49 protein-coding genes and 1 pseudogene (1 of these 50 cut by a window edge) are annotated in these 46,113 nt (G+C 65.0%); 20 read left to right on the forward strand and 30 right to left on the reverse strand.

What is annotated here, in order from left to right; translation table 11 throughout:
* A protein-coding gene (locus BW971_RS07675) for an amino acid permease (RefSeq protein WP_143690237.1) crosses the window boundary here: on the reverse strand, nt 1-1,370 show its 5' portion. The gene continues 73 nt to the left of window position 1, outside the view; the window shows 1,370 of its 1,443 coding nt (coding positions 1-1,370); it begins with the start codon at nt 1,368-1,370; the stop codon falls past the left edge of the window.
* A gap of 163 nt (nt 1,371-1,533) precedes the next feature.
* On the opposite strand from BW971_RS07675, the gene BW971_RS07680 reads away from it, so the two are divergent.
* Complete coding sequence (locus BW971_RS07680) at nt 1,534-1,995, forward strand: SRPBCC family protein (RefSeq protein WP_076478335.1); 462 nt, start codon at nt 1,534-1,536, stop codon at nt 1,993-1,995.
* Nucleotides 1,996-2,012: 17 nt separating this feature from the next.
* On the opposite strand, the gene BW971_RS07685 is transcribed toward BW971_RS07680, so the two are convergent.
* From BW971_RS07685 to BW971_RS07710, 6 genes are all read right to left on the reverse strand, one after another.
* The gene (locus BW971_RS07685) at nt 2,013-2,486 is read right to left on the reverse strand and encodes an SRPBCC domain-containing protein (protein WP_076478070.1); all 474 of its coding nucleotides are present in this window, start codon (nt 2,484-2,486) and stop codon (nt 2,013-2,015) included.
* 7 nt (nt 2,487-2,493) lie between these two features.
* On the reverse strand, nt 2,494-3,141 hold the full coding sequence (locus tag BW971_RS07690; protein ID WP_076478072.1) for a dihydrofolate reductase family protein: 648 nt from the start codon (nt 3,139-3,141) through the stop codon (nt 2,494-2,496).
* The gene (locus BW971_RS07695) at nt 3,138-3,482 is read right to left on the reverse strand and encodes an ArsR/SmtB family transcription factor (RefSeq protein ID WP_076478074.1); all 345 of its coding nucleotides are present in this window, start codon (nt 3,480-3,482) and stop codon (nt 3,138-3,140) included. Before BW971_RS07695 ends, BW971_RS07690 begins: the two co-directional genes overlap by 4 nt.
* A 70-nt stretch (nt 3,483-3,552) precedes the next feature.
* Nucleotides 3,553-3,975, reverse strand: coding sequence for a VOC family protein (locus BW971_RS07700; RefSeq protein ID WP_076478076.1), 423 nt, complete (start codon nt 3,973-3,975; stop codon nt 3,553-3,555).
* A 124-nt stretch (nt 3,976-4,099) separates the two neighbouring features.
* A complete protein-coding gene (locus tag BW971_RS07705) occupies nt 4,100-4,546 on the reverse strand; it encodes a carboxymuconolactone decarboxylase family protein (protein WP_076478078.1) in 447 nt (148 codons plus the stop codon).
* Nucleotides 4,543-5,424 carry an SDR family NAD(P)-dependent oxidoreductase gene (locus BW971_RS07710; RefSeq protein ID WP_076478080.1) on the reverse strand — a complete coding sequence of 294 codons (882 nt, stop codon included), beginning with the start codon at nt 5,422-5,424 and terminating at the stop codon, nt 4,543-4,545. The genes BW971_RS07705 and BW971_RS07710 overlap by 4 nt, the downstream gene beginning before the upstream one ends.
* 81 nt (nt 5,425-5,505) lie before the next feature.
* On the opposite strand from BW971_RS07710, the gene BW971_RS07715 reads away from it, so the two are divergent.
* Nucleotides 5,506-6,060 carry a TetR/AcrR family transcriptional regulator gene (locus BW971_RS07715; RefSeq protein ID WP_083709437.1) on the forward strand — a complete coding sequence of 185 codons (555 nt, stop codon included), beginning with the start codon at nt 5,506-5,508 and terminating at the stop codon, nt 6,058-6,060.
* 64 nt (nt 6,061-6,124) lie between these two features.
* Here the strand turns inward: BW971_RS07715 and BW971_RS07720 are convergent, their stop codons facing one another.
* Nucleotides 6,125-7,726, reverse strand: coding sequence for an alkaline phosphatase D family protein (locus tag BW971_RS07720; protein WP_076478085.1), 1,602 nt, complete (start codon nt 7,724-7,726; stop codon nt 6,125-6,127).
* A gap of 167 nt (nt 7,727-7,893) precedes the next feature.
* On the opposite strand from BW971_RS07720, the gene BW971_RS07725 reads away from it, so the two are divergent.
* Nucleotides 7,894-8,391: an AAA family ATPase gene (locus BW971_RS07725; protein ID WP_234974301.1), complete on the forward strand. Its 498-nt coding sequence runs from the start codon at nt 7,894-7,896 to the stop codon at nt 8,389-8,391.
* Nucleotides 8,392-8,462: 71 nt separating this feature from the next.
* Complete coding sequence (locus BW971_RS07730) at nt 8,463-9,116, forward strand: TMEM175 family protein (RefSeq protein ID WP_076478089.1); 654 nt, start codon at nt 8,463-8,465, stop codon at nt 9,114-9,116.
* Between the two features lie 69 nt (nt 9,117-9,185).
* Here the strand turns inward: BW971_RS07730 and BW971_RS07735 are convergent, their stop codons facing one another.
* Entirely contained in the window at nt 9,186-9,629 is a 444-nt protein-coding gene (locus BW971_RS07735) for an Hsp20/alpha crystallin family protein (protein ID WP_076478091.1), read from the reverse strand.
* A 174-nt stretch (nt 9,630-9,803) separates the two neighbouring features.
* Nucleotides 9,804-11,123 carry an MFS transporter gene (locus BW971_RS07740; RefSeq protein WP_143690238.1) on the reverse strand — a complete coding sequence of 440 codons (1,320 nt, stop codon included), beginning with the start codon at nt 11,121-11,123 and terminating at the stop codon, nt 9,804-9,806.
* Between the two features lie 132 nt (nt 11,124-11,255).
* Between BW971_RS07740 and BW971_RS07745 the strand changes: the two genes are divergently transcribed.
* On the forward strand, nt 11,256-11,897 hold the full coding sequence (locus BW971_RS07745; RefSeq protein ID WP_083709488.1) for a TetR/AcrR family transcriptional regulator: 642 nt from the start codon (nt 11,256-11,258) through the stop codon (nt 11,895-11,897).
* 593 nt (nt 11,898-12,490) lie between these two features.
* On the opposite strand, the gene BW971_RS07755 is transcribed toward BW971_RS07745, so the two are convergent.
* Complete coding sequence (locus BW971_RS07755) at nt 12,491-13,525, reverse strand: aldo/keto reductase (RefSeq protein WP_076478339.1); 1,035 nt, start codon at nt 13,523-13,525, stop codon at nt 12,491-12,493.
* Between the two features lie 105 nt (nt 13,526-13,630).
* Between BW971_RS07755 and BW971_RS07760 the strand changes: the two genes are divergently transcribed.
* Nucleotides 13,631-14,239: a TetR/AcrR family transcriptional regulator gene (locus BW971_RS07760; RefSeq protein ID WP_076478341.1), complete on the forward strand. Its 609-nt coding sequence runs from the start codon at nt 13,631-13,633 to the stop codon at nt 14,237-14,239.
* Between the two features lie 104 nt (nt 14,240-14,343).
* Here the strand turns inward: BW971_RS07760 and BW971_RS07765 are convergent, their stop codons facing one another.
* The 5 genes from BW971_RS07765 to BW971_RS07785 form a co-directional block, all read right to left on the reverse strand.
* Entirely contained in the window at nt 14,344-15,213 is an 870-nt protein-coding gene (locus BW971_RS07765) for an alpha/beta fold hydrolase (protein ID WP_159441836.1), read from the reverse strand.
* Between the two features lie 126 nt (nt 15,214-15,339).
* Complete coding sequence (locus BW971_RS07770; protein ID WP_076478097.1) at nt 15,340-15,963, reverse strand: TetR/AcrR family transcriptional regulator; 624 nt, start codon at nt 15,961-15,963, stop codon at nt 15,340-15,342.
* A 9-nt stretch (nt 15,964-15,972) separates the two neighbouring features.
* Nucleotides 15,973-17,571 (reverse strand): amidohydrolase, encoded by a 1,599-nt coding sequence (locus tag BW971_RS07775; RefSeq protein ID WP_076478098.1) that lies wholly within the window; start codon nt 17,569-17,571, stop codon nt 15,973-15,975.
* A gap of 22 nt (nt 17,572-17,593) precedes the next feature.
* Nucleotides 17,594-19,081 (reverse strand): APC family permease, encoded by a 1,488-nt coding sequence (locus BW971_RS07780; RefSeq protein WP_076478100.1) that lies wholly within the window; start codon nt 19,079-19,081, stop codon nt 17,594-17,596.
* Between the two features lie 197 nt (nt 19,082-19,278).
* Nucleotides 19,279-19,842 carry a TetR/AcrR family transcriptional regulator gene (locus BW971_RS07785; protein WP_076478101.1) on the reverse strand — a complete coding sequence of 188 codons (564 nt, stop codon included), beginning with the start codon at nt 19,840-19,842 and terminating at the stop codon, nt 19,279-19,281.
* A 79-nt stretch (nt 19,843-19,921) separates the two neighbouring features.
* On the opposite strand from BW971_RS07785, the gene BW971_RS07790 reads away from it, so the two are divergent.
* Nucleotides 19,922-21,091 (forward strand): MFS transporter, encoded by a 1,170-nt coding sequence (locus BW971_RS07790; protein WP_076478103.1) that lies wholly within the window; start codon nt 19,922-19,924, stop codon nt 21,089-21,091.
* A 48-nt stretch (nt 21,092-21,139) separates the two neighbouring features.
* Here BW971_RS07790 and BW971_RS07795 read toward each other — a convergent pair whose 3' ends face one another.
* Nucleotides 21,140-22,369 (reverse strand): MbnB/TglH/ChrH family RiPP precursor modification enzyme, encoded by a 1,230-nt coding sequence (locus tag BW971_RS07795; protein WP_076478105.1) that lies wholly within the window; start codon nt 22,367-22,369, stop codon nt 21,140-21,142.
* 348 nt (nt 22,370-22,717) lie between these two features.
* Nucleotides 22,718-23,356, reverse strand: coding sequence for a TetR/AcrR family transcriptional regulator (locus tag BW971_RS07805; protein ID WP_076478343.1), 639 nt, complete (start codon nt 23,354-23,356; stop codon nt 22,718-22,720).
* Between the two features lie 86 nt (nt 23,357-23,442).
* On the opposite strand from BW971_RS07805, the gene BW971_RS07810 reads away from it, so the two are divergent.
* The 5 genes from BW971_RS07810 to BW971_RS07830 are packed head-to-tail and all read left to right on the forward strand — an operon-like array spanning nt 23,443 to nt 29,302.
* Nucleotides 23,443-24,378: an SDR family NAD(P)-dependent oxidoreductase gene (locus tag BW971_RS07810; protein WP_234974282.1), complete on the forward strand. Its 936-nt coding sequence runs from the start codon at nt 23,443-23,445 to the stop codon at nt 24,376-24,378.
* Complete coding sequence (locus BW971_RS07815; RefSeq protein WP_076478109.1) at nt 24,371-26,023, forward strand: AMP-binding protein; 1,653 nt, start codon at nt 24,371-24,373, stop codon at nt 26,021-26,023. The genes BW971_RS07810 and BW971_RS07815 overlap by 8 nt, the downstream gene beginning before the upstream one ends.
* Entirely contained in the window at nt 26,020-26,910 is an 891-nt protein-coding gene (locus tag BW971_RS07820; RefSeq protein WP_076478112.1) for an SDR family oxidoreductase, read from the forward strand. The genes BW971_RS07815 and BW971_RS07820 overlap by 4 nt, the downstream gene beginning before the upstream one ends.
* Nucleotides 26,907-27,848, forward strand: coding sequence for a patatin-like phospholipase family protein (locus BW971_RS07825; RefSeq protein ID WP_076478114.1), 942 nt, complete (start codon nt 26,907-26,909; stop codon nt 27,846-27,848). Before BW971_RS07820 ends, BW971_RS07825 begins: the two co-directional genes overlap by 4 nt.
* Nucleotides 27,848-29,302: a flavin-containing monooxygenase gene (locus BW971_RS07830; protein ID WP_076478116.1), complete on the forward strand. Its 1,455-nt coding sequence runs from the start codon at nt 27,848-27,850 to the stop codon at nt 29,300-29,302. The genes BW971_RS07825 and BW971_RS07830 overlap by 1 nt, the downstream gene beginning before the upstream one ends.
* Nucleotides 29,303-29,413: 111 nt before the next feature.
* On the opposite strand, the gene BW971_RS07835 is transcribed toward BW971_RS07830, so the two are convergent.
* The 7 genes from BW971_RS07835 to BW971_RS07865 form a co-directional block, all read right to left on the reverse strand.
* A complete protein-coding gene (locus tag BW971_RS07835) occupies nt 29,414-29,872 on the reverse strand; it encodes a winged helix-turn-helix transcriptional regulator (protein ID WP_076478118.1) in 459 nt (152 codons plus the stop codon).
* Between the two features lie 90 nt (nt 29,873-29,962).
* A complete protein-coding gene (locus BW971_RS07840; RefSeq protein WP_076478120.1) occupies nt 29,963-30,787 on the reverse strand; it encodes a crotonase/enoyl-CoA hydratase family protein in 825 nt (274 codons plus the stop codon).
* 261 nt (nt 30,788-31,048) lie between these two features.
* A complete protein-coding gene (locus BW971_RS07845; protein ID WP_076478121.1) occupies nt 31,049-31,954 on the reverse strand; it encodes an alpha/beta fold hydrolase in 906 nt (301 codons plus the stop codon).
* A complete protein-coding gene (locus BW971_RS07850; RefSeq protein ID WP_076478123.1) occupies nt 31,951-32,904 on the reverse strand; it encodes an oxygenase MpaB family protein in 954 nt (317 codons plus the stop codon). The genes BW971_RS07845 and BW971_RS07850 overlap by 4 nt, the downstream gene beginning before the upstream one ends.
* Nucleotides 32,901-33,566, reverse strand: coding sequence for an enoyl-CoA hydratase/isomerase family protein (locus BW971_RS07855; protein WP_083709441.1), 666 nt, complete (start codon nt 33,564-33,566; stop codon nt 32,901-32,903). The genes BW971_RS07850 and BW971_RS07855 overlap by 4 nt, the downstream gene beginning before the upstream one ends.
* Nucleotides 33,567-33,583: 17 nt before the next feature.
* Nucleotides 33,584-34,045, reverse strand: coding sequence for an SRPBCC family protein (locus BW971_RS07860; protein WP_076478124.1), 462 nt, complete (start codon nt 34,043-34,045; stop codon nt 33,584-33,586).
* 82 nt (nt 34,046-34,127) lie between these two features.
* Nucleotides 34,128-34,589: an SRPBCC family protein gene (locus BW971_RS07865; protein WP_076478126.1), complete on the reverse strand. Its 462-nt coding sequence runs from the start codon at nt 34,587-34,589 to the stop codon at nt 34,128-34,130.
* Nucleotides 34,590-34,855: 266 nt separating this feature from the next.
* On the opposite strand from BW971_RS07865, the gene BW971_RS07870 reads away from it, so the two are divergent.
* From BW971_RS07870 to BW971_RS07890, 5 genes are all read left to right on the forward strand, one after another.
* Nucleotides 34,856-35,503: a TetR/AcrR family transcriptional regulator gene (locus BW971_RS07870; protein ID WP_076478347.1), complete on the forward strand. Its 648-nt coding sequence runs from the start codon at nt 34,856-34,858 to the stop codon at nt 35,501-35,503.
* A complete protein-coding gene (locus BW971_RS07875) occupies nt 35,500-36,783 on the forward strand; it encodes an NADH:flavin oxidoreductase/NADH oxidase family protein (RefSeq protein WP_083709443.1) in 1,284 nt (427 codons plus the stop codon). Before BW971_RS07870 ends, BW971_RS07875 begins: the two co-directional genes overlap by 4 nt.
* Before the next feature lie 154 nt (nt 36,784-36,937).
* Nucleotides 36,938-37,819: a metal-dependent hydrolase gene (locus BW971_RS07880; protein ID WP_076478128.1), complete on the forward strand. Its 882-nt coding sequence runs from the start codon at nt 36,938-36,940 to the stop codon at nt 37,817-37,819.
* On the forward strand, nt 37,816-38,841 hold the full coding sequence (locus BW971_RS07885) for a PDR/VanB family oxidoreductase (protein WP_076478129.1): 1,026 nt from the start codon (nt 37,816-37,818) through the stop codon (nt 38,839-38,841). The genes BW971_RS07880 and BW971_RS07885 overlap by 4 nt, the downstream gene beginning before the upstream one ends.
* A gap of 56 nt (nt 38,842-38,897) precedes the next feature.
* Complete coding sequence (locus BW971_RS07890) at nt 38,898-39,368, forward strand: hotdog fold domain-containing protein (RefSeq protein ID WP_076478131.1); 471 nt, start codon at nt 38,898-38,900, stop codon at nt 39,366-39,368.
* Between the two features lie 105 nt (nt 39,369-39,473).
* Here BW971_RS07890 and BW971_RS07895 read toward each other — a convergent pair whose 3' ends face one another.
* The 4 genes from BW971_RS07895 to BW971_RS07910 all read right to left on the reverse strand — a co-directional run bounded on the left by BW971_RS07895 (nt 39,474) and on the right by BW971_RS07910 (nt 43,228).
* The gene (locus BW971_RS07895) at nt 39,474-40,355 is read right to left on the reverse strand and encodes a DUF6670 family protein (protein ID WP_234974284.1); all 882 of its coding nucleotides are present in this window, start codon (nt 40,353-40,355) and stop codon (nt 39,474-39,476) included.
* A 260-nt stretch (nt 40,356-40,615) separates the two neighbouring features.
* Nucleotides 40,616-41,494 (reverse strand): SDR family NAD(P)-dependent oxidoreductase, encoded by an 879-nt coding sequence (locus BW971_RS07900; protein WP_407701204.1) that lies wholly within the window; start codon nt 41,492-41,494, stop codon nt 40,616-40,618.
* Between the two features lie 50 nt (nt 41,495-41,544).
* The gene (locus BW971_RS07905; RefSeq protein WP_159441839.1) at nt 41,545-42,168 is read right to left on the reverse strand and encodes a TetR/AcrR family transcriptional regulator; all 624 of its coding nucleotides are present in this window, start codon (nt 42,166-42,168) and stop codon (nt 41,545-41,547) included.
* Between the two features lie 94 nt (nt 42,169-42,262).
* On the reverse strand, nt 42,263-43,228 hold the full coding sequence (locus BW971_RS07910; protein ID WP_083709448.1) for a sterol desaturase family protein: 966 nt from the start codon (nt 43,226-43,228) through the stop codon (nt 42,263-42,265).
* A gap of 244 nt (nt 43,229-43,472) precedes the next feature.
* On the opposite strand from BW971_RS07910, the gene BW971_RS07915 reads away from it, so the two are divergent.
* The 3 genes from BW971_RS07915 to BW971_RS07925 all read left to right on the forward strand — a co-directional run bounded on the left by BW971_RS07915 (nt 43,473) and on the right by BW971_RS07925 (nt 45,098).
* Nucleotides 43,473-43,994, forward strand: a complete 522-nt coding sequence (locus BW971_RS07915; RefSeq protein ID WP_234974285.1) for a hypothetical protein — start codon at nt 43,473-43,475, stop codon at nt 43,992-43,994.
* A 142-nt stretch (nt 43,995-44,136) separates the two neighbouring features.
* Nucleotides 44,137-44,511: a hypothetical protein gene (locus BW971_RS07920; protein ID WP_143690240.1), complete on the forward strand. Its 375-nt coding sequence runs from the start codon at nt 44,137-44,139 to the stop codon at nt 44,509-44,511.
* Nucleotides 44,512-44,612: 101 nt separating this feature from the next.
* Entirely contained in the window at nt 44,613-45,098 is a 486-nt protein-coding gene (locus BW971_RS07925; protein WP_076478137.1) for a hypothetical protein, read from the forward strand.
* A 236-nt stretch (nt 45,099-45,334) separates the two neighbouring features.
* On the opposite strand, the pseudogene BW971_RS07930 reads toward BW971_RS07925, so the two are convergent.
* A pseudogene (locus tag BW971_RS07930) lies at nt 45,335-46,113 on the reverse strand (mammalian cell entry protein); the annotation flags it as partial.

Consider the following 46,113-nt stretch of genomic DNA (forward strand, 5'->3'; position numbering starts at 1 on the left):
GAGCGGCGTGACCTCCAGCGCGTCAGCTCGTAGGCGACAAGTATCACCACCAGCGTGACACCGCTCATGATGAACTGCGAACGCGTGCTGGGCAGGAATGCCATCGCCAGGATGACGGCCACCATCACCGCGATGGTCGCGTAGCTGAGCCAGGGGAACAACCACATCTTCAGCCGCAGCGCCGTGGGATCCTGCCGCTCGACCCGCCGCCGCAACACGACCTGCGACACGGCGATGATCAGGTACACGAACAGCGCGACGGCTCCATACGAGTTGACGAGGAAGTCGAACACCACATCGCCCCAGATGTAGGTCGCCGCGACCGACACGTAGCCGACAACGGTGCCCAGCAGGATCGCGCGTCGCGGTACACCGTTGGCCGACAGTCGGGTGAAGAACCGAGGCCCGTCACCATGTGTGGTGAGCGCGAACACCATTCGTGATGTGGTGTACAGGGCGGAGTTCAGGCACGACAGCACGGCGGTGAGGACGATGAGATTCATGATGGTGGACACCGCGGGGATGCCGAGTACCGACAGAACCGAGGCGTACGGACTCACCCCCACGCTCTTGGTGTTCCAGGGCTGGACTGTGACCACCACCAAGATGGACCCGACGTAGAACAGGATGATCCGGAGGATGATCGACCTCATCGCCCGTGACACGGCCTGTTCGGGCTCGTCGGACTCGGCGGCAGCGATGGTGACGATCTCAGCCCCGGTGTAGAAGGCGACGCAGGGGACCACCGCCGCGAGCACAGCACCCCAACCCGACGGGGTGAAGCCGCCGTGGTCGACGAGATTCGACAGCCCCGGTGTGGAGTCCGGCCAGAGTCCGGTGATCCAGAGGATGCCCACGAACAGGAAGACCACGATCGCCACGACCTTGATCGACGAGAACCAGTACTCGAACTCACCGAAGGAGCGCGCCGAGACGAGATTGGTTGCCGTCAGGGTGAGCATCAGGACCAGGCTCAACACCCAGAGCGGCACCTCGGGCAGCCACAGCTGGACGATGCGACCGCCGGCGACCGCTTCCACGGCGACCACGACGACGAAGAAGTACCAGTACAGCCATCCGGTGACGAAACCACCTCGGCGGCCCAGCGCCCGCCGGGCGTACACGTAGAACGACCCGACCACGGGCTGGGCGACGGCCATCTCGGCCAGCATCCGCATGATCAACATCGTGATCAGGCCGCCGATGAGGAACGACACCACCGCCGCGGGGCCCGCGTCGGCGATGACCACACCGCTTCCGACGAACAGGCCCGCTCCGATGACCCCGCCGAGCGCGATGAGATTCATGTGACGGCGCCGCAAGCCCTTGCCCAGTTCGGCATCGGATGCAGCCACGTCGGAGTCGGACATGATGCGCCTCTCGAAACCCCCGTCACCCGGTCACCTGCGGGGATGGAAGCAAGATGTCAACGACCGACCGGGTTCGCAAGCGCTGGATTCAGCGTGGGTCAAACCAGGGTTGGGCTTGCAGCGCGCGGTTGCCATCGTCCGCGTCGTTCGGCACGGTGGTGTGATGAGCGAGCAAACGAGCGTGACAGTGGAACGGATCATCGACGCACCGGTCGACCGAGTTTTCGACGTGCTCAGCAATCCCGAGCGCCATCTGGACCTCGACGGATCGGGTTTCGTCCGGGGGATCGACCACGCAGATCGCATCACCGCGGTAGGCGAGGTCTTCACGATGAACATGGACGGTCCGCACATGGGCGGTGAGTACAAGACCGACAATCACGTCACCGGTTACGCCAAGGACAAGCTGCTGGCGTGGAAAACCGCACCCGCGGGTACCGAGCCTCCCGGGTGGGAATGGCTGTGGGAGCTCGAGTCCCAGGGGCCCGGCACCACTCTCGTCCGACACACCTACGACTGGTCCGCCGTCACCGACAAGGACCTGTTGCAGAAGGTCGGGTTCCCCCTGGTGTCCTCAGACCAACTCGAGGGGACTCTCGGACGATTGGCCGCGGCGGTCGACTGAGACCGCCGCCCCGAGTATCAACCGCGGGGCTGTCCCAGGTACGTGTCCAGGGCCTCGAGCAGGCCCAGCGTTCCGCGTTCGCGGTTCGGTCCGTCGGCCCAGAACTGGTCGAAGAACACGCCGTGTTCGACGTGGGTGAACCGGGTACCCGTCCCGATGCGCTCGAATTCCAGTGTCGCGACCGACGTCGACATGTGGATCCCGTCGAGCCACATGTCGTACGTCGTGACGATCCGGACATGTTCGACGATGTCGGTATACGTGGCTTCGTAGCGGGAGACCGGGCCGTCGTGGAACTTGCCCTCGGCGACATCGCGGCCACCCACCCGGAAGTCGAACGCCCACTGCCGAGGTTCGACGGCGTCCCCGGCCCCCCACCAGGCCAACTTGTTCTCCTCGTCCGCGAAAGCGTCCCATACCCGTTGTGGCGGGGCGTCGTAGTCCCGGGTCAACGTGAAACCGCTGTGCGCAAGCCGGCGTTCGATCGTCATCTGGCCGCTATCGGGTGAAGCTGACGTGGAGGGTGCCGCTCTCGGCGACCTCGGTGTCGACCTTGTGGCTCAGCTCGAGCCCGCGCAGGTCATCCCAGACACGGTTGCCGCGACCGAGGATCACCGGCGCGATGGCGACGTGCAGATCGTCGACCAGGCCGGCGCACAGGAATTCCCGCGCGGTGCCGATACCGCCACCGATGCGGACGTCCTGGCTCTCGGCTGAACTGGCTGCCTCGGCGAGCACCTCTTCGATCGACCCACTCCGGAAGCGGAAAGTGGTACCGCCCGCCATCGGCAGGTCGGGTAGCGGAGCCCGGTGGGTCAGCACGTACACCGGTACGCCGAAAGGGGGTTCGTCTCCCCACCAGCCCTTCCATTCCGGGTCGTCCGGGAAGGTGTGGAATCCGAACATGGCCGCACCCAGGATCTCCGCCCCGATGTTGTCGAAGTACGCCGCGGCGTGAGCATCGTCGACGCCGGTCGTGCCGGTGCCGGTGGTGTCGCCGAGAACCCTGCTCCGGAACGTCCGCGTACCGGTGTAGGCCGCCGTCAATGCGCCCCAGTCCTCACCCATGGGGTTCTCCGGCGAGTGATCGGTGGCCGAGGTGTATCCGTCGAGCGAGATGTTGAGATCGATCCGGACGCGGGTCATGTCAGTCTTTCTCTCCTGGTGGTGCGGGTCAGGTGGATGCCCAGCCGATCGGCCTGGCGTTCTGCGGGGGTGCGCTGTTCGTCGAGCCATAGATGAACGACATCGAGACCGCCGGGACGGAGGGTCACGGTGCGCACGCGTCCGTCCTTCTGCGAGCTGATGATCCCCGCGGATTCGAGCACGCGGAGATGCTGCATCAGCGAGGGCAGGGCCATCGAGAACGGAGCCGCCAGCTCGGACACGACGGCGGGCGATCTCGCCAAACGTTCCACGACGGCGCGTCGCGTCGGATCCGCGAGGGCACGGAGCACCGCGTCGAGCTCGTCGTGATACTTAGGCACAGGCCTAAGTATGTGCCCAGTCGCGAGCCACGTCAACCGTCCCGCGGATCGCCGCGCGATCGAGCTCCGCTCAGGCGTTCTCGAGCGCCTCGATGTCGAGCTTGTCCATCGCGCGCAGTGCGGCGACGGTCCGCGCGGACTGCTCGGGATCGGGATGGTTCAGCAGCGCGGCGAGATTCTCCGGCACGATCTGCCACGAGACGCCGAACTGATCCTTGAGCCATCCACAACGGCCCGGCGTCCCGCCATCGGCCGTCAGCGCCGCCCAGTAGTGGTCGATCTCTGCCTGATCGGCGCACGACACCATGATCGAGAACGCCTCCGTCTGCGGGAACAACGGGCCACCGTCGAAGGCGATGAAGCGCTGCCCGAACAGTTCGAACTCCGGCCCCGACGCCGTGAGGTCATCGCCGAAGACCGACTGATAGAACGACACCGCGTCGGCGGACCGGTTGTCGAACCACAGAAACGATGTCACCTTGTGCTGCGTCATGGCACTCCCTCTCGGATCCGGTTCTCGACGACGATTCTGCATCCGCGAACCGACTTCGGCCTCCGGTTGCGCACATCTCGGTGGAGACGGTATCGATGGCTGCCCACAGTCGACCGACGCGAATTCACGGCGTGGATCTGATGGTTCCGTATTCGATCACGATGTCGCCGACATCGACGGGACCACCCGACCGGACTCCGAGGACCGACCGCGCGGCGGCGCGACCTCCGGCGATCTCACGCTCGGTGGCGGGATCATCATCCTGGTCGACGGTGACGTCGGCCAGGTTCACCAGCGCTTGCGCGGCCTGCGGGTATCCGACCGCAGGTGCGAGCTCGACGATGACGTCGATGAGGTAAGCCGTGCTGACGCCCAGTTGTCGCGCCATCGTCGTGTGCAGACGTAAGGGCAGCTCGACCAGTCCCAGGGCCAGGTCACAGCCGAGGAACGCCGCCGCGGTTTCCCGCGGGGTCCGTGTTGTCTGACCCCACGCACGCATGCCGAGAGCCTGTGCATCGGCGGCGAACGCGGGGCTCAGTGCCGAGAGGTGGTCGATCCCGGGGAGTGTCATGATGCCGCCTTCTCGGTCGATGTCTGGTCAGAGAGTCGGAGCCGTAACGCGTCGAACGCGGGGTCGGGGAGTCGACCCAGAGCCGCGAGCAGTCGCGCGTGGCGCCCGACGAGGTAGCGGGTGCGCGGCCGTCGGACGCTGAGAACCCGCACCAGAACGCGGCCGACCACCTCGGGTTCGGAACCCGAACGTTCGTTCGCCACCGCAGTCGCGGTCGCCCGCTCGAATCTGGCGGCCAGCGACGCGTCGTGAGCCCTGATGCGCTCGGCCAGTTCGGCGGCCTGGCTCTCCACCTTGTCCACGGCCGCGGTGTGGATCGAACCCGGTTCCACCAGGACCACACCGATTCCCACCCCGCGCAGTTCGAGCCTGAACGCTTCGGCGATGGACGCGATCGCCCACTTGGAGGAGGTCAGCGGACCCCCGAAGGGCATCGTGATGCGGTCACCCACCGATCCGATGAACACGATCCGGCCACCCGTGGCCATCAGGGGGAGTGCCTGCTGGGTAAGCGAGACGGCTCCGAAGACGTTGACATCGAACACGGCCCGCAGGTCATCGTCGTCGACGACCTGCATCGGCGCGAGCCGCCCTATCCCCGCGTTGTTGACCAGCGCGTCGAGTGTCCGGCCGTTCAGAGTCGTGCGCATCTCGTGCAGCGCCTGTGCAACCGAGTCGGGCCGGGTCACGTCGAGAGCGATCGGGATGATGCATCCCGCCCCGGTGCCGCGTCCCGATGGCAGCCTCTCAAGATTGCGCCCGGCCGCGTACACCGTCCAACCGGCCGCGGCGAGCGCCGCGGTGGCAGCCCGGCCGATGCCGCTGGAGGCGCCCGAGATCAACACTGTCGGTGCGGAGTCGCTCGTCGTCGATGTCATGGCGCACAGCGTTGATCGATCCGGCCCTAGACTTCAACGGTGTTGAATAAACGCGGGCGACCGGCACGGGGGAGTCCCGACATGCGTCAGCGGCTCGTCGCCACCGCGACCACAGCCTTCGTCGAACACGGTTACCACGGTGCGACTCTGCGGTCGATCGCCGATGCGACTGGATGCGACCCCGCGCTGATCGGGTACCACTTCGGATCGAAATCAGGCCTGTTCGCCGAGGTCATGCACCTGAGACTGGCACCTGCGGAGGTGCTCGCCGGGGCGCTGCGCGGCGATCCGCAGACGGTGGGCCGACGACTGGCGGACGGGTTGCTCGAAGCGTGGGACGATCCGGTGTCCGGCCCGTTTCTCGCCGCGTTGATCAGGGAGGCGGGCAGCACACCTGCCGTGCGCGACGCATTGGCCGAGTACATCGATCGCGAGATCATGGATCCGCTCGTGGAATTCTTCGGCGGGTCGACCGGACGGCAGAACGCCACTGCGGCGCTGACGGTTCTCGCCGGCGCCATTTTCACCCGCTATCTGGTGCCGGTGGACGGGGTCGGGCGATTGTCCGGGTCGCAGTACCGCGAGGTCCTGCATACGCTGCTGGCACAACCGATCAGGCGCTCACGTCGGCTCTGACAGGCGGCAGTCGCCACCGGTGATCACGGGCGACGGGGCGCTCGGCCCGAGACCGAGCCCACGGTCACCTTCTGGGCGGCAGTTGTTTGGTGAACAGCGCGTGCCCGCGTGCATCGCGAAGTCGCACGGTCAGCGCTCGCGTCCAGGGGTCGATCGACACCTGGCCGAAGTGCTGAAACCCCTCCGCGGGAGACGCGTTCGCCTTGTCCGGGGCATGCACGAACTCGTACTGCGCGCCGAACGTGCCGTCCAGCGGACTCTTCGGGAACGCGCCTGCGTTCAGCGGTCCGGAAACGAATTCCCAGAAGGGCGCGAAGTCACGGAAACCCGCGCGGTCCGGGTGGTAGGAGATCGCGGCGGTGTAGTGGACGTCGGCGGTGAGATAGACGATGTTCTCGACGTTCTTGGTATGCGAGAGGATCCGGGAGAACGCGATCTCACGCCCGCGCGGCGCACCGTTGTCGCCCTGGGCGACGGCCTCCATCGATGTCGGGCCCTGCTTCGGGTCCGACAGCGCGTCCGGGACGACGATGCTCAACGGCAGATCGTTGGCCACGACCTTCCATACCGCTTTCGACGAGCGGAGACCGTTGATCAACCACTGTGTCTGTTTCGCGCCGAGGATCCCGCCGTCGTCGGCCGCGGCCCAGTTGTTCGGGTTCGGATCCTTGTAACTGCGCATGTCCAGGACGAATACGTCGAGCAGGGGACCGTAGGAGATCTTGCGGTACACCCGACCGTCGACGGCCTCCGCAGGTTGTACCGGTTGCCATTCACGCCACGCCTGGAACGCGCGCCCGGCGAGCGTGTTGACGTCGGTCTCGGTGTAACCCGTGCGCTGCTGCCCGGCGAGACTCTCGCCGGGGTACCAGTTGTTGAGTACCTCGTGGTCGTCCCACTGGATCACCTGCGGAACGGTGGCCGCGAACCGCCGATAGTGGCGGTCGGTGAGGTTGTACGCGAAGTTTCCGCGGAAATCCTCGAGAGTCTGGGCGACGTGGTCTTTGGCGGGCGCGGTGACGCTGCGATACGTGTTGCCGTCGTTCTGCTTCTGCGTCTGCGGAACGGGATTGTCGGCATAGATCGCATCGCCCGAGTGCACGAAGAAGTCGGGACGGACATCCGCGATCGCACCCATGATGGACATACCGCCGTCGCGACTGATGCCCCAGCCTTGCCCGACTACGTCACCCGACCAGACGAAGCTCACGTTGGTCGGGTAGACCGGCGCCGTCCGGAACGTGCCCGTGAGCGGCTGCGACCTCGCGCCGTTCTCTCCCTCCAGGGTCACGCGATAGTGCACGGTCTGGCCCGGCGGGAGCCCGCTGACCCGGAAACGTCCGGTACCTCCGGAGGACCCGTCGAGCCTGGGACCCTGGAACCGTCTCGGGCGACCGAACGATTCCGACGATGCGGTTTCCACCACCATCCGTGCAGGGGTGTCGGAGCGGGCCCAGATCAGCGCGCCATCGGTACGAGGGTCCCCACTGGAGACACCGTGCGTGAGGTTCGGACGTGCCCGCACCAGGCCCGGTGCCGCGCCCGCGACTCCCGAGGTCGAGGATCCGCGCGGCGTCAGCAGCGAACCGGCAGGGACCAACAGAGCACCGGCGACACCGGTCTGCAGGAGGGAACGACGTGAGAACCGAGAGTCACCGAGGGGCATGAGTCGACGGTGCGGCAGGCGAGTTCCGGGACGGCGAACACGAGGTTACCGATGTGGGTGCAATGCGGTGTCCGACGCGTGAACGCCGAACCCGACAACCTCTGGACCGGCGCATGTGCAGAGCAGTCAATACCCGTTGACCGCATCGCTACCGTCGAGTCGTGGGAATGCGGAACTATCTGATCGACGGTGGCTCCTGTACCGGCAAGACGTCTGTGTGTGCGGAGCTTCGCCGACGCGGGTTCCACGCGATCAACGGTGACAGCGAGTTGGCGTATCACGGGAACCCGGAGACGGGAGAGCCGTTGCCACGGTCGGAGAACCACCGCGCCACCCATGAGAACCACCTCTGGGAGGTGACCGCGGTTCACACGCTGCTCACCGACCGGACCCACCCGAGCACCTTCTTCTGCGGCGGTTCCCGGAACCGAGCGACGTTTGTCGACTTCTTCGACGCCGTCGTCGTGCTGCGAATTGATCGCGCCACCCTGCTCGAGCGGCTTGACGAGCGGTTGCCTGACGACTTCGGTGGTCAGGCCGACGAACGCGACCTCATCCTGCGATTGCACGACCACGTCGATGTGCTCCCGCCTACCGCGGTCGTCGTCGACGCAACCGTGTCACTCGCCGACGTGGTCGACGACATCCTGCGTCGCACCGCTTGAGGTGCACCGTCGTTCGACACACACGTCCGCTCCCTCGGCCGCTCCCGGTGCCATGGGCATAAGGTCTGCTCATGCCAGAGAGCGGACGACGCAGAAGTACCGAGGGTTTGCGCCGGCTGATCACGTTCTGCGACGCGGTCGTCGCCATCGCGCTGACCCTGCTGGTCCTACCTCTGGTGGACGTCGTGGACGAACTGCACCGCAATTCCGTCACGGTGATCATCCACGACCACTCCAACGAGCTGGTCGGATTCCTCATCTCGTTTGCGGTCATCTGGGAGTTGTGGCGCAACCACCATGCGATCATGGAGAACTTCGCGAGTTACGACGGAGTGCTGTTCAACCTGCATGCGTTGTGGATCCTGACGATCGTGGTCCTACCGTTCGCGACGGCTCTCATCAGCGGCCCGGACAGCCACTGGTCGAATGTCTCGTACATGGTGTTGCTGTTCATCTCGATCTCGACGCTGTCGGTGATCGGGTGGTGGGGCAGGCACCATCGGGAGTTGCTCGACACCGGGACCGAAGTCCAGTGGTGGGTCGATCACGGCCTCGACATCGGCACCAATGTGACGCTCGCCATCGCGATCATCGTGGCGGTGGCGTTCCCGTCGACCGGCATGTGGCCGATCTTGCTGATGTTCACCGCGGGTCTGATCAATGCGTGGGTGGCGCGAGGCCGGAGGGCGTGGCGCAGCCGACACGATGGAACCGCGACCAGTTGATCCCGGTCGACATCGACCGACCCTGACCGGTCGGTCGATGTCGCGCCGTAAAACGCCTGGCGTGCGGGATCAGCTGGATGTGGCCTCGATGGACTGCGGGGTCTCCGAGTGTTCGATGGTGATGCGCCGCGGTTTCGCCTTCTCCGCGACGGGGATGGTCACGCTCAGCACGCCGTTGTCGTACCGGGCGGTGATCGCCGAGCCATCGATGCCGTCACCGAGCGTCAGCTGACGTCGGTACGTTCCGAAGAACCGCTCGCTGGTCAGCCATTGCACACCCTCGTCGGAACGGGGTGTTCGCTGTGCCGAGACAGTCAGCACGCCGTTGTCGACGCTGAGGTCGACTGATCCCGGATCGATTCCGGGGAGATCAGCGGTCAGTACGTAGTGGTCGTCGACCTTGTACAGATCCATGGGCATGAACAAGGGAGTCCGCGAGGACCCGGTCTGCTGAGCCCCCAGCAACCCACGGGTCACAGAATCCACCTGACCGAAGGGATCGAAACGCAGCACAGCAACCCACCTCCTGACTGTCTCGGCCCGCCGCGGTGACGGGCATCCAATCACTGTGCGAAGACAGTTTTAGCACTCTCCCGGCCCGAGTGCCAGCCTTCGGGTGAACTTTTTCCGGGTACATTCTGGGCGGCGGACATGTTGTGGCACTGAACAACCGAGAGTTCGCGATCGTCACTGCCGACCGGGTAACCATCGGGCAACCCCCGCGGCGGCGAGAAGCAGGACGGTGAACGATCCGTACAGCCACGTGGCCGCCCAATCGGGTGCGAGGTGGTCGACGAGCAGTCCGGCGACTGTCGCGCCACCGGCCGCCGCGAGTTGCACGGTGATGAACAGCGAGGGCGTCGCGTAGGGAGCGCGATCGGGTGGGACGGTGCGGTAGATGCTGGAGAAGGTCGGCGCGGCGACTCCGCCGAACGTCAGCCCGAACACGACCATCAGAGAGAGCAGACCTGACAGCGGCAACCAGCTCGCGCTGACGGCGATCGCTACCGCAACACCTGCCGTGAGAACGGCAGCGGTGACGACGATGGGTCGCGTTCCCAGGCGGTCGGACATCCGACCGGCAGTGGTCATCGAGACCAGGCATCCCACGCCGAGCGCCGCCACGGGCAGACCGGCCGCGATTCCGGTCAGCCCGTGGTCCTCGGCCGCGATCAACGGCAGGCCGACCAACTGGCCGTACATCGCGAACCCGACGGCCGCCATCGTCAACAGCGCGGCCCGGAACCCGCGGTGTCGCAGCAGAGTCAGATCCAGCACCGCATGGTGGCCACCCCGTAGCGAATATCGCCCGTATGCGGCGAGCACGGCCACTCCGAATACACCCAGGAGTATCGGCAGCCAACCTCCGACGGATACCCCGACCCGGTCGATCGACAGCAGAACCGACACAAAACCCAACGGCAACAACACCATCCCGATCAGATCGGGCCGAGAACCGCGTGGCTGCGCGCCATCCATCGGACGGACCACCACGGCTGCGCCGACGATCGCGATGGCACCGAGGGGAACGTTGATGAGGAAGATCCACGGCCAGTGCCCGCTTCCGGCGATCAGGCTACCGAGCAAGGGCCCGACGACCGGTCCGATGTTGATCGTGGAGCTGAGCACACTCATCACCGCACCCATCCGCGCGGCGGGTGCGGACGAGGCGGCCACGTTCACCGCGGTGGGCTCCAGCAACCCACCCGCGAAACCCTGCAACACGCGGAACAGGATCAACACCGGCAATGACCAGGCGACACTGCACAGGATGGAGGCCGATACGAACAGGGCCAGCGACCAGAACAGGGTGCGGCGTGGACCGAGGCGGTCGATCACGCAGCCCGACAGGGGCATCGTGACCCCCGCAGAGATCAGATACCCCACGGTCAACCACACGACCTGCGACAGGGGAGCGCCCAGGTCGGCACCGATGTCACGCAGTGAGGCCGTGACGATGGTTCCGTCGATCACCGCCATCATGGCAGCGACCGAGACCACGACCACGAGAAGCACAGTACGAATGCCGAGAGCGCCGGACGGCGCCTCCTGAGAAGTTGTCGTCACGTAAATAACATTGAACTCTCCGGTGTAGTTAAGTCAAGGGTTCGGTTCAGAACAGCAGGTAAAGTGGTCTACGTGGCCAGCCCGACACAGCAGACGACAACCCCGCGCGGATCCCGCGCGGGGAAGCGCCAGGCCATCCTCGACGCCGCGGCCGAGGTGTTCGCCGAGTCGGGCTATGAGCGGGCCGGGATCGACGTCATCGCCGAGCGCGCGAAGGTGTCGAAGCCCACCGTGTACAACCACTTTCACAGCAAGGAGCTGCTGTTCCGGGAATCGATTGCGGCGAGTGCAGAGTTCATAAACGCCGGTGCACTCGAGGCCATCCGTCTGCTCGACCCGCAGTGCCGCGAATGGCAATCGGGGTTGTTCGCGCTCGGTGAGCGATTGGTTGCCTGCCAGCGCAGCCCGTGCGCGTCTTCGCTGCAGCAGCAGATGCACGCCGAGGTGCGGCGTGACCCGGAGGTTCTGCACTTGGTGCGCTCCCGAGTCGCCGAACCCATCATCGACGGTCTCGCGGGTCGCCTGGCCATGCTCGGCAACGCCAAGGTGTTGGACGTCCCCGACCCGGTCCTGGCCGCCAAACAGTTCATCGCCCTCATCGACGCCGAATTCCCCGATCTGACCGAGCTCGGTACCAGGGAGATCTCCGACGCGCGTGCACGTGAAGCAGTACATGCGGGGGTGACCACCTTCATCCGCGCCTATGCGGCATGAGTGCTCCGGCGGCGACCACGGGGTAGTCGACGCACAACTCAGGCCGCACGCTGGTCGTCGGGTGGTTCGCCGAGGGGTATGCGGTGGAGGTCGTGTTCCCAGCGGCGGTCTTCGGAGAGATATGACACGGACGATCGCACGTCACATCTGCGCGGACCGAAAACTGCCCCGACGTGACCCGAGGGAACCTGTCTCCCGGACACAGGCCCGGCTGGGGCGAGCGACGGGAGCACAGAGCTCCAGAATTCGTCGGAGAGGGTGGCGCCGGAACGCAGTGCCAGAGACAACTCGACAGCCATGATCACCCCGAGAACCGCCAACCACACCGCACCCGTGATGATCACGCCCCACACCGCGTACATCCACCCCGTTGGCACATCCAGAACAGCGACAACGGGGGAGACGACCAATCCCAGTCCGACGAACCACGCTGATCCCACCCGATCACAGCGCATTGCCAACCGAAGGAACGGGCGATCGTGGACTGGTGCGGACATGGTGTCGACCTCCTGCCGGGGGATTGTCCGTGCACCGTAACGGCGGATCGCTCCTTCCCGCGATGACCTCCCACGTCATGCCCAGTCCACGCGCGTTCACACCACCGGAGGGTTCAACCGGGCGAAGCCCTCCTGCCTGCGGTAGGGAAAGTACGGATACGGTGCATCGGAGGCGGACACCTCGTCGAGGCGACTGACGTGCTCGTCGGAGAGGCGCCATCCGGTGGCGGCGAGATTGTCTCGCAACTGTTCTGGCGTCCGGGCGCCCACGATGACGCTGGACACCGTCGGCCGGCCGGCCACCCAGTTGAGCGCAACCTGCGGCACCGTCCTACCGGTGTCCTCGGCGATCTCGTCGAGAACGTCGACGATGGCGTACAGGCGATCCGTGTCGACGGGTGGCCCGGCGTGTGCAGTCGTATGCAACCGCGACGTCGCGGGCAGCGGTGTGTCACGGCGAATCCTGCCGGTCAGACGCCCCCAACCCAAAGGACTCCAGACGATCGCTCCCACGCCCTGGTCATGCGCGAGCGGCATCAACTCCCACTCGTAGTCACGACCGACCAGGGAGTAGTACACCTGATGTGCGACGTGACGGACGCGGAGGCGGTGATCGGCGGCAGACAGGGACTTCATCAGCTGCCAGCCCGAGAAGTTCGACACACCGGTGTAGCGGATCTTCCCGATGCGGACGAGTTCGTCCAGGGTGTCGACCACCTCGTCAACCGGTGTCGCAGCGTCGAACGCGTGCAGCTGAAACAGGTCGATGTGGTCGGTGTTCAGCCTCCGCAATGCTGCATCGACCGCAGTCACCAACCTGCTGCGCGACGTGCCGTAGTCGGCAGGACCGTCGCCCGTGGGCAGTGCGGCCTTGGTCGACAACACCACTCGCTCACGTCGGCCCTGAAGCGCAGCGCCCAGCACCTCCTCCGACGCACCGTCGGAGTAGACGTCGGCGGTGTCGAACAATGTCACCCCGGCATCGAGGCACATGTCGATCATGGTCCGAGCCTCGGTAACGTCTGTGGCTCCCCAGGCGCCGAAGAAGTCTCCTCTACCTCCGAAAGTCGCTGCCCCGAAGCCGAGCTCGGACACCACCAACCCCGACTGTCCTACCCTGCGATATTCCATCATTTCTCCTAACAGAACTTTGGTCCCGTTAGCGAGCGTACGGGACACCTGGTCTTATAGGAACCCCAGTTCCCTTAACGGGATCAGAGGGTTACGATGGCCGTCATGGTTGGCGAAGCGTTGTCACGTCCCGGAGGCCGTACCGCGGCGGTGCGTTCGGCAGTCCTGACGGCAACCGAAGACGCGTTGATCTACCGGGGTTTCGCGGGAATCGATCTGCCGGAGGTTGCCGAGGCGGCGGGGGTGGGGAAGACGACCGTGTACCGGAGATGGGGGAGTCCACAGGCCCTCGTCGCGGATCTGCTCACCGACATGGCAACCCAGTCCGTGTCAGCGTCCGATACCGGTGATCTGCGAACGGATCTACACGCGAACGCCGCATTGGTGGTGCGGACATTACGACATCGACGTCAGGGCCCCCTCTTCTCCGCCCTGATCGCGGCATCCACACACGACGATGGCACCAAGCACGCTCTCGCGACGTTCTACGACAGACGCGTCGATGAGTGGTCCACGTGCGTCACATCGGCGATCAATCGCGGCGATATCCCTCGCGACACAGATTGTGGAGCGGTCATCCGCCATCTGTCGGCCCCGCTGTACTACCAGTTCCTCACCACCACATGTCCACTGGCCGACCGCGACGTCGAGCGAACGGTCAACTCGACTATGGCGTCGGTGGCGGCGGAGGTCTTCTCGTCGGGTCCGCGCTGACGTGGCGGTGATGTCGACGTCGAGGTGCGGAAGCGAGCCGAGTCCTGTCGCCGTTGTCGGTACGGCGCGTTCGCCGAGCCACGAACACCGGCCGTGAGTCGAGGTCAAGAACCGCCGCACGACGGTGGTGACCGGACGTCAGCCGGTTCGCGGTCTCCTACGGGATGCTCGTGGCCGTACACCGTGGAACTCGTCGACACGACGTCTCTGATAAGTGCGGCCAGCTCTGCCGGCGAACTCAGGTTCGCAGCGTGACTCTCGCCCTGCATGACGCGACGGCTGACTGCCGGCAAACGCCGGAACAGCAATTCCGATCGCACCCGCAGATGAGACGGACTCAGAGCACCCTCGAGCAGAACTGTGGGTATGGTCATCGCGCTGAATCTCTGCCGGCCGATGACCAGGGCATCGATCGACTCCGTATCGGCCAGCTGTGCTGGTAAGTACGAGAGCATCCCACCGCTCAACCGCCGGTCGTTCATGATGTGCGCAACGACGCTCGCGGGAAGCTGCACGATCTGTTCCAAGTGGATCCGCAGGGCCTCCGAGGCATCGCCCCTCTTGAGCGCGTCTCGCGCCATGGTGCTCGAGTCACCACCCACCGGCGTGACCATCGGCACAGGTGGTTCGTAAAGGATCAGCTGACGAAAGACGGACGGGCACGCTTCGGCTGCGACCAGAAGTGCCACGGCCCCGGAAGAATGGCCAACGCCGACCACAGCGGGACCCATGTGTCGGGCCACCGTGATGACGTCGCGCATCTCGCGATCCATGGTATGCGGGAGTGAGATGAACGCTTCCGGTTCGTAAATCCGGCGCTGCACAACCGCCACGCGAAACCATGTCGACAGCGAGGTCGCCGTACTGCGCCATGTGGATGCATCGGCACCACCGGGTGGAACGATCAAGACCGTCGGACCGACACCGGATACCTCGACCGACACGAGGTGGCCATCATCGGCGGGAATCTGCAAGCGTGTAATCATCGGCGCAGTCTGACAGGTCATCCTGTCGTCAGACTCACATCGACTGTCGTGGCATGTGAGTGGAGCTGAGCGCGAAGGCGCTATCGATTGTCAGGGGTCATCGCCGCCAGTTGTTCAGCGCCGCACACTCGCGTCCAGGTCATGTCGGAGACCGGCAAGAACCGTGTCGATGGCGAATGTGAAAGCGGTATCGACGCGCTGGCGCCCTTGCGGTGCACTCCGGACTGACCGAGCCAACGCGCCGTCATCCGCGGACGCATCGATAGACCAGACATCGGCTGGGGCCGCGGCGTCGAGTGCACCCCCGAGCGCGACCATATCCAGTAGCGCGATGACATGAATGACGCGGGCATCGGCGAACCCCGCGGCCGAGAGCACGCCGGCAAGGGCGTTGTACGCTTCCAGCACGGCTGGAGCGCTGATCGTGTGCGTGGTCAATTCGCGAATGAGTTCGGGATGAGCACCCAGCGCGTCGCGGTAGCCGATGAGCCACTGACGTATCACGTCGTCCCAGGACGACTTCCAGTCGATCTTGGCGTTCAGATCACCAGCCACCGTGGTGCGAAGCAGCTCCATCAGTTCTTCGCGACTGTTCACATGGTGATACAGCGAGGACACCGCTACGCCGAGCTTTTTCGCCAGTCCGGGCATGGTGAACGTTTTGTCGGTGTCTAACATCTCAAGCGCTGCACGGGCGATCGTCGGGCGATCGAGCAACGCGACGGTGGGCCGTGGCATGGCCCGACCTTACCGGTGATACACCACCTGCCCGTCGACCACCGTCAGTACGACGGGCGCATCGGCCACCTCGTCGGGTGGCGCGGCCAAGGGGTCGACCGCGAACCCGGTGAAATCGGCACGATTTCCGACCTTGATCTGGCCTGCCCTCCTGGCCCCCTCGGCACGTGCAGCATGCAGGGTGTAACCCTCCAACGCCATTGCTGCGGTGAGAGCTTGATCGGCCACAATCGGCTCCTCGTCCACGTGGCCCGAGCGGCGCCTCAACCGCGCATCCGCCATGATCGACCGTGGATTGAAAGGCGCCACCGGCCAATCGGATCCCAGAGCCAGCGTGGCGCCCGCGTCGCGCAAGTCACGGGTACGAAACGCCCGCTGCGCCCGTTCGACGCCCAGCCGCTGTGACCAGTTGTCGGTGTGATCGGCGCGAGTGTAGTGAGTGCAATGCGTCGGCTGCATGCTGGCGACCACCCCTTGCTGCGCGAAACGCGGAACCAGATCGTCAGGCATGGTTTCAATGTGCTCTATGCGATGTCGGGCACCCGAGGTCGCGGGCGCGATGTCCACCAGGCTGTCCAGGGCATAGCGGATTCCCGCGTCGCCGATGGCATGTGTCACGGTCGGGACGCCCCGCCGGGCAAGGTGCCGCACCGCCGACCGATAGCGATCCGGTTCCGGCCAGAATGGTGCGGTCGATTCCCCGTAGGTGTCGGCGTGATCGAGCCAGGCGGTTCCCGCGTCGATGGTCCCGTCGATCAGGAACTTCACTCCGTCAACCCTCCACCGGCGACCCCGGCGCCTTTGTAGATCGACGATGTGGTCGAGCGCATCGCTGCCGAATCCGGGCATGCAGAAGGGGGCGAAACGAAGACGGATGGGTAGGTCGCCCTCATCTTCCAGTGCAACCACCAATTCAGCACTGTCACCCTCGAAGTCCATGGCGTTACCAGACGTGATGCCCGAATGCGCCATCGCGGTCAGCAGCTCACGGAATCTAATACGCCGATCGGCGGTCGCCTCGGCGGGCAGAACCGCGGTAACCAGTCCTATCGCCTCGAGTTCCAGCAGATGCCCCGTGGGAACACCATCCCGGCAAACGATGTCAGCACTGCTGGCGAAGTCGCGAGGTCCCGATATGCCCGCCAAGCGAAGCCCCGCTGGACTGACGAGCGCCGCGTGGGCGTCGAAGAGATTGATGAAAACAGGCACCTCGTCACCCACCGCCTCGACGATCGGGGCATAGGTGACCGGCCGGTCGCCGAACACGTTGGGATCCAGACCCCATCCACGTAGCCAACCATCGTGCAGCGTCGCCGATTGCAAGGCAACGACGAGGTCGTCATAGCTGACAACCGTCGACAGATCGACCCCCACGGTGAGGTGCAGCCCTATCACCGGGTGAATATGACCGTCGATGAGCCCGGGTGTGAGGGTGCCGACCCCGAGGTCGAGGACCTGTGTGGTTCTACCGATCTGGTCGATGAGCGAGGCTCGGTCGCCGACCCCGGTGATGATCCCGTTGGTGACCGCGACCGCGGTGACCGGATCGGAATTGGTCAACGTGTGAATCGTTGCCGCGGTGATGACCGCGTCGGCCGAACGGCTCATTGTTCAATCCTCCTAGGTCGGTTCAGCGCTCGGCAGCAGCGGCGGGGTCGTCGTACAGACCGCCGATCTGTGCATACGTCCGCGGGCGGCGTACACGCAAGTACTGCGCTGTGACCATTCCGGCGACAAGCACGACTCCCACCACGCCGAGCAGGACAGTATTGGTGGCCGGTCCGGCGTTTGTGAGGAGAACGATGTTCTTGGTCAACACCACGAAGGCCCCGCCCAGCACCACCGTGGCCACGATGCCGGCGACCACTCCAACAAGTTCGCGCCCCACCCGACGCTTGCGGACGAAGTAGACGACGACGGCGACAGAGGTCAGCACCTGGAGACCGATGATGCCCACCACACCGGGGGTATTCACCAACAGCAGCAGCTGGCGATACGGGTCGGCACCCGCCAACGCGAAACCTCCGACGACAATCACGGCGAGGACAGTCTGTACATCACCGGCACGCGACGGCGACTTGTGTACCGGGTGCGTGTGATCCAAGAAGGAGGGCAGCACACCGTCCCTGGCCAACGAGTACGTGTACCGGTTGATGGCGTTGTGGAACGCGAGCTGCGAGGCAAGGGCACTGGTCACGATGAGCACCGACATTACATCGGCCGCCCAGGTGCCGACGTAGGTGCTCATCGCGCTGAAGAACAATCCGGAGACATCGGACGTCGCCTGTTGTTGGATCTGGGCAGCGCCGAAGGCCTGCACGACAGACCAGACAATGAAGCAGTACGCGACGGCCATGAAACTCACCGCCCAGTACGTGGCCCGCGGAATGGTGCGGTCAGGGTCTCGCGCCTCCGAGCGATACAACGCGGTCGACTCGAAACCCATGAAAGCCGCGAAGGCGAACGCCAGGATGGCACCCATCCCGGGGGCGGTGGCAACGGAAGGCGTGAACGACGAGAACTCGATTCGACTGGCTCCCCTGTCGACCAACACCGCTATCGCTAGGACCAGTAAGACACCTGTCTCCAGGGTGAGCAACACACCGAGGAACCGCGCACCGACATCGATGCCGCGACGGCCGATGAACCAGACGACGATGATCGACAGCAACGCCAGGACCGACCAGGGCACCGTGACGCCGAACAACCGGTGTAGTGCGTCCTGGAACTGCACTGCCATGAGCCCGTAGACGCCGATCTGCAGCGTGTTGTAGGCGGTGGTCGCGAGGAATCCCGCTCCCAGTCGGACCGATCGGCCCAGCCCGAGAGTGATGTAGGAATAGAACGCACCCTTACCCCCGGTCGCCCTGGTCATCGTCATGAACGCCACCGCGAAGATCGCGAAAGCGACACCCGCCCCCAGATAGGCGGTCGGCGCGCCCGCACCACCGATGGACAGAGCAAGAGGCGCCACACCAGCCATGACGGTGAGCGGCGCCGCGGCCGCAACCACCATGAACGCGATCGCGGGCGCACCCAGCGCATTGCGTTTCAACGCGACATCTGGCGGCGGTGCCGAGTCGTGGATGACGATGGTGGGTTCTGCAGGTGAGCTCATCCGACTGCCTTCCAGCCAAGCGGTCTGGGGTTCAGCTGTGCCTCGCCGGTGAAGCGTTACCGAATATGATTCGGTAACTGTCATAGGTCGCCGGATGTTTGTCAAGGGGAATGCTGGCGGAGCGTCTCACACGCCAGGGCTCGGCCTGGCGAAACCGCACGGGCTACGCCACTGGCGCGGACCGGACGTGATGACGATCAGTGGGCGGGCGCCAGCATGCGCCTGGCCACGTCTCGTGCGTCTAGTCCAGCGTCCTCACTCGGATCGATGCAGGCAACGACACTGGCACCCTCGATGAGCAGTAACAGTTGGCGTGCGGTCTGCGCGGGGTCGGAGACGTCGGTCTGCTCGAGCATGTCCGACAGCAGTGCCCGGTAGCGCGCGAGGTGTCGACGGGCGATGACCGCGATGGCCGGATCGGCACGGGTGTCGGTGACGGTGTTGATCACCGCGCAACCGCGGTAACCGGGTTCGGCAAACCATCCCATCAACACGTCGAACAGTGCCAGGACGCGTTCGACGCCTTCGGGTGCGTCGGCCGTCTCGCGCTGGAGCCAATCGTGAATTCGGTCGCTGTGCGCCTGAAGCATGCTCTCGACCAGGATCTCCTTGGACGGGAAGTAGCGGTAGATGCTCAGCTTTGAGGCATGCGCCGTAGCAGCGATTTCGTTGACACCGACCGCGTGAACACCCTTGTCGTAGAAAAGTTCAGCGGCGACACCGAGAATCCGGTCGCGCGTCGAGGTGGTTGTCGGTGACACGGTCCATTTCCATCGCCTTGGTTACACACCCACAGTAACACTCTGTACTTTAACGATACCGATCTGTACTGTCCCGCAGGTGGGGGAAGCGCGCGAGGTGCCGGTGCGACGGTTGTGGGTGAGCATCCTGTGCGGCTATCTGGCCCTCGGCGCTACGCTGCAGCAACTACCCGGTTACCTCGTCGAGCGTTTCGATGCGGGACCCGTCCAGGTCGGAACGGTGGTCGCCGCGGCATTTCTCGCCACCGCCTTGACGCGACCTTTCGCGGGTCGAGCCGGCGATCTGGGGTTCAGCCGGACGCTTGCCACCGTCGGCGCAGTCACCGTGGTGGTGGCGGGGGTCGGGCACCTGGCGGCACAGTCGATCCCGGAGCTCTGCGTCGCCCGGCTAACAATGGGCGTCGGGGAAGGAGCGTTGTTCTCGGCGACGTTGCCGTGGGTCATCGGCGGCACCCCGGCCAGTCGTCGCGGGCGGGTGTCCGGGTGGTTCGGCTTGTCGATGTGGTCGGGGCTCAGCATCGGTCCGTTGCTCGCGGGGGTTGCCCATTGGCTGGGTGGTGATGTCGCGGTGTGGACAACCGTCATCGGGCTCCCGGTTGTCTCGGTGATCCTGATGCTCACCATCGACCGATCTGAGCATCCGACGCGTTGGAGCCGCATCTTCGCTGTCCGGCCCAGGGAACTCATTCCCCCCGGCGTGGCCCGTCCAGCTCTGTGCCTCGGACTGTCGGCATACGGGTACGGCACGCTGACGGCTCTCCTCATTCTCTATATGTCGCACCCTGACCTGGCCGGCCGCGGTATCGCGTTGTCCATCTATGCCGCATCGTTTCTGGTTGCCCGAACCATCGGCAGCCCGCTCGTCGACCGCTGCGGTGCGGTAAAGATCGCAGTCGGTACCCTCGGCATCCAGGCGGCCGGTCTCACGATGATCGCGGTAGGGTCCACATCGGCACTTGACCTCGTCGGTGTTGTCGTCACCGGCATCGGAGTCGGTAGCGTCTACCCGGCGGCCAGCGCGATGACGTTGCAGCAGAGCAACGCCGGTAACCCCGGCGCGGCAATGGGGTCCATGACCTCGTTGTGGGACCTGGGCATCCTCGTTGCGGGACCCATTGGTGGGGCGATTGCAGGATCTTCCGGATTCCATTGGGCCTTCGTGGTTGCCGCCGCGGCCGCCCTCGCCTCATGTGCGATAGCGGCAGCGCAGTATGTCCGACCGAAATCACTCACTGGAGAACGGCGTTGACCCTGGTCGTGCGCGCATGGTCGACCAGGGTACGAGACCTGGGCCCGCTCACCCGGGGCCACCGACCTCGGTCGACGCCTGCGCTGGATCATCGCGTCGAGCCGGTCCGGTGAGCCGCACACCATGGTCCGCACCGCTGCGGAACCAACGGGCATCCTCTGCGGCCGAGATCCTGTGCGGGTGATCACGGGCGTAGTCGTCGAAGCGCGTTCGTACGTCGGGTACCTCACGAATGGTCGGATCGGCGCATGCCGCTTCGAAGAAGCGTTTTCCCCACAGGGTGTCGGTGGTGGCACGCGCACCGACGGTTCCGAAATCGCGCGGGAGGTCACCGTGTAACAGGCAACGAAGGGTTGTGTTGAGCCGGTTCGCGTATGCGGTGATGCCGCGCCGCGGCAGACCACGAACGGGCATGTTCAGCGGTGCGACGCGCCCGGGGAACACCGCGACATCGTCACCCACGGTGGCGGAGAGCGTGGCGACCTCGTCGAGAACCCGATCTTGGTGGAAATTCCCGTCCCATTCGAGCATTACGTTGGTATGTCGCAATCGCGGATTGCCCAGAGCGACACGTAACAGCGTCCAGGCGTCCGCATGGACCGTATGGGTGTGAGTGTCGCGGTAGAGCCGGTCGGAACCGTAGACGCCGCCGCCGATGTGCAGATACGCGACCCGTTCCAGGGGATATCGGGCGATGACCGTTGCCGGGTCGGTGCCGTGCAGGGACGCCGCGGCGAGAACGTTGGAGACGTCGAGAATGAATCCGACATCGCTGATGGATGCAAGGTGGTCGAAGTAGTCGGCCTCCGTCCAGGTGGACTCGGCGAAGTCCATGGTCGAGGCGATGTTCTCCAGCACGAATGGACGCTCGACGATGTCGGCAACGACCCGCGCGTTCGCCGCGACCACGCGAGCCGAACGCTTGGTGAGCGGGGGAGCGAGGAGGTGGCCACTGTGCAGGAGACCACCGTGGGGACTGTTGGGCCGGCGGCCCGCACGGGTGAACGCTATGTGCTCGGAAACGACCGGCGAGTCGAGCATGCGCGCGACGTCACGCAGGTGGACCGCCGTGGTGTGATCGTCGAGCGCATCGGGGGACGCGATCGACAGCGTGACACCGTGGGTGACAACGGGGACGTCGAGTGCACGCAGGTGGGCAAGGTCATCTGGAAGGTGGCAGCAGATGTTCTCGGCGATCACTTCGGTGAAGGCAATCCGCTCGTCGTCGAGCAGCACATCGGCGAGCTCAGGCCGCCACCCCAACCCGACCGCACCCATTCAGGATCCTCCTCCGCCGCAGCCTCCTCCGCCACAGCTACTTCCACCGCCACAGCTACTCCCACCACCGCAGCCGTGGTGACCTCCTCCGCCGTGATGATGACCGCCACCGCCCCCCGAACTCCCGAAGTCGGTTCCGGCGGCACCGGAACCGCCGGCAGCGAAGAAGCCCATGCCATTGGTCGATCGTGTGCGTCGCCTCGGGGGTGGCGCACCGTCGGGGTTCGCTTCGGGGGTGTCCCAGTCAGGAAGTTGGGTGGGTCTCCGTCGTTCGGATGAACGAACCACGACCCACACCACCCCGACGACGACGAGTACGACCACGGCAACAGCGATGAATCCCATGGATCACCCTCCTGACTCTCCGGACCCGAGGACCAGGACTTGTGGAGTTGCGTCGGAACTGAAGTCGCCACCTGTCGCCACCATCGCGTCGATCAGGTCGAAGACATGATCGGTGGTGACGCTGGGATCGATGATGCGCCTCAGGGCCAGACCGAAGGCCAAGTCCAAGATCACCTCGGCAATCCGGTAGGGCGTGAACGGCTGTGGGCCGGGTACCACTTGTTCGAGCAGTCGGGCGATCCTGTCGGCCGCGGCACGATTGCGCTTCCCCTCGGTCGAGACAACGTCGGGATTTCTGCGGTTGGCGAGCGCGAACTCCAGCTCCAGACGCGGCCATCCCGACGCCAGGACCTCCTCGGTCCATGCTCGCGTCGCTCGAATGGTCGTCGACACGTCCCGCCCACCCGCGAAGATCGCCTCCAAGCGTCCGGCAGCCTCGCTCTGCAGGTCATCCAGAACTTCCAACGCCAACGCACCCTTGCTGGGGAAGTTCGAATAGAACGCGCCCGTGGTGAAACCGGCCTCGGCGGCGATGGCACTCACCGAGGCGTCCGCATAGCCGAGCTCGAGCAGCATGGCGCGACCCTGCTGTTTCAGCAGGCGTCGCGTCGCCGCTTGCGAGACCACCCGAGAATTCGGCACCCGCACATCGTAACCGCTCGGGTATTGCGCCCCGGCTCATCACATATTAGCGTTATCCGAAATAACGCACCAATGCGAGGAGGGTCGTGTCGCGGGAACCGTGGTCAGAGCGGCTGACGCTGCGGATGATCGGACCGGCGATGGAGCACGACGACACCCGGATTCAGGCGGCAGTGGGGGGCAAGACGGTTCTCATCACCGGGGCGTCGTTCGGCCAGGGCGAAGCGACCGCCGAACTCCTCGCCCGGTCCGGTGCCACAGTCCTGCTGGTCGCACGGACGTCTGACAAGCTCGACGAGGTTGCGGCCGGCATCACGGCAACGGGTGGGATCGCCCACACCTATGCGCTCGACCTCGCGGACCTCCCCGCGGTGGAGATCGTCGCGGCGGAGATCCTGCGCACCCACGGAAGCGTCGATGTGCTCATCCACAATGCAGGTAAGTCGTTACGACGCAGCATCTATCGCAGTGCGCAGCGGGTGCGTGACATGGAATCGATGGTGGGTGCCAACTTCACGGGTCCGATGCGCCTGACCCTCGCGCTACTACCCGCGATGCGCGCGAACGGGGGTGGTCAGATCGTCAACGTGGCGACCGCCGGGTTGTGGATGGCGCCCGCCGCGCCGCGGTGGAGCTTCTACCTCGGGTGCAAAGCGGGTTTCGACACGTGGATCAGGTCGGTGGGACTGGAGATACGTGACGACGGGATCACCGTGACCAGTGTCTACGCCGGCCACATCAAGTCCCGGATGGTTGCCACCGGCTGGGTCTCGCGCACTCCCGGCCACACTCCCGCGCAGGCGTCGCGCATACTCGCCTACGCACTCACCCACCGCCCCCGGGTGATGGCACCGCGCGGGATGGCCGTCCTTCGTGTGGCAGGCGTATGCCTCGAGGGCCCAGTGGGGCGGGTCCTGTCCTGGGTGCACGGACGTACCGACGAAACCCCCGCATCCGAGGCCGCATTCAGCCGCGCGGTGGCTGTTTCCGCACCGGGCGACTCAGGCGCATGCGATGCCTGACACGGGCCGGATACGCGGAATCGTCGCTCGTCAAAGGGAATTAGCCGAAGCCGTCGCCGCCCTGACCCGATCCGGCGCCTTATCCCCTTCGCCGCGGAAGTGGGGCGCGATCGCCCGTGTCGTCCTGCGCCACGGTGCGACGATGTCCACCCTTTACGCCATTGCGGCTGTTCGATGGCCCGATCGGGTCGCCGTCCTCGATGACGATGGCGAGCTCACCTACGACGAGTTGTATCGGCACGCGATGGCGTTGGCCGTCGACGTTCGTCACCGCAACGGACGACGGCCGTCGACCATGGCCGTGCTCTGCCGCAACCATCGCGGATTCGTGATCGGTGTCTGCGCTGCCGCGATGACAGGCGCCGAGGTCATCTCCGTCAACACCGAACTGCCGTCACGACAGTTGGCGGCCCTCATCGTCCGGCATCGCCCGGAGGTCCTCGTACTCGACGAGGATTTCCTTCTCGAGGTGGACGCCTACCGCGGGGTCCTGGTGTCCGTGGACTCCCTGAGTACACCGGGAGTTCCCAGCGGAGTGGCCCGCGATACGGTGAGCCGTCGGGCAGGTCGCATAACCCTTCTCACCTCGGGTACCAGCGGTCTGGCCAAGGGTGTGCCGCGGACGATCACCGCCTGGGGTGTGGCGCAGTTGGCGGGCACCGGTGCGGCACGGGTGGGTCTCCGTCACGACGACATCATCGAGGTGGCGCCTCCGTTCTTTCATGGATTCGGACTCCTCGCGGTACTGGGGGCCGCAGCCGTGGGTGCGACGGTCGTCTGTCATCGGCGGTTCGACAGTGCCACCGTGCTCGACGACCTCGTACGCCACCGGGTGTCGGTGTTGGTAGCGGTGCCCGTGATGGTGCAGCGTGTACTCGCCGACCCCGGGGTGGCCGCAGCGGCAGACCGCCACCACCTCCGCATCGCAGTGACAGGGGCGGCACCGATCACCAACACCACGGTGCGCGAGTTCCAGCGGAGATTCGGCCCGATCCTGATCAACGGCTACGGGTCCACCGAGGCGGGGCTGGTGTCGGTGAGCTCCATGGACGAGTTGGTCGAGACACCCGACACCGTCGGGACACCTGCTCTGGGTGTCACCATCCGCATCGTCGACGACGCGGATCACGCTGTCCCGATTGGTCGATCAGGCCGCATCGTGGTGCGTGGACCCTTGAAGTACTCGGGTTACACACCGGATGCGACCACCCCCGCTCTCACGGACAAGGCCGTCGTCGACGGTTTCGTCGACACCGGTGACGTCGGTTACCTCGATGCGCGTGGCCGACTGTTCCTGTGCGGACGGTCCGACGACATGATCGTCTCCGGTGGCGAGAACGTGTTTCCCGGTGAGGTCGAGGACGCGTTGTCCACTCACCCCGCCATCGCAGAAGCCGTCGTGGTCGGTGTCGACGACCGCGAGTTCGGCCAGGTTCTGCACGCTTTCGTGGTCCACCGACCCGGAGAACCGGTCGGTACCGAGGAGCTCACGCAGCACCTCCGACGACGGCTCGAGCGTTACAAGGTCCCGAAGCGGTTCGAGGTGGTCGACGAGATTCCTCGTAATGCCGGTGGGAAAGTTCTCCGTCACCAGCTCATCGGTGACGCATCCCTCTCCAACACGAAGGCGAGTAACTCAGAATGAACGTTCTGCAACTGTTCCGGACGCGCCGATCACCGGCATCGCTACGTGATCGCGTCGTGGTGATCACCGGTGCCGCTCGCGGGATCGGCGCCGCGACCGCCACGGCGTTCGCCGGTGAGGGGGCGCGCGTCTGGATCGCCGACATCGACGACGATGTCGCCGAGGCCACCGCCGCACGCATCGGTGGGCATCGCGTCCTCCACCTCGACGTCACCGATCGTGAGTCCTGGGCGGCAGCCGTCGCTGCGGTCATCGACCGCGACGGGACGATCGACGTGTTGGTCAACAACGCGGGGGTCATGCCGCTGGGAGCGTTCACCGAGGAAGACGAGGCGACCACAGAGCTGATCCTGGATGTCAATGTCCGGGGGGTGTTGAACGGAATGCGCGCGGTGCTGCCGTCGATGACCTCGGTCGGGCGCGGACACATCGTGAACATCGCGTCGATGGCGGGGAAGATCCCGATTCCCGGAATGGTCACCTACAACGCGAGCAAATATGCCGCGCTGGGGGCTTCGTTGGCTGCGCGTCGCGAATACGACGGCACCGGTGTCGACGTCTGTGCGGTACTGCCGTCGGCGGTGCGTACCGAGTTGTCGTCGGGTGCACAGCTCGGCGGTGGCATGCCGACCGTCGACCCCGATGACGTCGCCGACGCCGTGGTGCGCACGCTCACCACGCGTGCAGCGATCACCTCGGTCCCCGGCTGGGTGTCGCCGGCCTGGGCTCTGGTCGATGCCTTCGTTCCCGAGTCGGTCGAGCGACGGGCCCGCGGACTGGTCGACGATCGGCGGGCCCTGCGTACCGACGCCGCCGCGCGCCAGGCCTACACCGACCGCATCGGCCGACAGGCAGCCGATCATTCCGGCGCGGGGAGTATGTCGTGAGCGCATTCGGACTGTGCATCGGATGCGGTGGGACCATCGGTGGTGCGTGGTCGGTGGCCGCGCTCGCGGCACTGGCCGAGGCCACCGGGCTAGACCCCCGCGATGCGGCCGTATTGCAGGGCACCTCCGCCGGTGCGGAGATCGTCACGATGCTGGCCGGCGGGTACAGCGTCGGAGACCTGGTGGCCATGCAGAGCGGAGCACCGCGCGACCATGTGCTGACTGCTCATCTCGCTGACACCCCATCGGGAATCCCACCTGTGCCGCGACCACGACTCACCGCCCCGAAGTCGATCCTGCGCAACCGTGGCAGCGGTGGCCATGCCGCGATCGCCGGACTGGCACCACACGGGAACGGTGACAACACCTGGTTACGCCGACTCGCCGATGTGGTGGCCGGGCCAGGGGAGTGGTTGCCACATCCTGGAGCACGGTTGGTCGCGTACGCGCCGACCACCGGTGAGCGAGTCGCATTCGGCTCTGCGGGTGCACCGACCAGCACCGCCGCGGATGCTCTCGCGGCGTCGTGGGCGGTTCCAGGGTGGATGCCCCCGGTCACCATCGGAGACCGGAAGTACGTCGACGGTGGCGCGGCCTCCACCGCATCGGTCGATCTGATCGACACGTCATCCCTCGACGCCTTTTACGTGATCACCCCGATGGCCTCCCCACCCGGTGTACGGGCACCCGGACTCGCCGGTCGGATAGAGGACCAACTGCTGCGTAGGCCGATGAGCGCGGTGCTCGAGAGGGAGCTCGACGCGGTGCGTGGTGCCGGCGTCGCGGTCACCTGGATCCATCCCGCGTCCGACGACATGGCCGTGCTCGGAGCCAATTTCATGCGCCGCGGCCATCGCGCGGACGCTTTCGCGGGGGCACGGAGCACCGCGCGCTCGCGTGTCACCGAGGCGTTGAGCACCGACGAGCGGAGGGTCTGATGTCCCGCGATCCACGCATCGTCATCGTCGGCGCCGGGGTGGCCGGTTTGACGATGGCACATGTGCTGGACGACAACGGGTTCACCGACTACCAGATCCTGGAGAAGGGGAGCGACGTCGGCGGGGTGTGGCATTGGAACCGGTACCCCGGGCTCACCTGCGACGTGCCATCCCAGATCTACCAGTTCGGTTTCGCCCCGAAGGCGGACTGGGGCAGGATCTGGGCCACCGGAGCGGAGATCGCCGAGTACTTCCGCGACGTCGCCGACTCACTGCACATCACCGAACACATCCGCTTCGGCACCGAGGTCGTGTCGGCGGAATGGAGTGACACCGACAACGAGTGGTCGATCACCACGAGAGACGGCGCGGCCGTCGTCGCTGACATCTTCATCTGTGCGACGGGGGTGCTGCACAACCCCGCCATTCCTGATATCGCAGGACTCGAGTCCTTCACCGGACCGGTGGTGCACACGGCCCGCTGGGACGACGCCGTCGTCACCGACGGTGCCCGGATCGGCATCATCGGAACCGGTTCCACCGGCGTGCAGGTGGTCTCGGCGTTGGCGCCCGCAGCGCGCTCGGTGACGCACTTCGTCCGCAGCCCACAGTGGGTGTTGTGGGCGCCGATGAGGATGCGGCAGCCGGCCTTCGTGTCGTCGCTGTTGCGTCGAGCGCCGTGGCTACACGACCGGTTGTATGACGGATTGCTCTGGGGGTCCGGCATTCTCGCCGACATCACCACCCGGCCGTCGTGGCGGCGACGGTTGGTGCAGGACTATGCGAGGTTGTGTCTGCGACTGCAGGTTCGCGACCCCGCGATACGCCCCACGCTGCAACCCGATTACGAACCGTTGTGTAAGCGCCAGGTGGTGTCCGGAACGTACTACGCAGCGATCCGACAACCGCACGTCTCGGTGGTCACCGACGGCATCGATCGGGTCACGCCCTCCGGTATCGACACCGCCGACGGCATCCACCACGACCTCGATGTGATCATCCTGGCCACCGGTTTCCGTGCGCACGATTACATGCGGCCGATGACGATCACCGGTCGGGGTGGCAGGGCACTCGACGAGGTGTGGGACGACGGCCCGCGCGCCTACCGGATGACCGCCATTCCCGACATGCCGAACCTGTTCACCGTGCTCGGGCCGAACTCGCCCACCGGGTCGATCTCGTTGCAGTACTCGGCGGAACTGACCGCCAAGTACATCGTCGGCTGGCTGCATCGGTTCCGACGAGGTGAGCTCACCACGGTGGAGGTGACCGAGGAGGCGACCGACGAGTTCAATCGGGAGGTCACCGAGGCCACCGGGCCCACGGTGTGGAACACGGGATGTAACTCGTGGTACCTGACGGAGTCCGGTGCCGTCGATCTGTGGCCATTTCAGAAGTCGACACTGACCCGCATGCTCAGCGAGACGGTGGACGACCACTTCCACATCACCTAGGGGACCGACTCCACAGGTGCGGCGACCTACGTGACAGGGCGGACGCTGCGTGTGGACGTCGACGGCGCGTTTGCAGTGCGGCTGTTCGCCTTCAACCCCCACGGGCGATCGTCAGCGGTGGATGAACATTCCCTTGCCGACCGCCGGTTCGGTGTCACGATCAGAGATCTCCTCGCCACACTCCGAACACACCACGCGGGCGTGCATGCGGTGCCCACACGGTTTGTGCAGCAGGTCGACCGGCGGCGCCGTCAGTCCCGTCCAGTGATTACCCCACTCCATCATCGCGACATACACCGGGAACAGGGCGTGCCCTTTGGGCGTCAACCGGTAGTGCGCTCTCGCACCACCGTCAGGATCCGATCGGCGCTCCAGAATATCGTTGTCGATCAATGTGTTCAGCCGGTCGGACAGGATGTTGCGTGCAAGACCGATGCCGCGTTGAAACTCTTCGAAGCGATGAGCACCGTTGAACGCTTGTCGCAGGATCGGCCAGACCCATCGCTCACCGAGGACCGCTGATGCTCGGGCGACTGCGCAGTTCTCTTCGAACAACTCTTCGTGCTTCATGGTGCCAAGAATATGGATGAACGTTGCGATCTGCTACTGCAGATGGGCCTGCGTCATGCGAGCCGACGGTCGCGAGGCTCGCGGGTCAGCTCAGCTGCCCGTGAACCGGGCATCTCGTCGCTCGATGAACGAGGCCACCCCCTCGTGGCCATCAGCCGTGTGCAGTAACGCGGACATGTCCGGCTCGAGTCTGGCAAAGGCGGCGGCCTCGCCCTCCAACCGAGCACGATGGGCCGACCCCAGGGTGGTCCTGACCCCCAGCGGCGCCGCCTTCTCGCTGATGTGTTCCGCGATCTCGAGGGCGCGTTCGACGTGTCGACCCGGTTCGACGACCTCCTGTACCAGCCCTATCCGCAGCGCTTCAGCGGCGTCGTACTCTTCACCGGTCAGCAGCCACCGCATCGCATTTCCCCAACCTGCATCGCGTGGTAGGCGAATTGTGGCCCCACCGAACGCGTAGATTCCGCGGTTCACCTCCATCTGCGCGAATCTCGAATCAGATGCGGCAACGCGTATATCGGCGGCCAGCATCAATTCGATGGCCAGCGTCATCGACAAACCATGAACCGCCGTGATCAACGGGGTCGTCCATATCCCGTCTTTACGCCAGGGGTCGCGCATCCCCGGCCGCGAGGGATCGAGCACCCCCTCTTCGATCTTCGGACCCACCTCGGCCAGGTCGAGCCCGCTGGTGAAATGCTTGCCGTTACCGAACAACACGCCGCACCGCAGGTCCGGATCGTTCTCCAACTCGTAGTAGGCCCGAGCGAGATCGTTGATCAGCTCGACGTTGAACGCGTTGTATTTGTGTGGTCGATTGAGACCGATCAGCAGCACGTGGCTCCTACGCTCGAGTGTGACCACCGGTCCTGATTGGCCCGGCTTCGGAACTTCTCGCGCGCTCGTGTCACTCATCGACCACTCCTTGGGTTGCTGGGCATCGTCGCATGGGATGCTTTTTAGTAGCAATACGCAACGTACTATAGCGCGATGACGTGCCCGTGGAAGCCATCACGGAACAAATGTCGTGTGCAACAGCGTCCCGCCAGGCACGGTTTGCGTGCCCGAGGCATGTGCACGTGCAGTAATTGAGTACTGCTTTGCAACGCAACATTGCAGCGTTGTCGATCTGGGAGTGTGCGGCTGTTCCCGGGTCCGCGAATCGTTCGGCAATCCTTACGGTCCGTCGTCAGCGGGCACAACGATGCTGTGGCGGGCAACCCACTCCACGATCGCGTCGCCTACGGCACCCGGGTTGTATGTCGGCGCCCAGTGGCCGCCGAGGATGTCCCGGATCTCGATGGTGGAGATCGCGGGGTGCGGGTCGCGCTGCGTGACGGATGGGATGAAGATGTCACGCTGCGGTGTCAGCACCAGAACAGGTACGTCGGTGCCGTCACGCTCCGGCTTGGCCAGGCGGGGCAACACGTTGGCAGCGTAGATCCGGATCGAGGCGGCGTTGCGGCGCGCGCTGGGGCCCGGCGGTCGGGGGCTGTCCGAATCCGGGCGCTCGAAGGCGTTGATCGCGAGTCTGATCGTCGGGTCGATCAGCCCCAGACGGGCCAGGATGGGCGCGACCACCGGGATCGAGAAGAATCCCATGTAGAGCGGCGATTTCCACATCGCGACGATGTCGCGGAATCGGCGTTGCTTGGCCTTACGCGCCACCCATCCGGGCACGTGGTCGATACACGGGCCGGAGATCGAACTGTAGGAGAGGACTCCGTGTAGATCATGGCCGGTGATCAGGTGCCAAGCCTGCACGGAGCCCCAATCATGACCGACGAGGTGTACCCCCTCGTCGGTGCCCGCCTGCTCGATGGCGTGGTCGATGACTCGCTGGAGGTCGTCGGCGAGTTGATCGAGACGGTAGTCGACGATGCGGTTCGGCTTGTCGGACACACCGGTGCCACGGGTGTCGTAGGTGACCACGTGGTGGTCGACGACCAGCCGTTGGACGATGCCATCCCAAGCGGAGTGGTCGTCAGGGAATCCGTGGACGAGGACGACGGTCGATCGGGTGGGGTCGCCTGCGGTCTGGACGGCGAGCTCGATACCGTCACTCGTGGTCACCGTGCTCATGCGATTTCCCTTCTCGAGGTGAGTGCTTCGGCGGAGAAGCGCTTGCGCCAAGCAGGTCTGGACCAGCGTGCCCTTGTCGACATCCATGCCAGTCCGATGCGGTAGGAGATCTCGCGGGGCAGGACCATGCGCCAGAAGGCCAGGTGGATGCGCTCGCTGAGCCGATCGCTCGGACGCTCACCGAAGCCGATCATGTCGCGCTCTTCGGGGAGCAATCCGATCATCACGGCCACCCGGAGGAAGTGTCGGATCGGAGCACTGATAACCGCCCACACCGGCAGCGGTAGCCACCGCAGCGTGGCCGGCGCGGGCATTCCCTCGGCGCGTGTCAACCCGATCAGGATCCGCACGCCGTCGTTGCGAGGATCGGCGACGCGGTCACGTTCCGCGGGCCACGTGGCAACGAACTCGTCGTACGAATCCGGCATGCCGAGCACCCCGAACCGCCTGCCCACCTCGATGAATCCGAGGTACGCGTCATCCCGGAACTGTTGTGACGGCCAACCGCGCAGTTTCGCGAACCCCTGCAGGTAACTGGCGGTGATGGCCGCCCAGTTCCAGGTCCAGATGTCGCGCGTCCACGCGTGGTATGTCGATCCGCGAGTGTCCTCGCCCTTCATCGGTCTGTGCAATTCGCGCATTGCGTACGCGACGTGGTCGGCCTCGTCGCCGGCATGGGCAACACCTGAGATCATCTCGAGGGTGTCGCGCAATCGGCGTACGAAGTCGAAGACGTCGGCACCCGGATCGGCGAAGACCTTGTCGTGCGTCAGCGTCGCCGCCGCTGTTGCTGGGTGCATCAGGGGCAACAGGAAACCCGGCAACCCATAGAGCGGGATCAGCGGTTCGGCGAGCACCCGACGGACGGGCGAACCGGTCACCAGTAGCTCGGGGCGCCTGTCCGCGCGAGTGGGGGAGAAGCCGCCGGAACGGGGATTGACGGAGGTCATACCGCACCGACTTCTGTCAGGGCGGTGACGGCTTCAGCGAACATCGTCGACTTGATCTTGCCGAGTGTCTCCGTCGACTTTCCTGCCAGCGGAACCACACGCTCCACTGCCCGGTCGACCAGGTCGGACTCGGTCACGGCGTGGTCGACCAGACCCACCGCAACCGCGTCGGCGCCGCTGAATCGGCGCCCGGTCGTCATCGAATCCACGGCAGCTCGCGGCGTCACCTTGCTCTGGATCAGTGCCGCCATACCCGGCGTGAACGGAATCGAGATGTCCACCTCGGGAAAGCAGAAGAACCCACGGTCGTCGCGCATGACGCGCCAGTCGAACGCCATTGCCAGCATCGCCCCCGCGCCGAAGGCGTGACCGTTGATCGCGGTCGCCGTCGGGACGGGGAGCGTGAGGACTCGAGCGAACAGCGCCTGCACCCGGGTGACGTACGCGAGGAACTGGTTAGGGTTGCGACCCAGCCAGTCGAGGTCGAGTCCATTGGAATAGAACTTCCCGGTCGCGGTTACGACCAACGGCGCGGGCTCCGAGAGGACTTCGTCGAGAGCGGCACCGAATTCCTCCATCCATTCCGGGCTCAATCGGTTCTCGGTGTCACCGATGTCGAGCACGTGAACGCTGTCGCGCTTGCTCAGCTGGGGCGTGGACAATTCGTCATCAATCCTTATCAACGGTGGTGGGGTCCTGGGGTAGCGGTGCGGTCGATCTCCCGCAGGACCAAGGCAAACCCGACGTGCGAGACGATCACGGCGACCCTCGCGATCACTCCACCGATCAACGGTTGTTCGAAGGCAAGTTCCGACGTCCAAACCGCCTCGGTGTGGCCGTCACGATCGTGAAACTCTATGCGGCCGAACCGATGGTCGAGCGACACCGGAGCGTCGCGGATCAGGTAGTCGAAGCGTATTGGCGCCCCGACGTCCACGATCTCCTCCACCAGGTAACCGCCGACGAACTCGATGCGGCGGACCGTACCCACACCGGTCGGCCCGTCTGACCCCGCCTCGATGATCCGGACAGCGCGTATGCCGCGTACCTGGGTGAAGAGCTCCGGGTCGGTGAGGGTGGCAAAGAGGTCGCGCGCGTGCGCGCCCAGCCGGCGACGGACGGTGACGGTTCGCGTGGCCATCAGCGGTCGCGCCCCGAGGGGAGCGCCCGATTCTCGACCGCGCGCGGGGTTGGGATGATGCGGGTGACGCGCACTGTGCGCATCAGCGTCCCTCGCGGCCGGCCCGCGCAACGGATCTCTTCTCCATCTGATGGAGCACCGTGGCGAACACCTTGGAGAACAACAATGAGAATGCGCGGTCGACACGATCGCCGATGATGGGAAGCTCCACGGTGAACACCGTTGACCAGGTGACGCGCGTGCCGCCGTTTACCTCGCTAAACTCCACCCGGCCCAGTTCGTGGCGAGCCTTCGGAAAAGACCAAATGATCCGATACTCCATCAGACGCGGACGGTCGAATGCGGTGATCTCCTCACGCAACTGGACGACGACGGCGTTGAGTCGACGGACCGCCCCGAGCCCGTTCTTCTCCGTCTTGCCCGGTACCACCACTGTGGACGAGACCGCCATCGGGAGATCGGAGAGTCGCTCGTGGTCGGTGAATTCATCGAAAACTATGTCGATGGGCGCCGGAATGAATCTACTGAGGTTGATGGTCTGCAACGGATCTCCTGTTCGTACCCGCGGGTCACCGCGAGTACCGGTGGGACTGAACGCTGTCTCGATCGCGCAACGGTAGCAAAACGTTCGCTCTAGATCGATCGTTCTGAAATATCGGGTGTCAACGCCGCGCCTTCGAACGACAGCAACGCGAAGGCTCCGCGACGGACGGGAGAACCCTGCCAGTGGTGCCTACGGCATACGGCGGGCACTCTCTATTCGGCCCGTCGCTCTAGATCGGTAGCTCTATTACGGTTATGGTGTTGGCCATGGCCCGCCCGAGACTCCATACCCTGGACGACCTGCTCGACGTTGCCGAACACATTGTGACCAGTGGCGACCCTGCTGGGCTCACGCTGCGCTCTCTCGCCACCGCAGCAGGTGCGTCGAACGGCTCGATCTATCACGCGTTCAAGTCCAAGGATCAGCTTCTGGCCCGTCTGTGGCTGCGGTCGTGGTCACGGTTGGGCGACCTGATGGGCGAGGCGTTGTCCGCAGCAACCGACGGAGGCCGAGACGGTGTCGGCCGCGATGCCGTGGTTGCCGTGGCGCTGGCGCCCGCGGAGTTCGCCGACCGCTTCCCGGCGAGCGCGCGCTTGTTCTTCGCGCAGCGTCGAGACCAGTTGTTCTCGCTGGATCTTCCCGACGATCTGGAAGCCGAGCTTCAGTCGGTGCAGAAGCGCTTCGTCGAATTGCTGATCACGTTGGCGAAGGGCGTGTGGGGGCGCGCGGACCGCGAGGCGGTCGAAGCCATCTCGGTGTGTGTCGTCGACATCCCCACCGGCATCCTGCGTCGGTTGATCCTCGAGGACCGCGAGGTCGATCCCGCTTCCCGCACGCGACTAGAAGCAGCCGTACGGGCCGTTGCCACACTTTCGCCTCCACCCCCCACCCGCACATCGAGGAGCAACTCGTGACAACCCATTCAGAAACCACCGCAGGGCACGCCCGATCGGGGGCCGCGTCAGCCCGCTCGGTACTAAGCCGGTCATTCGAGCTGCCCAACGGATTCGTGATCCCGAACCGGCTCGTCAAGGCCGCATTGAGCGAGGGGCTCGGCGATCGTGACGGAGCGCCCGGAGCGCGGATCCAGCGTCTCTACCGGCGCTGGGCAGGCTCCGGTGTCGGGCTGAGCATCACCGGCAACGTGATGATCGACCGACGACACGGGCTCGGTGAGCCCGGCAACGTCGTCGTGGAGGACGAGCGCCACCTCGAACAGCTGCATGCCTGGGCCGAGACCACGAAGGCCGGCGGCTCGAAGGCGTGGGTGCAGATCAATCATCCCGGCCGCCAGACACCGCGCACCCTCACGCCGCACCCGGTCGCGCCGTCCGCGGTCGGACTGCAGGGTTCGGCCAAGATGTTCGCCACGCCACGCGAACTGAACGGTGCCGAGATCGAGGATCTGATCCGTCGGTATGCGACCACCGCTCGGATAGTGACGGAGGCGGGCTTTGACGGTGTACAGATCCACGGGGCCCACGGTTACCTTGTTTCGCAGTTCCTGTCGCCGCTCGCCAATCAGCGCACCGACGCCTGGGGTGGTACGCCGGAGAAGCGGCGTCGCTTCGTGATCGAGGTCCTCGGAGCGATGCGAGCCGAGGTCGGCCAGGACGTACCCGTCTCCATCAAGCTCAACTCCGCCGACTTCCAGAAGGGCGGCTTCGGTGAGGACGAGTCGCTCGAGGTGGTACACGCGCTGGCCGACGAGGGCATCGATCTGTTGGAGGTCTCCGGAGGCACCTACACCTCGGCGGCGATGCTGGGCGTCGACGCCTCTCTGAAAGAGAGCACGCGTCGACGCGAGGCCTACTTCCTGGAGTACGCCGAAAAGGTGCGGGCCCAGGTTCCGCGGCTACCGCTCATGCTGACCGGTGGCTTCCGCACCGCCGACGGCATGAGCGACGCACTCGCCTCGGGCGCGATCGATCTCGTGGGGCTCGGCCGACCGCTCACGGTGCAGCCCGACTTCCCGGCCGACCTGCTGGCCGGTCGCAACGAAGAGAGCGTGGTCAACCCGCGCCGCTCCGGCATCAAGCTGCTCGACAACCTCACCGAGCTCACCTACTACAGCGTCCAGATGTGGCGGATGGCCGCGGGCAAGGAGCCTGCGCCCGACCGCCACGCGGCCATCAACGTCACGCAGTACCTGCTCAACAACGGCTTCGAGAGCCTGCGCTCACCGCGCGGCTGATACCAGGGAGACCACCCAAGCAGACCATCGAAAGCCGCGAGGTATCAGGCAGGTGTTGCGCTCCGACGTACCACCCGGATGTCGCGGGTGAGGAGATCGCCGGCTGGGTCGCTCCCCACAACGGCTGTGCCCGCGCCGATCACGAGGAGGCACGATGAGCAACCAGAAACACGCCCGCGACGAGCGCCAGGTCGCGCTGCACGCGCGCAACGTCCGGTGGGACTGGACCGGTCTGCCGATGCATTTCATGGGCGGCGACCCGATGGCCACGCACATTGCCAACGGCATGAACATGCTGCTGCCCGAGGGTGAGGTCTTCTTCGTGCAGACGTTCCAGGAGGCGCTGCCGCTGATCAAGGACGAGGCGATCCGCGAGGACGTCGTCGGGTTCATCGGCCAAGAGGCGATGCACTCCAGCTCACATCAGTCGATCCTCGATCACCTCCAGGCCGAGGGCCTCGATGTCGAGCCGTTCACCCGGGAGATCGAGCGGTTCTTCCGCAGGGTCCTCGGGCCGCGTGACCTGACCGGTCGGGCTCGGCGCTCGTGGCTGATCGAACGCGTCGGAACCGTCGCGGCGATCGAGCATTTCACGTCCTGGCTCGGCGACTGGGGCCTGAACGCGAAGGGGTGGGACGAGGGACTCGACCCCACCGTCCTCGACCTGTTCCGCTGGCACCTGGCCGAGGAGGTCGAGCATCGTCATGTCGCGTTCGACCTGTTCACCCACCTCGACGGCAGCTACTTTCGCAGGATCCGAGCCTGGGTGATGGCGTCCGCCGGGCTCGCGATCCTGTGGGTCAAGGGAGTCGCCTATCTCATGTCCGTCGACCCGGAGCTGTCCGAGGGCAATCGCCGGGCAACCTGGCGCGCCTACCGCCGCGCGTACAGGAAGGGCTACGTGTTCACGCCGCGTGAGACGTTGATGATGTGGCTGCAGTACTTCCGGCCGTCCTACCATCCAAGGAACTACGGCTCTACCAGCCAGGCGGTCGCCTACCTGGCCCAGTCACCGGCGGCGCGAGCGGCACAATGACCGATCGCATGATGCGGTTTCTCGACTGTGCGGTCGCGGGCTGGGTCCGCGCCGCCGCACACTCGAGGATTCGCACCGTCCGGTCGGTCGATCGGGACCTCCAACTGGTGGTCACCCGCACCGAACTGCTTGCCACCGACGTGATGGACGTGACGATCCAGGCGCCCGACAGCTCCCAGCTCCCGGAGTGGCACGAGGGTGCGCACATCGACCTCGTCCTTCCCTCGGGCAAGGTCCGCCAGTACTCCCTGTGCGGTGACCGGTCGGACCGGACGTCGTATCGGATCGCCGTGCGGCGGCTGGCAGTCGGAGGCGGGGGCTCGGTTGAGGTCCATACCCTCACCCCGGGGACCGCGGTGGTCGTCCGCGGCCCGCATAACGCCTTCCCCTTCGCCTACCCGCACCTTGCCAAGCACCACATCGACGACGTCGCGTTTGTCGCGGGCGGCATCGGCATCACCGCGCTGCTGCCCATGGTTCGAGCCGCCTCCGAAGCCGGAGTCACGTGGCGGCTGAGCTATGTCGGCAGGGATGAGGCGACCATGCCCTTCCTCGACGACCTCGCCCGGCTCACCGGCGGTGAATTGCGGGTGCTGCACGGCGAGCCGGCGATCGAGGACATCCTGGCCGGCGTCGATGAACGCACCTCGGTGTACTTCTGTGGACCACCGGGATTCCTCGACGCGGTCAGCGCGGACCTCGCGACCCGACCGCACGCGGGTTTCCACTTCGAACGTTTCGTCCCGCCTCCCGTGGTCGGCGGCTCACCGTTCACCGTGCGGCTGGCGATCTCGGAGCTGGACGTCGAGGTGCCCGCCGATCGCTCCGCGCTGGCGGCGATCCGCGATGTCATTCCCGAGGTTCCCTACTCCTGTCAGCAGGGCTTCTGCGGCACCTGCCGCGTCGGCGTCGTCCGGGGAACCCCCGAGCGTCGGGGCACGGCCGAGTTCCTCGCCGACGAGAACAGCATGCTCGTGAGCGTGGACCGGTCACACGACCCGGACCTGACCATCGACCTCTGAACCAGGCGCCCCAGCGGCCGCCTCCCGCACTCCCACTCGACGAAACGGAGACTGAAATGACTGGATCCGCGATCAAGACCGGTTACGGCGCCCTCAAGTCCGTGCCGTTCGGCAAACGCATCTTCGCGGCGGCGGTGAGTCTGAAGGCGCCGTACTTCCGCACCATCAGCCCGCGCTTCATCAGCCTCGAGCCCGGTCGGGGTGAGGTCGCGATGCCCGATCGGTGGGGAGTTCACAACCACCTCGGAACCGTCCACGCCATCGCCTGTTGCAATCTGGCCGAGTTGGTCGCCGGAACCACCGTCGACGTCTCGCTTCCCGACAGCCACCGGTGGATTCCCAAGGGCATGACGGTCCAGTACCTGAAGAAGGCCCGAGGGGAGCTCCGTGGCGTCGCGACGGTCGACGACCTCAGTGGGATCTCCGCCGACGAGGCCCGCGAGGTCGTCGTCGGCGTCCGCATCACCGACCCTTCCGGCGCCATCGTGGTGCGGGCCGACGTCACGATGTGGATCTCACCGAGATAGCGCGCACCGAGCGTCTGCGCGCCAGACGACGTCGATGCAAGACCTCAACGTCAGACACACGTATGGCGGTGACAAGGTCGTCGGCCACTACACGGCGGGCCAGCATCAGACCGACGCGCCTCGCGCGACCGACCCCTCGTGTTGCACGTCGATCCACTCCAGATAGCCGGTGCCGCTCACCGGCTCGTCCGACCACAACCCGGTGAAGCTGTAACAGCCGACGTAGCCGAGACCATGCCCGTATCGCAGGGGGCTGTCGACGAATCCATGGATATGTCCGTAACCAGGGACGTACCATTCGATCTCGTGCGGAATCCGCATTCGACGGCCGACGGGATCTACCGCATGGGTCTCGTGGTAGCGGACGACGGTGAAGGTGACACCCTTCTCCACCACGCTGGCGGGCCGGGTGGTGGAACGAACGTGCGCCATCAGGCACGCTGTACCGCCCGCCACGCGCACATTCGACAGCAGAACTTGGGTGGTCGCGTCGATGCGGATCACCTGATAGGTGAAGAAGTCCACCGGGAGCCGCACCCTCGGCGGCAGCGGGCGCCTCGCGAACGACTGAGGGGACACGCAGCGTCCGTACTCGATCGTGCCCAGTCCGGTGATCTCCGTCGTTTCACCGTTGTGGGTGATCGTTCCCACGTACGGTGCGAGAACACTGAAATGGTCGTACACGGGCGTCCGGACGAAGTACGACACCTGCTCCGAGGTGCGCAGTTCCAGATCTACCTCGAATGTCCGATATCGCCCTGTGATCGTGTACACCGGGTGCTCGGCCTCCCAGGTGAGATTGTCGCCCCATTGAAGGTGATGACCGTCGCGGTCGAATCGACAATCGCTCGCGCCGTCGTACGCCCGGTAGAAGTACATGTCATCGTGAGCGGTCGAGGTGAGAACCGTTGCGTTGTCTCGCACGTCGGCGGCGGCGAGCTCGCCGTTGTCGAATGCCGAGGTCCCGGTCGTGCCTATGAATGTCATCGTGTTGAGATAACGGAACGGCTCGGGCAAGTCAGGGAGAAACGCGCCGAAGTGAGCCCATCCCCATAGCCGGCTTGTCAGATGCGGCTTCATCAACTCGGCGTCGCCGAACGGTTGACACGACGCTCGCGCTCGGGAGTCGACGAGCGGCCGGACACGCTCCACCAGCGTCGGCAGCAGCGCGGTGAGCAGACCTCGTCGACGGTTCCCGTGTCGATGTCCCTGCGTCAGTTCGCGCGAGATGTTCTGCCCCTCGCGGTTCACGTTATCGATGCGATCGTCTTGTCCGACGCCGCCGGAGCGAAGTAATCGATGACCGGCAGAACTGTGCGCAAGGCAGCCGGCGCCACCGAGGTGGGGCGGTGAGTGACCGCGCGAGTGATCCAACGCCCGGCTTCGGCCACCGACAGCGCAGGCGCAGTGTCGTACTCGGGAGTGGGGGCGATCATCTCGGTCCGCACGAGCGGAAAGTACACGTTGGTCGACCGGACGTTCGGGTGGGCATTCTCTGCGTTCAGGCTTCGGCCGAAGATGGCCAGCGCACTCTTCGATGCGGCGTACGCCGAGAACCGGGGGAAGGTGTTGGCCATGATGCCCCACGTACAGACGTTGACGACGTGGCCCGACTCGCGCTCAATCATCCCGTCAAGCAGTCCGAGAGACAGTTGCACAGGAGCCAAGTAATTCAGTCGTATGGTGCGCTGATAGTCGTGAAGCCGGTCGGTGGAGTCCACGATGGTTCGACGTATCGAGTGACCCGCATTGTTGACGAGGACATCGATCGGTTCACCACGTAGCGCGGCGAGAAGCCCATTGGTGGACTCCTCGTCGGACAGATCACACACCCGATAGTCACATCCTGTCTCGGCAGCCAGATCTTGCAACCTGTGCTCGGTCCTGGCCACAGCGATGACGTTCGCCCCGCGGGACGTCAGTTGGCGAACTGACTCCCGTCCGATTCCGGCTGAAGCACCGGTCACCACTATGGTCAGTCCGGCGACGTCGCGACCCTTGCCGGCGACCGCATCGGACATCCATTGAGGCAACAGAGTTCGTCGCTGCATCGCCGTCCCGATGCTCTTGCCGACCAGGTCCTCCAGTCCTGCGCTGATCTTGTTCACGTATGTCGTCCTCTGCATTCTCATGTCGTCTGCTCCGGCGAACTCATGGTCGCCGCTCTCGCTGTGGCTCAGCGTAATTGGGTCAACGATGTCAAGATATGCCGGCAGCGTTGTGCCATGGACTCCGCAGAGTGGCGCGGGTGTCGGATCCACCACTGCACAACGGCGGTCACGGTGTGGGTCCAGATCTCGGTGAGCAGTGCCAGGTCATCGGTGTCGAACTCGACGTGCGCCGGGGTCAACGCAGCGACTCCACGCGCGGCTTGACCGGTGATGTGGTCGCGGTACTGTTTGGCGCTGTCGCGTGCGACGCTGCCACGCTCGGTGGTGCGGTCGGTGAGCACGCTCCAGTCATGCGGGCGATCCTGTAGACCTGCGAACATGGTCTCCAGAGTTTGCGCGGCGGTCTCGATCGCTGTCTGGTCACGATTCAAGACGTCCTCGATCCGGTCGGCGAGGTTTCGTCCGGCGCGTTCCACACACGCGACATACAGTTGTTCCTTGCTGCCGAAATGCTGAAGCACCAGTGTCTTCGAGACCTCGGCGGTGTGCGCGATCGTCGACAACGACGCCCCGGCATACCCGTACCGACCGAACACATCCACCGCCGCGTCGAGGATGAGCACCTCGCGCTGCGCCCGCTCCACGCGTGGTGATCGGCGGGTAACCGCCGAGCCTGCCTTCTTACTCACCGCACGGTCTCCTAGATCGCTCGTCACTGTTCATCGAGTTGACTCGGGCATGGCCCGATATTGCATAAACCCTACGACGCAGCCGCCGCGGCGATCATTGCCCCTGCGCTGAGACGACGGCGGAATGCTCGTCACCCGCGGATGGCGGTCGGGTCGCCGCCGAGGGTGTCCAACCCGGCGGCGCGAACACATAACCGAAGCGGTCACGCCAGCAGGTGGATCGACGGAGGTCGGCGATGATGTTGCCGTACTCGCGGTATTGCAGCGCGAGTACGTTGTAGGTGTCAACCGGTGTTGTCAATCCGTAGGTCGGGGTGTGCATTTCCTTCTGGAACGTACCGAACATCCGGTCCCAGATGATGAGTATGCCGCCGTAGTTCTTGTCCAGGTACTCAGGATCACTACCGTGATGAACCCGGTGATGAGATGGGGTGTTGAACAAGAACTCGATCGGGCGAGGAAGCGCACCGACAGTTTCGGTATGGGAAAAGAACTGATAGACGAGGTTCGCGCCGAACGACACGTAGATCGTCCAGGGTTCGAAACCCATCGCCGGCAACGGTAGCCAGAAGACAGCTTCCGACCAGGGGTTCCACTTCTGTCGCAACGCGGTACCGAAGTTGAAGTACTCGCTGGAGTGATGCGCCTGGTGCGCCGCCCACCCGATCCGTACCCGATGGGAGAACCGATGATTGCAATACCAGGAAACATCGACGACGACGAACAGCAAGACCCAACTCCACCACGTGTTGGTGGGAATATGCCATGGCGCGAGATAGACCGACACCAGCACGAACAGCATCAGTGTCAACGTCTTGAACAGCAGCATGAAACCCAGTGCACCCAGACCCATGGTCAGGCTGGTGCGGGTATCGATGGCCGAATATCTGATTCGCGAAGCCCAACTCGAAGTGGCGTCAGCTCCGGCGGCGTCCTTGGCCTCGCGCTGGGTCTCGATTGCGTACATCACCGCCTCAACGGCGATGAACACGAAAAACACCGGTAAGGCATAGAGCACCGGATTCTGGATGTGTTCCCACATCGACGACGCAACACCCATCGACACCCTCCGTATAGCTGGTAACCGATCGGTAAGTTACCGAACGGTCATCGCTGGTGTCAACAAGGTGCATACAGCGGGTCCATGGGTTGGAGAGTCGTCGACTTGTTTGGTGTCGCGCCTGAGCCCGATCGGGATGGTGGAAGAGTCCGGGTCGAACCGCAGCCCGTACGCCAGACGACGGTCGCGATCATAGGCATCACCAGGACAAGATTTTCGGTTGTGGGGCCTGGCTACTGGGGCGATGATGCAAGATGTGGAGGTTGATTTCGTCAAAGCCAGCCGGCACTACATCATTCGCGTGCGTCGGGACGTGGGCCCAATTCTGGCTCCGGGGTACGGCCCTGGGTTCGATGAATGGATGCCTCACGACGTGGCGCACATGCTCGTGGAGATCGAGGCCGGGTTGTCCGGAGCGGTGTTCGGACGGATAGCGTCCGGGCAGAACAACCTGTTTCGTCCGGTCGATCCGCGCCAACAGCGCAAGGCCGCGCGCCGCCGGAGTCATCCGACGCCCCAGCAACGCGCAGACATGTCGATATCGGAGCGGCTCGCCTCTGCATGCGTCCCCGCCTGGGAACAGGATCGCGGCCGGCGAGCCACCCTGCCCGACTGGCTGACCCGGGACAGGCTGGATGACATTGATACCGACTTGCGACGGCGCATCTTTGACCGGTTCGACACGTTCGCCGAACGGTGGCATCGCCTCGTGGCAGGTGAGGTCGTCACAGTCCACTGGCCCTCGGGCACATATCTCGATTGCTGAGTGCTTCAGCCCAGACCGTCGGCGACGCTCCGCGGTCATCAGCACCGCGTATCCGAGTGAAGCGGTTTGTGCCACGGGTGTAACACACCACAGGTGACCGACGACACATCAAACGTATGTAAGTCAACCTATGGAGGTCGTCGTGCTCGTCACCACAACTATGGCCAAGAGAATCGGTATGGCCGCGGTCGCTGCCGCGGTGACGACAGGTGGGGTGGTCGTCGGGAGCGGTTCGGCCGGCGCTGTCTCCCTGCCGGATGTGTCGGTGTCGAAGAACCTGCTGCCATTTGGTTGCCAAGCGGTCGTCACCAACCTAGGTGGGGCCACGGCCCGCGACGTCGTCGTGCACGAGATCCCGTTCGGGGCGACGCAAGGCCTGGGTGACATCGCACCCGGACAAACCAAGTCCGCTTCGTACATCGATTGCGCTATGGTCTTTTTCGGCATCCGCGTCTACGTGACGACGTCCAACGGTGACAGCAACCCGTTCAACAATGTAGCCCGCATCTACCCATAGCCCGAGGGTCACGAACCCGCGCGCAGATCGGGTTGGGTCGCCTCATTCCGAGAACGCGCGATCACGCGCATATTCTGGACTTTCAGAGGAGAGTGACACGTATGTCCGCTACCCGTCGCCGTCGAATCGAAGTTGTCGGAGCAGGTGCCGCAGCGCTGAGCGCAGCCGCCATCGCAGCCGGGCCGGCAGCTCAAGCCACCGCGGCACCGATCACCGTCTACCAGATCCCGGCCACCGGCCTGACGTTCAGCGGCCTGGTGATCCCGGGACCCTACTTCGCGAACGTCACCGCCGCACCCACCGCCACACCCGGCACCGTCACGTTCGCCACCCCCGCCAGCCCGGAGACGTGCGCAACCTCGGCCGGGTCCGCGCAGATCACGATCGGGTACACCAACCTCGGCACCGGCAAGCGCGGTGGGGTGACGGTCAAACCCTGCGATTTCGCAACCCCCGCACCGCTGACCGCTACCGCGACCGTCGGGCGGGGGCCGATCCTCATCACCGTGCGCATCACCGGATCGGACTACAAACCCGATGCCGGGCAACCATCCCTACCCGGCATCGGCGTGTTCACCGCAGTCTGAAAGCCTCACGCGATTGCTTGGGCCCAGACACATGGGTCGAGGTGGATGTGCGTTGCACCGTGCTCTGCGATGGCGTGGACACATGATGAGACAGGGTGAACCGCATACAGAAACACGATGCACTCGCCCTCGCCCCCACGGCGACGCGGGCGCTTGCCCGAGGAGTGGACCCATCCTGACGACATTTCAGCAGGGGAGTCGGTGTCGGCTGGAGCCGACCTGGGTCTGCTGCGTGTTCATGGGATGGGTCGCACTCCCAGCAGTGCTGCGAGCTGGGTCGCGATCGGGTTCAGGTCGAGTTTGTCCGGATCCTTCTTCGGCGTGTTGTCCCACGGTTGCGTGACCCGAGGGTCGACAAACGGAACGTTGTGAGCTCCGCGGACATCCGTCGGATTGCCCTGCGCCACGTTGCAATTGGCGTTGGTGTTGAACGGGAAGTCATCGTAGTTGATGTCGAAGTTGGGGTTCTTCTTCTTCTCGTTGTCGATGATCGCCTGCGTGCTCTCGTAACCGTAGGTACACGACGGCGGGTTGTTGGTCTCCAACACCAGACCGAAGTGGATGTTGCTGTCACCCGGGGCCGCCGAGTATCCACCCGCCGAGATCGCCGACAGAATGGACAGCGCAGGAGACACACCGCGGAACGTCGGGGCGATTTCCCGGACGTCGGAGGCCGCGTTGCGGATCGCCGTGGTCAGATCCCCACCCGAACGCTGCAACAACGCCGACAACTGCGTCGCCGTCATCGTCCCCGTGGTCAACAAACGCCGAATATCAGGATCACTGCTCTGCAACTGCGCCGTCACCAGGTCGATGTTCTTCGACCAACTCAGGATCTCATCGGACTGATCCGCCTGAGTCCCCAACACCACATCACTGTTCTGGATCAACGACACCGTCTGCGGCAAACTGTCCAACCCGGCCTTCGACAAATCACTCAACGAATCCAACAACTTCCGAAGATTCTCCCCCTGACCGTTCAACGCCTTGCCCAACTCGGTCACCACCGTGGACA

The organism is Williamsia sterculiae, assembly GCF_900156495.1.
Lineage (GTDB): Bacteria > Actinomycetota > Actinomycetes > Mycobacteriales > Mycobacteriaceae > Williamsia_B > Williamsia_B sterculiae.

Coding starts and splice junctions, on each gene's coding strand:
- BW971_RS07685 (WP_076478070.1), bottom strand. CDS start 2,486: ATGACGATCGAACGCCGGCTTGCGCACAGCGGTTTCACGTTGACCCGG.
- BW971_RS07730 (WP_076478089.1), top strand. CDS start 8,463: ATGCCAGAGAGCGGACGACGCAGAAGTACCGAGGGTTTGCGCCGGCTG.
- BW971_RS07725 (WP_234974301.1), top strand. CDS start 7,894: ATGCGGAACTATCTGATCGACGGTGGCTCCTGTACCGGCAAGACGTCT.
- BW971_RS07895 (WP_234974284.1), bottom strand. CDS start 40,355: ATGACATTCATAGGCACGACCGGGACCTCGGCATTCGACAACGGCGAG.
- BW971_RS07880 (WP_076478128.1), top strand. CDS start 36,938: ATGAGCAACCAGAAACACGCCCGCGACGAGCGCCAGGTCGCGCTGCAC.
- BW971_RS07780 (WP_076478100.1), bottom strand. CDS start 19,081: ATGAGCTCACCTGCAGAACCCACCATCGTCATCCACGACTCGGCACCG.
- BW971_RS07910 (WP_083709448.1), bottom strand. CDS start 43,228: ATGGGTGTTGCGTCGTCGATGTGGGAACACATCCAGAATCCGGTGCTC.
- BW971_RS07700 (WP_076478076.1), bottom strand. CDS start 3,975: ATGACGCAGCACAAGGTGACATCGTTTCTGTGGTTCGACAACCGGTCC.
- BW971_RS07830 (WP_076478116.1), top strand. CDS start 27,848: ATGTCCCGCGATCCACGCATCGTCATCGTCGGCGCCGGGGTGGCCGGT.
- BW971_RS07775 (WP_076478098.1), bottom strand. CDS start 17,571: ATGAGCCGTTCGGCCGACGCGGTCATCACCGCGGCAACGATTCACACG.
- BW971_RS07885 (WP_076478129.1), top strand. CDS start 37,816: ATGACCGATCGCATGATGCGGTTTCTCGACTGTGCGGTCGCGGGCTGG.
- BW971_RS07840 (WP_076478120.1), bottom strand. CDS start 30,787: ATGAGTGACACGAGCGCGCGAGAAGTTCCGAAGCCGGGCCAATCAGGA.
- BW971_RS07915 (WP_234974285.1), top strand. CDS start 43,473: ATGATGCAAGATGTGGAGGTTGATTTCGTCAAAGCCAGCCGGCACTAC.
- BW971_RS07820 (WP_076478112.1), top strand. CDS start 26,020: ATGAACGTTCTGCAACTGTTCCGGACGCGCCGATCACCGGCATCGCTA.
- BW971_RS07835 (WP_076478118.1), bottom strand. CDS start 29,872: ATGAAGCACGAAGAGTTGTTCGAAGAGAACTGCGCAGTCGCCCGAGCA.
- BW971_RS07760 (WP_076478341.1), top strand. CDS start 13,631: ATGGTTGGCGAAGCGTTGTCACGTCCCGGAGGCCGTACCGCGGCGGTG.
- BW971_RS07795 (WP_076478105.1), bottom strand. CDS start 22,369: ATGGGTGCGGTCGGGTTGGGGTGGCGGCCTGAGCTCGCCGATGTGCTG.
- BW971_RS07710 (WP_076478080.1), bottom strand. CDS start 5,424: ATGACATCGACGACGAGCGACTCCGCACCGACAGTGTTGATCTCGGGC.
- BW971_RS07705 (WP_076478078.1), bottom strand. CDS start 4,546: ATGACACTCCCCGGGATCGACCACCTCTCGGCACTGAGCCCCGCGTTC.
- BW971_RS07845 (WP_076478121.1), bottom strand. CDS start 31,954: ATGAGCACGGTGACCACGAGTGACGGTATCGAGCTCGCCGTCCAGACC.
- BW971_RS07815 (WP_076478109.1), top strand. CDS start 24,371: ATGCCTGACACGGGCCGGATACGCGGAATCGTCGCTCGTCAAAGGGAA.
- BW971_RS07860 (WP_076478124.1), bottom strand. CDS start 34,045: ATGGCCACGCGAACCGTCACCGTCCGTCGCCGGCTGGGCGCGCACGCG.
- BW971_RS07925 (WP_076478137.1), top strand. CDS start 44,613: ATGTCCGCTACCCGTCGCCGTCGAATCGAAGTTGTCGGAGCAGGTGCC.
- BW971_RS07850 (WP_076478123.1), bottom strand. CDS start 32,904: ATGACCTCCGTCAATCCCCGTTCCGGCGGCTTCTCCCCCACTCGCGCG.
- BW971_RS07715 (WP_083709437.1), top strand. CDS start 5,506: ATGCGTCAGCGGCTCGTCGCCACCGCGACCACAGCCTTCGTCGAACAC.
- BW971_RS07690 (WP_076478072.1), bottom strand. CDS start 3,141: ATGACCCGCGTCCGGATCGATCTCAACATCTCGCTCGACGGATACACC.
- BW971_RS07720 (WP_076478085.1), bottom strand. CDS start 7,726: ATGCCCCTCGGTGACTCTCGGTTCTCACGTCGTTCCCTCCTGCAGACC.
- BW971_RS07890 (WP_076478131.1), top strand. CDS start 38,898: ATGACTGGATCCGCGATCAAGACCGGTTACGGCGCCCTCAAGTCCGTG.
- BW971_RS07770 (WP_076478097.1), bottom strand. CDS start 15,963: ATGCCACGGCCCACCGTCGCGTTGCTCGATCGCCCGACGATCGCCCGT.
- BW971_RS07870 (WP_076478347.1), top strand. CDS start 34,856: ATGGCCCGCCCGAGACTCCATACCCTGGACGACCTGCTCGACGTTGCC.
- BW971_RS07900 (WP_407701204.1), bottom strand. CDS start 41,494: ATGCAGAGGACGACATACGTGAACAAGATCAGCGCAGGACTGGAGGAC.
- BW971_RS07680 (WP_076478335.1), top strand. CDS start 1,534: ATGAGCGAGCAAACGAGCGTGACAGTGGAACGGATCATCGACGCACCG.
- BW971_RS07755 (WP_076478339.1), bottom strand. CDS start 13,525: ATGGAATATCGCAGGGTAGGACAGTCGGGGTTGGTGGTGTCCGAGCTC.